Source organism: Streptomyces sp. NPDC006393, assembly GCF_040628575.1.
GTDB lineage: Bacteria > Actinomycetota > Actinomycetes > Streptomycetales > Streptomycetaceae > Streptomyces.
Genome location: NZ_JBEXZD010000031.1, coordinates 1 through 57,149, shown reverse-complemented (window position 1 = coordinate 57,149; position 57,149 = coordinate 1). Strand labels below are relative to the sequence as shown.

The following is a 57,149-nucleotide window of genomic DNA, read 5'->3' as shown; positions in this document are numbered from 1 at the left end:
CACGAAGGGGGCGGTCTCGATGACGGCGACGCTGTTGAACTCGGTGGGGAACAGCGTGCGGTACTTCGGCAGGTCGCCTTCGAGGAGCCGGGTCGTCGTCCGGCGGCCGGCGCCCTCGAAACCGATCAGCCCCTCACCGGCACCCGAGCCGGACAGCGCCAGGATCACGCTGTCACCGCTGGTCAGCGCCTTCGCGGTGTCCAGCAGGGTCTTGGCGGGCACCAGGGCGACCGCGGAGGCGTCCGGGTTCTCCGGCTTCCACAGGAACTCGCGGACCGCGAAGCGGTAGCGGTCGGTCGAGGCCAGCGTGACCGTGTCGCCCTCGATCTCGATGCGCACACCGGTGAGGACGGGCAGCGTGTCGTCGCGGCCGGCGGCGATGGCCACCTGCGCGACGGCGGACGCGAAGACCTCGCCGGGAACCGTGCCCGTCGCGTTCGGCATCTGCGGCAGCGCCGGGTACTCCTCCACAGGCAGTGTGTGGAGCGTGAAGCGGGAGGAACCGCAGACCACCGTCGCCCGTACACCGTCTGTGGAAATCTCCACCGGGCGGTTGGGCAGGGCACGGGAGATGTCGGCGAGCAGCCGGCCGGAGACGAGGACCGTGCCCTCCTCCTCGACCTCGGCCTCCACCGACACCCGGGCGGAGACCTCGTAGTCGAAGCTCGACAGGCTCAGCTGGCCGTCCTCGGCCTTCAGCAGGAGGCCGGCGAGAACAGGCGCCGGCGGACGGGCCGGGAGGCTGCGTGCCGCCCAGGCCACTGCCTCCGCGAGTACGTCGCGTTCCACCCGGATCTTCACCGTAAGCCGCCTCCTGCTGTTGCCACTGAGTCCTCCGACTCGGCGTCGCCGTCCACTGCGAGGGGAAGGACGCCGGGGACCAGTCTGACGCACACCACTGACAGTAGGTGCCTGTCGGGGTCAAGTCGCTCCGAGGGACGGTCGGGCTCCGGCGGGCAAGTTGTGCACAGGTCCCGCTTCGAAACGAATTCCGCACTCTCTATGGTCGGGAGTAGTAGTAGGGGCTGTGGATACCGTGGATAACCACGTTTGCCCAGCTCAGCGCGGAAATTTTGTCCACGGGCCCTGTGGGCGACGGCAGTGGACAACTCAGGGTGTCTGTGGAGAACAGGAAGTTCTGCACACCCCGCCCACAGCCTGAGGCCAGTTCTCCCCAGCTGCGTCCCCAGGTTTACCCATGTTTCCCACACCCCAATCCGGCAGCTTCGTGTGACGGCTTTCACTCGACGCGGTGACCGGGGGCGTCGCGTTGCCGAACAGTGGACAGGGATGTGGAGAACGGGCGGATCATTGGGGACAACGGGCCGCAGCCTGTGGGTTGCCCGTGGACAACTTCGTGCACAGCCTGTGGATCTCCGCTTCGTCCACAGTCTGTGGAGATCGCTCGTCCACGAGTCCACAGGCTGCTGAGCTGGGGCGATGGCTGGGTGGCGGCATGCCTGTGGATGCCGTTCGGGACAACTTGGCGGTCCCCAGGGTGTGGACGGAAGAAAGTCACCGAATCTGTGGAGAGCGGCCGTAACCAGGCATTTAATCGAACACCGCGCTGCGGGCGGCGGCGGGTGGCGTCGTCCTTCGATGGACTGTCTTGGGGTCTCGAGGGGCTGCCTTGGGGCCTGATGGACAGCCTTGGGGCCCGATCGGCTGTCTTGGGAGTCCGATCGACGGTCTGTGAGGCCCCGATCGACGGTTCTGGAGCCCCGGCGAGGACCCCGGCACATGCAAGAGGGCGCCCCGGGGAGTCGCTCCCCGGGGCGCCCTCGGCGCTGCTCTCGGCGGCCGTCAGCCGTTCTTGATGCGGTTGGTCAGCTCGGTGACCTGGTTGTAGATGGAGCGCCGCTCCGCCATCAGCGCGCGGATCTTGCGGTCGGCGTGCATGACGGTCGTGTGGTCGCGTCCGCCGAACTGCGCGCCGATCTTCGGCAGCGACAGGTCGGTCAGTTCACGGCACAGGTACATGGCGATCTGCCGGGCGGTCACCAGCGCGCGTCCGCGTGAGGTGCCGCACAGGTCCTCCACCGTCAGCCCGAAGTACTGGGCGGTCTCGGCCATGATGGCGCTCGCCGTGATCTCCGGGGCCGTGTCCTCGCCGCCGGGGATGAGGTCCTTGAGGACGATCTCCGTCAGGCCCAGGTCCACCGGCTGCCGGTTGAGCGAGGCGAACGCCGTCACCCGGATCAGCGCGCCCTCCAGCTCACGGATGTTCCGCGAGATCCGGGAGGCGATGAACTCCAGAACCTCCGGCGGGGCGTTCAGCTGCTCCTGCACCGCCTTCTTGCGCAGGATCGCGATGCGTGTCTCCAGCTCGGGCGGCTGGACGTCGGTGATCAGGCCCCACTCGAAACGGTTCCGCAGCCGGTCCTCCAGCGTCACCAGCTGCTTGGGCGGCCGGTCGCTGCTGAGGACGATCTGCTTGTTGGCGTTGTGCAGGGTGTTGAAGGTGTGGAAGAACTCCTCCTGCGTCGACTCCTTGTCCGCCAGGAACTGGATGTCGTCGACGAGCAGGATGTCCATCTCGCGGTAGCGCTTGCGGAAGCTGTCGCCCTTGCCGTCGCGGATGGAGTTGATGAACTCGTTGGTGAACTCCTCCGAGCTCACGTACCGCACGCGCGTGCCCGGGTACAGGCTGCGCGCGTAGTGGCCGATCGCGTGCAGCAGGTGCGTCTTGCCCAGTCCCGACTCGCCGTAGATGAAGAGCGGGTTGTACGCCTTGGCCGGCGCCTCGGCGACGGCGACCGCCGCCGCGTGCGCGAAGCGGTTGGACGCGCCGATGACGAAGGTGTCGAAGAGGTACTTCGGGTTCAGCCGTGCGGTCGGCTCGCCCGGGCCGCTCGCCGGTGCGGACTGCCCGGAGGAAGGTCCCACGCCGCCGGTGCCGGACGGGTTCGGACCCGTGGGGCCCCCGTGGCGCACCGGCCCGGAGCCCGCGGGAGGCTCGGGGAGCTCCCGGCGGCCGGCGTCCCGCTGGTCGTAGTCCCGCTGGTCGTAGTCGGCACGGGAGGAGTCGTAGTCGGAGCGCGGCTGGTCGTACGGCGCGCGGTCCATCGGCCGCGGACGGTAGTCCTGCGACCCCGGGTAGGACTCCTTGCCGGGTCCGTAGGAGTCCTGCGAGCCGTACGAGTCGTGGGTCCCGTAGGCGTCCTTGGATCCGTGCGAGTCCTGCTGGCGGTACGCGTCCTGTTGGCCGTAGCCGTCGCGCGGGCCGTACGCGTCCTGGCCCCCCGGCGATGCGTAGGGGTCGCGCTCGGGGAAGCCGAGCCGCGGCTGTTGCCAGCCGTAGTCGTCCTGGCCGGGGCGCGGCCAGGCGCCGGGCTCGGGGCGCTGGTAGTCCTGGTAGTCCGAGGGATAGGCGGGGCGGGCGGTCGGCAGCGGATCCGTGCCGTCGGCCTGCTGGGGGCCCGTGCGCGGCGGCGGCAGCTGCTCGGCGGAGCCGCCCGGGCGCTGGTCGGCGCGGCCGGAAGGGCGGTGGCTGTCGGGGCGCGGCTCGCCGCGGTGGCGGCCGTAGCCCTCGTAGCCGCCTTGGCCGGTGGGCAGCTCCTGCTCCTCGTAGCGCGGGCCGGGCGCCGGGGGCGTGGGGTTCTGGGGTTCGCCGACGGAGCTGTCGACGGTGATCGCGATGCGGATGGGGCGGCCGCACTCCCGGCTCAGCGTGTCGCTGACGATCGGGGCGAGCCGGCCCTCCAGGACGCCCTTCGCGAACTCGTTCGGAACGGCGAGCAGGGCGGTGTCCGCGACCAGCGCGAGCGGCTGGCAGCGGCGGATCCAGTGTTCGTCCTTCGTCTCGACGCCTTGTCCGCGTCCCTCCCCTAGGAGCTGTTCCAGTACTCGCGGCCACACTGCGGCAAGATCGGCGGGTACGTCAGCCACAGGGCACGCTCTCTCACGGGTTCCCACGAACGTGTGGTTCGGGACGGGTCGGGGTGTAAACGGGGGACAAGTCGACGAATGGGAGTCCAGCCACGGTAGTCAGGGCGGCGGCCACGGTTCAAGTTGTTGTCCCCAGCCTGTGGACAAGTGTCTCTCACGTGGTGCTGGTTTGACCGGATGGCGCAGCCCCGCGTACCGTAACCAGGTCGAGTTGTCGATGGCTGCTGCCGCCTGCCTCCGATGGGCACAGATCGCGTCAAGGTGATCGGTAAGCGGTGCACTCGGGCGTTACTGCGAGCTGCTCGTGGGCGCACGGTGACAGCCAGGACGGCACCCCGCCACTACCGATTCTTTCTGGAGCCCCCGAGTGAGCAAGCGCACCTTCCAGCCGAACAACCGTCGTCGCGCGAAGACCCACGGCTTCCGGCTGCGTATGCGCACCCGTGCCGGCCGCGCGATTCTCGCGTCCCGCCGTAGCAAGGGTCGCGCCCGTCTGTCCGCCTGACCCGGTCAGGTCATGACGTCGTGCTGCCCACCGAGAACCGGCTGAGGCGGCGCGAGGACTTCGCGACCGCGGTACGACGAGGGCGCCGGGCAGGACGCCCACTCCTTGTCGTCCACCTTCGTAGCGGTGCCACGGACCCGCACGCGCCAGGGGAGAGCGCTCCCCCGCCGCGTGCGGGTTTCGTCGTGAGCAAGGCAGTGGGTGGCGCGGTCGTGCGCAACGCCGTGAAGCGCAGACTTCGCCATTTGATGCGTGACCGAGTCGCCTTGCTGCCCCCCGGTAGCCTGGTAGTCGTACGAGCGCTGCCCGGAGCCGGTGACGCCGATAACGCACAGCTGGCCCGAGACCTGGATGCCGCCCTTCGACGACTGCTGGGAGGGGGCGCGCGATGAAGTACCCGCTGCTGGCTCTCATCAAGCTGTATCAGTGGACCATCAGCCCGTTGCTCGGGCCGGTGTGCAAGTACTACCCGTCGTGTTCCCACTATGGCTACACGGCCATCGACCGGCACGGTGCGGTGAAGGGAACAGCGCTCACCGCCTGGCGGATTCTGCGGTGCAATCCGTGGTCGCTGGGTGGTGTGGACCACGTTCCTCCGCGCAAGCGTCCGCGGTGGCACGAACTGTTGCGTGACGCCTGGCGTGCACGCAAGGGCGGGCCCTCCGCCGCCGAAACGGCCACCGACGGGATCGTCCCGTCGAGCCCGGCCGCGAAGACCTCGTCCCATGCCCAAGGAGCATGATTAGTGGACACGATTGCCAGTCTTTTCAGTTTCATCACCTGGCCCGTCTCCTGGGTCATCGTCCAGTTCCACAAGGTGTACGGGGCGATCTTCGGACCTGACACCGGGTGGGCCTGGGGCCTGTCCATCGTGTCCCTGGTGATCCTGATCCGTATCTGCCTGATCCCGCTCTTCGTGAAGCAGATCAAGGCGACGCGCGCGATGCAGACGCTCCAGCCGGAGATGAAGAAGATCCAGGAGCGCTACAAGAACGACAAGCAGCGCCAGTCCGAAGAGATGATGAAGCTGTACAAGGAGACGGGTACCAACCCGCTCTCCTCGTGCCTTCCCATCCTGGCGCAGTCCCCGTTCTTCTTCGCCCTGTACCACGTGCTCAACGGCATCGCGACGGGCAAGACGATCGGTGTCATCAACGAGCCGCTGCTTGCCAGCGCCCGTAAGGCGCACATCTTCGGCGCCCCGCTGGCCGCGAAGTTCATGGACAGCTCGGACAAGGTCGCGGCCCTCGGCGCCTCGCTGACCGACGTCCGGGTCGTGACCGCGGTCATGATCGTCCTGATGTCGTTCTCGCAGTTCTACACGCAGCGCCAGCTGATGACCAAGAACGTCGACACGACGGTGAAGACGCCGTTCATGCAGCAGCAGAAGATGCTGATGTACGTCTTCCCGGTCATGTTCGCCGTCTTCGGCATCAACTTCCCGGTCGGTGTTCTCGTCTACTGGCTGACCACCAACGTGTGGACCATGGGCCAGCAGATGTACGTCATCCACAACAACCCGACCCCGGGTTCCAAGGCCCAGGCCGCCTACCTGGAGCGTCTGTACAAGCACGTGACGCACCACGGCAAGACCCGCAACCGGCGTGAGAAGGCCATCGTCAAGGCGATCGTCGTGAAGGGCCGGGACCGCAACGAGTTCGAGCGCAAGTTCATCAACGGACTCAACAAGGCGGGGCTGGCGGCTCAGACCGACGGCACCGTGGTGAAGAGCGAGGCCGCCGTCGCCGCGCCGTCCGAGGACGGCACGACCACCACCACCGCGACCGCCGGCGCGCCCCGGCGCCAGCAGCCCAAGCGGCAGAGCAAGGCCCAGCGCCAGTCGGGTGGCCCGAAGGCGGCCGGAGCCGGTGACGCCGGTGTCGGTGATGTCGAGGCCGCCACGTCCTCGACATCGCTGAGCAAGTCCGACGAGCCACAGGACGCCCCGCCCGCCGCTGCCGGCAAGGCCGCCCCGAAGTCCGGGAACGGCGACCGCGGCAAGGCCCAGTCCGGGCAGCGCAGCAAGGCGCAGTCCGGGCAGCGCAAGGGCCCGCAGCGGCCCAAGTCCCCGTCCAAGAAGTAAGAAGGAGCCCATCCCGTGACGGAAGGCACCACCTCCGCTGCTGCCGAGGGTGCAGACGCCCTGACCCGCCTGGAGCAGGAGGGCGAGATCGCGGCGGACTACCTCGAGGGTCTGCTGGACATCGCCGACCTCGACGGCGACATCGACATGGATGTCGAGGCCGACCGCGCCTCTGTCTCGATCATCAGCGACACCGGCACCCGTGACCTGCAGAAGCTGGTCGGCCGGGACGGCGAGGTGCTGGAGGCGCTGCAGGAGCTCACACGCCTGGCGGTGCACCGGGAAACGGGCGACCGCAGCCGCCTCATGCTGGACGTCGCGGGTTACCGTGCCAGGAAGCGGGCCGAGCTGTCCGAGCTGGGCGCCAAGGCCGCGGCCGAGGCCAGGAGCAGCGGTGAGCCCGTGAAGCTGAGGCCGATGACGCCGTTCGAGCGCAAGGTCGTGCACGACGCGGTCAAGGCCGCGGGCCTGCGCAGCGAGTCCGAGGGCGAGGAGCCGCAGCGCTTCGTCGTCGTGCTTCCCGCCTGAGCGGTCTCACACTCCACCGGCCCCGTCTGTTGCGCAGGCGGGGCCGCGATCTTGTCAGCCTGGTAGTTCTGGTGGTCGGCGCTGAAGGCGCTGATGCGGTACGGAAGGACGGTCCCCGTGACGGAGGCAGCGGAGCTCCCCCCTGCGCCCGAGCAGGCACGTGACGTATTCGGTGATCGCTTCGCGGATGCGGTCCGGTACGCCGAGCTGCTGGCCGAGGCAGGAGTACAGCGCGGGCTCATCGGCCCGCGTGAGGTACCCCGTCTGTGGGAGCGGCACCTGCTGAACTGCGCGGTGCTCTCCGAGGTCGTCCCCGAGGGGGTAACGGTGTGCGACGTCGGCTCGGGCGCGGGTCTGCCGGGCATTCCCCTGGCTTTGGTCCGGGACGATCTGAAGATCACGCTGCTGGAGCCGCTGCTGCGGCGCACCACCTTCCTCACGGAGGTCGTCGAGCTCCTCGGGCTCGACCATGTGACGGTCGTCCGGGGCCGGGCCGAGGAGGTCATGGGCAAGATCCCGCCGGTCCATGTGGTGACCGCCCGGGCCGTCGCCCCGCTGGACCGGCTGGCCACCTGGGGAATTCCCCTGCTGCGCCCGTACGGCGAGATGCTCGCCCTGAAGGGCGATACGGCCGACGAGGAGCTGAAGAGCGCGGCGACCGCTCTGAGCAAGCTCGGCGCGGTGGAGACCTCCATCCTGCATGTGGGTGAGGGCGTCGTGGATCCGCTGTCCACGGTGGTGCGCGTCGAGGTCGGGGAGAGCCCGGGTGGTGTGCGCTTCGCGGCCAAGCGGGCGAAGGCGGCCCGGACGGGGCGGACGCGACGCCGTCGCTGACGCCTCGCGTCATGGGGCGTGATGGTGCCAGTGGCCGGCTCGGATGATCGGGCGTACTCCACACAAGCTGCCCAAACCACGCATGACGGAGTGTCGCGACAGTTCGGCCATGGCTGCTGTGCATCGTGTTTCACGTGAAACGTCGCTCACTGTTGCACGGCATCATCAACCGTGGCCGCGCTGCGGCCCAACCTCGCGACCGCAAGCCGCTTGGTTCACTCGGAGAGGGAACGGAGTTGTCCACAGAGGTGGATTTCTCCACAGAACGTCAGGCCTCACTGGTTCGCGACCCCGATGGCATGGGAGGCTCTGTTCATTGCGAGCCTGAAGTCGAGGAGAGTGAATCCTTGCGGTCCGACGCCAACATCGCGGGACCGATGACCGATCCGGTCCCCGGTCCCCGTACCGAGTCGATGGGGGAGCATGTTTCACGTGAAACACCGCCCCCGATGGACGACACCCCGATCGGTCGTGCTGCCCAACTGGCGGTCGAGGCTCTAGGCCGCGCCGGTGAGGGCCTTCCACGGCCCGAACAGACCCGAGTCATCGTGGTGGCCAACCAGAAGGGTGGCGTGGGCAAGACGACGACGACCGTCAATCTTGCCGCTTCGCTGGCCCTGCACGGCAGCCGTGTCCTGGTGATCGACCTCGATCCCCAGGGCAATGCCTCCACCGCACTGGGTATCGACCACCATGCCGAAGTGCCCTCCATCTACGACGTCTTGGTGGAGAGCAAGCCGCTGGCAGAGGTCGTCCAGCCCGTTCCCGATGTCGAGGGTCTCTTCTGCGCCCCCGCCACGATCGATCTCGCCGGTGCGGAGATCGAGCTGGTGTCCCTGGTGGCCCGCGAGAGCCGGCTGCAGCGGGCGATCCAGGCCTATGAGCAGCCGCTGGACTACATCCTCATCGACTGCCCGCCCTCGCTCGGCCTGCTGACGGTCAATGCGCTGGTCGCCGGGCAGGAGGTCCTCATCCCGATCCAGTGCGAGTACTACGCGCTGGAGGGCCTGGGGCAACTGCTGCGCAATGTCGACCTGGTCCGCGGGCACCTCAACCCCGCTCTGCACGTCTCGACCATCCTGCTCACCATGTACGACGGCCGGACGCGCCTGGCGTCCCAGGTCGCGGAAGAGGTGCGCAGCCACTTCGGTGACGAGGTGCTGCGGACGAGCATTCCTCGTTCCGTCCGTATCTCCGAGGCTCCCAGCTACGGACAGACGGTGCTGACTTACGATCCAGGATCGAGTGGTGCCCTCTCCTACTTCGAGGCGGCACGAGAAATCGCGCTGAAGGGCGTTGGCGTCAGCTATGACCCGACGCGTGCCCACATCGGCGCACAGAGCGACCCGAGCATGGTGGAGGGGATCCAGTGAGTGATCGACGAAGGGGGCTGGGCCGTGGCCTGGGAGCACTGATCCCACCTGCCCCCACAGGAGAGAGGCCGTCGGCTCCGGCGGCGGTCGGGGGTGCTGCCTCCACGTCACCTACGGCCGTTCCGGTGCTGACCGCTGACCGCAGTGATCGCGGGGTGGCCGCGGCGAAGGTGACAGCGCTGCCCTCTGTTTCACGTGAAACAGAGGAAGTACCGACGAGCGGAAGCCCGGAAGCCCCGGCGCCTCCGATGGGTGCCCACTTCGCGGAGATTCCCCTCGACTCCATCGCGCCGAACCCGCGCCAGCCGCGCGAGGTTTTCGACGAGGACGCGCTCGCCGAGCTCGTCACCTCCATCAAGGAGGTCGGCCTCCTCCAGCCCGTCGTCGTACGGCAGCTCGGTCCCGAGCGGTACGAGCTCATCATGGGTGAGCGGCGCTGGCGTGCCTGCCGCGAGGCGGGGCTCGAAGCGATCCCGGCGATCGTGCGGGCCACGGACGACGAGAAGCTCCTTCTGGACGCCCTGCTGGAGAACCTCCACCGGGCGCAGCTGAACCCGCTGGAAGAGGCCGCTGCCTACGACCAGCTGCTGAAGGACTTCAACTGCACTCATGATCAGCTGGCCGACCGCATCGGCCGCTCCCGTCCGCAGGTCTCCAACACGCTGCGACTGCTCAAGCTGCCGGCGGCGGTGCAGAGCCGGGTCGCCGCCGGGGTGCTGTCCGCCGGACACGCTCGGGCGCTGCTGTCGGTCGAGGACCCGGAGGAGCAGAACCGGCTGGCCCGTCGGATCGTGGCCGAGGGGCTCTCGGTGCGGGCCGTCGAGGAGATCGTGCAGCTGATGGGGGCGCGGCCGCAGGCAGCACCGCGGTCCAAGGGCCCCCGTGCCGGGGCTCGGGTCTCTCCGGCCCTGTCGGATCTCGCGACCCGGCTGTCCGATCGCTTCGAGACCCGGGTGAAGGTGGACCTGGGCCAGAAGAAGGGCAAGATCACCGTCGAGTTCGCCTCCATGGAGGATCTGGAGCGGATCCTGGGCACCCTGGCTCCGGGCGAGGGCCCGGTGCTCCAGAACAGCCTCGTGGAGGGCGGGTCGCAGGAGACGGACGACTGAGGCCCCTTGCGCAAGGGACGGCTTCGGTCAGGACGGACGACTTCGATTCGGACGCACGACTTCGATTCGGACGCACGACAGAAGAGGCTCGATGGGGACGGGCCGTGTCCGGTCTATACCGGAACACGGTCCGTCCTTTGCTTTGAGGCGGTATCGATGGAATCGCTTCCTGGATACGATGCGATCGGGTACGGCGCATCCACCCGACAGCACCTCTGGTTGACGGCCGCTCGTGGCATCACGGGCGCAGGAAGCGAGGATCAGCCTTCATGGGCCGTAGGCTCCTACCGCTCACGCTGGACAACCTCCAGGATCTCCCCAAGCGCTGTCGCGCGTGTGTCTTCTGGGAGCTGGATCCCGTCAGTGGCCAAGCCGCGGTGAAGGCAGGCACGCCGGCGCTGGAGAAGGAGGCGTGGATCTCCGCCGTCCTCCTGGACTGGGGTTCCTGCGGCCGAGTGGTCTACGTCGACGATGTACCGGTGGGCTTCGTGCTCTACGCTCCCCCTGCCTATGTGCCGCGTTCCATGGCCTTTCCCACGAGTCCGGTCTCCCCGGACGCGGTGCAGCTGATGACCAGCTTCATCATGCCGGGCTATCAGGGACAGGGCCTGGGGCGCGTGCTGGTCCAGACGGTTGCGAAGGATCTGTTGCGCCGAGGCTTCAAGGCCATCGAGGCCTTCGGGGACGCCCGGTGGAAGGAACCCGCCTGTGTGCTGCCGGCCGACCATCTGCTGGCGGTCGGTTTCAAGACGGTCCGGCATCACCCCGCCCACCCGCGACTGCGGCTGGAACTGCGATCGACCCTCTCCTGGCGGGAAGACGTGGAGATGGCGATCGACCGGCTGCTGGGAGCAGTACAGAAGGAACCGGCGCTCCGGCCGCTGTGAGCGTCGCCCTCCCACACGAATGGGCCGACCCTAGAGGGTCGGCCCATTCGTGTTTCACGTGAAACATGCGCCGTCTGCTCGACGGCCTACCGTGTCACTCGGCGATGAAGTCCTCGAGGTCGCGCAGGATCGCGGCCTTCGGCTTCGCGCCGACGATGGTCTTGGCGACCTCGCCGTGCTGGTAGACGTTCAGCGTCGGGATCGACATGACGCCGTACTTGGCGGCCGTACCCGGGTTCTCGTCGATGTTGAGCTTGACGACCTCGATCTTCTCGCCGTACTCGGCGGCGATCGCCTCGAGGGACGGCGCGATCTGGCGGCAGGGACCGCACCAGGCGGCCCAGAAGTCCACCAGGACGGGCTTGTCGCTCTTGAGGACATCCTCTTCGAAGGAGGAGTCGGTCACGTTCTTCAGGGTGCCTGCCACGGCGGGCTCCTTAACTGATGCGGGCGGTGGGGTGGTTGGGGTCTCAGACGGTGGTCTTCTCGGGCTCGGCCTTCTGCTCGTTGTCCGCGAGGGCAGCGAGGAAGCGCTCGGCGTCGAGAGCGGCGGAGCAGCCGGTGCCGGCCGCGGTGATGGCCTGCCGGTAGGTGTGGTCGACCACGTCACCGGCGCCGAAGACACCGGTGAGGTTGGTGCGGGTGGAGGGCGAGGCGACCTTCAGGTAGCCCTCCTCGTCCAGGTCCAGCTGGCCCTTGAAGAGCTCGGTCCGCGGGTCGTGGCCGATCGCGATGAACAGTCCCGTCACCGGCAGGTCCGAGAGCTCGCCGGTCTTGACGTTGCGCAGCTTCAGGCCGGAGAGCTTCTGCTCACCCTGGATCTCCGCCACCTCGCTGTCCCAGACGAACGTGATCTTCGGGTCGGCGAAGGCGCGCTCCTGCATGGCCTTGGAGGCACGCAGGGTGTCCCGGCGGTGGACGACGGTGACGGACTTGGCGAAGCGGGAGAGGAAGGTGGCCTCCTCCATGGCGGTGTCACCGCCACCGATCACCGCGATGTCCTGCTCCCTGAAGAAGAAGCCGTCACAGGTGGCACACCAGGAGACACCGCGACCGGAGAGGGCGTCCTCGTTCGGCAGACCGAGCTTGCGGTGCTGCGAGCCGGTGGTGACGATCACGGCCTTGGCGCGGTGCACCGTGCCCGAGGTGTCCGTGACGGTCTTGATCTCGCCCGTCAGGTCGACGGCGACGACATCGTCCGGGATCAGCTCGGCACCGAAGCGCTCGGCCTGGGCGCGCATGTTGTCCATGAGCTCGGGGCCCATGATGCCGTCGCGGAAGCCGGGGAAGTTCTCCACCTCGGTGGTGTTCATCAGCGCACCCCCCGCGGTGACGGCGCCCTCGAACACCAGCGGCTTCAGCGACGCGCGGGCGGTGTAGAGCGCCGCCGTGTAGCCGGCAGGCCCGGAGCCGATGATGATCACGTTACGGACGTCGCTCACAGCTTGATTCCTCGTCTCTGGACTGTGGCCTACTGCCGGGGGGAGCCTTGCTCGCTGCTCTCACCCCACCCAACGGATCCTAAGGGGCGTGCATTCCCGGTGCGCTCGGGCACACGGAGCTACCTCGATGGAGGGAGTACCGCGCAGCGCGACGAGCAGGCGTTCGGCCTCAGGAACGCGTGTAGGAGCGCGAGAGCAGAACCTTGGCGGCGGCCGAGGAGCGGTGGACACACGTCGCGTCGACGACGTAGGCCGTGACGTGGGTGCTGCTTCCGGAGGCGTCGGGCAGCACCAGAAGATAGGCGTCCTTGCCGCCGTAGGAGCCCGCCTCGGCGGCGAGCGGCATCGCGCTGCTCCCCAGGCCTTCCAGGACGCACGGGGGAACCGAGACGGTGGGCGCGCTCTTGAGGATGTTCGGCTTGTCGGTACCCGGGTCCGAGCCCGCACCGAAGCTGTGCGGCGCGTGGGTGGTGCCCTGTGTCTTCTGGGCCCTGTCGAGGAGATTCGTGACCCGGTTCTTGAGCGTCCCCTCCGAGAAGGTGTCCGCGGAGGCGCTCGACCGGCCGTGAGCTGTGGTGTCGGACCCCTTGTCGTCGTGCCGGGATGTCAGCATCACGGACGCGACGCCCAGGGCGGCGACGGTGAGGGCGGTGCCGAGGGCGGCGACCCTACGGCGCCCGCGACGGGTGCGGGTCTTGCGGCCCGGCCCGGTGCCGTCGGTGCCAGCGCGGCCCGCCGGACGGTCCGGGGCCGATGTTTCACGTGAAACGAGCGCATGATCGCCGTCGCCGTCGCCGTCGCCGTCGCCGTGGTCCTGGCCGGCCCGGTCGATGGTGGTGCCGCCAGCGCGTTCGGCGGCGAGAGCCGCGTCGATCCGCTCCGCGACGTCACGGGGCATCTCCAGGGGCTCCACCGGGGCCTCGAGCAGCCCTCGGATCTCCTCCAGCGACTCATGGACGTCGGCGCACGGGTGGCACTCGTCCAGGTGCCGGAGCAGTTCATCGGCCCGGGAGGGAGGGAGCAGGCCTTCGGTGAGGTCGGAGATCTCGGTGACGTCCGGGTGCCCGGCCGTATCCGTCGTGAATGTCACGCTCGCCCACCTCCGCCCTTCACAGCAGCTGAATCATGTGGCCCGGTGTCCTGGGCACCTCTGTTCCGGGGTGCCGCTGCTGGTGGGACGGATGTCCCCTGCGCCCGGTTCCGTCCCGTACCCGGCTCTTTCTCGTCTTTCTCGCCGGGTCCGTCCGGTCGCAAATGGGTGAGCAACGGCAGGAGCCTGGCTCTGCCCCTGGCACAGCGGCTCTTCACTGTTCCGGTCGGCACGTCGAGGATGCGGGCGGCCTCGGCGACGGGATAGCCCTGCATGTCCACGAGCACCAGGGCGGCCCGCTGGTCGGGCGGGAGGGTGCCCAGCGCCTCGACGAGCTGCCGCTGCACGTCGTTGCGCTCGGCGGGCGCCGAGGCCGACTCGTGCGGCTCCAGGAGGTGCTCCAGCCGCTCGGTGTCGTCCACCGGAGAGGTCTTCCGGGTGGCAGCCTTGCGGGCCCGGTCCAGGCAGGCGTTCACCGTGATCCGGTGCAGCCAGGTCGTGACGGCCGACTGGCCGCGGAAGGTGTGGGCGGCGCGGTAGGCGGAGACGAACGCGTCCTGCACGGCGTCGGCGGCCTCCTCACGGTCCCCCAGCGTCCGCAGAGCGACCGCCCAGAGCCGGTCCCGGTGCCGCCGCACAAGCTCGCCGAAGGCATCGGGGTCGCCTTCGACATGCCGGGTCAGAAGTTCATGGTCGGAGACGCCTTCGAGACCCTGCGGCATGCACCTTCACCCCCTCGCCCGACGACCACCGTCAGTTGACGGTGAGATCTGTTCAGGTGGTCACCTTGATGTCCGCCACTCTGGCCCGGTAGGTGCCGTCCGTCTGCAACGGCAGCTTCGTGAGCCAGACCAGGAGGTAGCGCGTCGTGAGAGGGCGAGCGGGCTTGAGTGTCACACTCGTGCCGGAACCCGAGGCGACCTTGGCATACCTTCCGAAGGATGTCGGCTCCGCACCCTGGTCTCCACTCGCGGCACGCAGTTCGACGGACGTCGACCCGACGAACGAGACGGTCACCTTGCCGACCTGCTGGACCTTGCCGAGATCGAGAATGACGCCCAGCCCGGACTTCAGTCTCCCGAAGTCCGCACTCGTGTAGTAGTCGGTCTGCCAGTACGAATTCGGATCACCGTCAGTCACCTTGCCGGTGTCGGACGGCTTCTCGGAGCCGTCTCCGAACGGGTCGAAGTCATGGACGCCGCTGATGGCGATCGGCTGGGCCGGCTTCGGCTGCTGCTTGTTCTTGTTGCCGCCGTCCTGCGTCTGCGTCTGGCTGTCCTTGGTGGAGTTGCCGCCCTGGTCCATCAGGGCGTCGGCGAGCTGCCAGCTGCCCAGGCCGAGCGCGGCGATGAGGAGAGCGGAGACGGCCCACTTCAAGGCCTTGCCGGTGCGGCTCTGCAGCGCGGGCGGCGGCGCCGGGACAGGCTGGCCGGCACCGGGGTGCGGGGCCGGGCGCCCGTATGTGCCCTGCTGGTAGGACGTGCCCTGGTACTCCGGCGGTGTGGTGAACGAGGGCTCCGGCGGACGGATCCGCGGCATCTCACCGATCGCCTTGACCAGTTCCTCCGGAGTGGTGCACGGAGACTCGTGGCGGGAGGCGGTGGCACCGTCGTTGGCGAGGGCGCGCATGGAGAGCTCGGACAGACCCCGATGGATACCGGCACGCACCTGGTCCGGGGCGATGAGCCCGATGTCCTTGGGCAGGCCGGTCAGACCGTAGGCGTCGTTCTCGTACGGCCAGCGCTGCGTGAGCGCCGCGTACAGCAGGGCGCCGATCGCCTCGGTGTCGGTGCGCTGCGGGGTGTCGGAGCTGATGCCGCGCAGCGCGGCGTTCACGGCGAGGCCGCGGATGCGCCACTGGCCGGTGGAGGCGCGCAGCACGGCGTTGGGGTTCAGGCGCAGATGCGCGAGGCCCTCGCGGTGCGCCGCGGCCATGGCGGAGGCGACCTGGCTGACCAACTGGTAGGCGTCGTGCGGCTCCAGCGGCCCGGCGGACAGCAGCGTCGTCAGTTCGACGGCGTCCGGCAGCCATTCGTGGACGACGTAGACGAGATCGTTCTCCTCGACGGCGTCGAGGACCTGGACGAAGCGGGGGTCGCCCAGCAGGGCGGACGAGCGGGCCGCGGCCAGCACGGCGCGGGCGCGGCTGTGGTCCGCGGGCAGGACGTGCACGCCGACGGCACGGCGGAGTTTCTCGTCCACCGCGCGCCAACTGCTGAATCCGTCCAGACGGGTGACGCACTCCTCGAGGCGGTAGCGTCTGGCCAGCTTGTGACCGCTGTGCAGTTCAGGCGGTGAGGCCTTCCTTCCGGGACGCTCGGTCCCGGCGTTCCCCTGTGCCTCGTCGTTGTCCGTGTCCCGCTCCCGGTTCTGGGCCACCCCGTCGGCCGTGGACTGGTCCGCCTCGGCGGTCAGCGACTTGTCGCCGCTGTTGTCTGCCACGTCGACGGCAGCCGTGCTCCGTTCCGCCACCGTCGCTCCTGCCTCCCCATCCATCGCGCGCTGTCCGACGCCGAAACCAATTGTGCCCACAGTCCGCTGCTATGCACGACACACAGCTGCGGACGATGGTTGTGCGTGTACCCCCGCCTCAACGTCCCAGACGGCCACGGACCATGCCGACGAGCGAGTTGAGTTCCTCGATGCGCATCCGCCGGGCGGCGACGAAGAAGACGCCCAGCAGCAGGGCCCCGCCGGCCAGCAGCGCGGCGAACGATCCGACGACGCCCTGGCCGAGGGCGTGGCCGATGGCGTAGCAGGCCGCGCCGCTGAGCAGCGCCGCCGGGACCGCCGCGATGCACAGCCGGGTGTACGTCCGCATCACGCGCGCCCCGTCGAGGTCCCCGCCGAGCCGCTTGCGCAGCCGGTTCCAGGCGACGCCCACACCGATGGCGTAGGCGAGACCGTAGGCGGCGGACATGCCGATCACGGCCCAGCGGGCCGGAAGCAGGTAGTAACACAGGACCGAGGCGCCCGCGTTGACCGCGGCCACGATGACCGTGTTGTAGAAGGGCGTGCGGGTGTCCTCGTAGGCGTAGAAGGCGCGCAGGACGACGTACTGCACGGAGTACGGGATGAGGCCGAGGCCGAAGGCCATCAGCATGTAGCCCGTGTTCGTGGCGGCGCCGGTGCCGGCGGAGCCGAAGATCAGCGTACAGATCGGGACGCCGATGGCGACGAAGGCGAAAGCGACCGGAACGATCGCGACGGCCGTGGTGCGCAGGCCCTGTGAGATGTCGTCGCGGACGGCGCCGGCGTCACCCTCGTGGGCCGAGCGGGAGATCCGCGGCAGCAGGGCCGCCATCAGGGAGACGGTGATGATGGCCTGCGGCAGGCCCCAGATCAGCTGGGCGTTGGCGTAGGCGGCGAAGCCGGTTCCGTCCATGTGGGCATGCTTGCCCGACGACGTGGACAGCTGGGTGACGACGAGCGCGCCGGCCTGGTTCGCGAGGACGAACAGCACGGTCCACTTGGCCAGCGTCATGGCCTTGCCCAGGCCGTGTCCTCGCCAGTCGAACCGCGGACGCAACCGGAATCCGGACTCGCGCAGGTACGGGATCATCGCCAGGGCCTGCACCACCATGCCGAGCAGGACGCCGACGCCGAGCAGCCGCTGTCCTTCGGGCGGAATGTTGGTGACCTTCATCCCGGAGTGCGCGGCGCTGCCGTACACCCAGATGAACGTGCCGAGCGTGATGATGATGACGATGTTGTTCAGCACCGGCGTCCACATCATCGCGCCGAACTTCCCGCGCGCGTTGAGGACCTGTCCCATGACCACGTGGATGCCCATGAAGAAGATCGAGGGCAGGAAGTACCGGACGAAGGTGACACCGACCTCGTTCGCCGCCGGGTCGCCGGCGACGGAGTCGGACAGCAGGCGGATCAGGTAGGGAGCCCCGAGCACGGCGACCACCGTGAGCACGCCGAGGGCCACCATGACCAGCGTCAGGAGCCGGTTGGCGTAGGCCTCGCCGCCGTCCTCGTCCTCCTTCATGGAGCGGACGAGCTGTGGGACGAAGACCGAGTTGAGGCCGCCGCCGACCGTCAGGATGTAGATCATGGTCGGCAGCTGGTAGGCGACCTGGAAGGTGTCGCCGAGCAGGCCGATGCCCAGCGCCGAAGCGATCAGCGCGGAACGGATGAACCCGGTGAGGCGGGAGACCAGGGTGCCCGCCGCCATCACCGCGCTCGACTTCAGCAGGCCCGAGGCCTTTCCGCCCTTCTTCGCCGCAGCGGGCGCGGGGGCGGCCGCGGAGGGCGCAGTGACGATACCGGTGCCTGTCGGGGCCGGAGCGGGGCCGGGGACCGAGGGAGCGTCCATGGACGGGCGCCCGCCCATCCCCTGCGGGGTCTGGTAGCCGTGCGGACCGGAGGGCGGGGCCTGGTAGCCGCTCTGCCGGGGGTCGTAGCCCTGCGTCCCGGGGTTCTGGTAGCTGGCCTGACGCGGGTCCTGGTAGCCGCCCTGCTGCTGGTCGCGGAAGAGGTGGGCGAAGGCGTCCGGTTCGTGGTGCCCCTCGCCGGAGTGGCTGACCAGGTCGTCGACGCCCACGAACTGCGTGGTGCGGGGGTCCTCGCCGTACGGCAGGTACTGGGTGGGGCCGGACGGCTCCGGCGGCGGGGTCTGCGCCCAGACACGCGGGTCGGGGGCGTACGGCGACGGCTGCGGGCTGCCGTACAGCGGCTGCTGCGCCCCGTATGCGCCCGCAGGGGGCGGCGGGTGCGCGGCACGGTCGTACAGCGCCTCGCCGACCGGGTCCTGAGCGGTCAGGTCCTGCGCCCGGTAGGGGTCCTCGGTGTAGGCGTCCTGGAGGTACATGTCCGCCGGGGGCTGCTGCGGCATCTGACCGTGTTCGGGGGGCGGTGCGTCGTGGTGACCCGAGCCGCCCACGGCCTGGCCGCGGTCACCGTCGTACGGCGCGTTCATGCTTACCCCACCTCATCGTCCCGGGCCCTCCGGGCCACGACATCCTCAACGGTCCACCTTCTCACCCGTGCCGGACGGGTCGGCGCTTTCCGCTGCGGTGTCCGGTGCCGGGTCACTCGCCTGCTCCGGGGCGTCTGCCCGAGAACGGGATCCCGACTCTTCCGTGAGACGCTCGGCAGGGGTCTCGGGGTTCTCCGGTCCGTCTGTCTCCGGTCCGGCCGCGTTCGAGGCGGACTCGTCGAGGACGCCGGAGCCGTCCTCGGCGTCCTCGGCGTCCCCGGCGTCCTCGGCGTCCTCGGCGTCCTCGGTCTCCTGCGCGTCCTCCTCCTTCTCCCTGGCCGCCGCCCGCTTGCGCTGGGTGTACATGCGGAAGCCGGCGAGGACGAGGAGCAGCACGCCGCCCCCGATGACCAGCATCACGGTGGCGGTGATCTCGGTGACCTTCACGTCGAAGGTGACGGGTGCGCCGTACACCTGGCCGTCCTGTGTGTACAGCTGGGCGATCACCGTGACGGGACCGTTGGCGTTGGCCGACGTGGTGAACTTCACGGACTGGGTGTGGCCGCCGGAGACCGCCACTTGCTGCTCCGAGTAGGCCTCGCCGCCGATCTTGAGGCGGGTGGGGTTGGTGGAGGTGAGCCGCAGCACCAGATGGTCGACGCCCTGCACCAGATTGTTCTGCACGGTCACGGGGATCGTGGCGCTGTGGCCGGAGAGCTTCGTCTCCGACTTGTCGATCAGCTTGACCTCGTCGGCGAGGTCGTCGAGGTAGGCCTCCACCCCGCCCCGGAAGGTCTCCGCCGCGCTCTTGCGGCCCCGCCACGATGTGGACATCTCGCGGTTCATGGCCCGCCCGAACGGCGTGACGACCCGGGACTGGTCGGTGAGCACGACCTTGAAGTTGTCGACCTTGTCCTGCGTCCTGGCGATCATCGCGAAGGCGGAGTGCCGGAGCTCACGCTTGCGCAGCGAGGAGGGGTAGTCCGAGGCCGGCGGGATCCTGGTCGTGGCCTCGGGGTCCGGCTTGGCCTTGGCCGCCGCGGCCAGGTTCTGGGGCTGGGACCAGGTGCTCTGCTGGAGCGCGGTCAGGGCCTGCGCCATGACCTGTGCCTGGCTCGCGCTGGGCATGCGCTGCGGGGCGACGACGACGCTGCGCTGCTTGCTCGTCTGGTTGTTCAGCGCGAGGCTCTGGGCCAGGAAACGCTGCACGGCGAGCGTGCCGGCGCCGGCACGCGTCATGTCACCCTCGAACGCCGTCGACATCCGGGCGTCGGTGACGACGGCCGTGGTGCCCCCGCCGACCGGCCGGGCCGCGGAGGGCGTGTAGGTCAGGGCGTCGGACTCCTGGATGCTGTCGCTGCGCGCGATGACCTTGTCCGCGCCCGCGGAGGTGGCGACCCTGACGATCGCCGGGTCGACGGCACCGTCCACCGGCCAGGCGAAGTCCGTGTCGGGCTTCACGTGCAGCACGGTCTCCACCGTGCTGCCGGCGACATCGGTGGCGTCCTTGAGCTGGCTCAGCGATCCGGTGACGCTCGTGCCGTTGTGGGCGAGGGAGGCCAGGTCCGGGTCGGCGAAGGGCAGCGCCACGACTTCCTTGCCCGCCACCGCCTGCTGGAGCTCGGCGAGCCACTGCTTGGCCACGGCCTGGTGGGTCCCGGCGACCGGCGTGGAGCCGGCCTTCGGCTGGACGCGGTAGTTGCGCGTCATGGCGTCGACGGACGCCAGCAGGTCCGGGTCGATCACCCAGGTGACGTCGAGGTCCTTGCCCAGGGTCAGCATGCGCTCCAGCCGGCCGCCGGGGGCGATCTCCTTGGCGAGGTCGTCGTTGAGGAAAACCGGGGTCTGCTGCGCGCCGGGGCCCGTCTCCGCCGTCATGTGGGCGGCGGACACCAGCGGCCACAGAAACGTCGTCTTCGTCTTCGTGTCCGCTTCGTCTGCCTGCCAGGGCAGGAAGGTGTGCTGGATGCCCAGCACCTGCTCCCATGGCTGCGCGGACGTCTGGCCGGAGAGCGAGACGGAGAACTCGTAGACCCCGTCCGCGCCCAGGTTCAGCTTGTCGACCGGCACGGAGATGCTGAAGTGCTCGGCGACGCCGGGGGCGAGCTCGGAGAACTTCTGGGCGTACTTGTCGTCGATCTCCGGTCCGTCGGCGCCGGGTACGAAATCGGTCCGCCGCGCGACGTCGTCGATCGCGGAGCGGGTGCCCAGTTCCTGGCCGACGCGCAGACCCACGTGAGCGTCGGTGACCGCCTGCTTGCCGGTGTTCGTCACGGTGCCCGAGACGGTCAGTGTGTCGTCGTCCGAGGGTGCGCTGGGGCTGAGCGCGTCGAGGGAGACGGCCACCGTGCGCGAGCCGGAGGCGGCCCGGAGCGAGTCCTGGCCGGTGGCGTGCGCACTGGGAGCGGCCGAGAACTGGAGCAGACCGGCCAGCAGGGGCGCCCCGGCGAGCAGTGCCCCGGCCCGCCGCAGCAGGCGGCGGGCAGGTGAGGGACTGGTCCCCTGGAAGTCTGCCGCCTCGGCCACGCGCTCGCCCGTCCCTCGTCGTCGTCAGTGGTCGTCGGAATGTGCGTCCACGCATGGTAACGATGCGCGCCGAGGGTAAGTGCCGCGGAGGCGGCCACAAGATCGGTGGCGGGGCGCGGGTGCCCTGGATATGCGCCTATCCGGGGATGCTGTTCAGTACGTCACAAAGACGAGGCTTGTGCACGGCGGAGAGGTGGGCGTGGTGCCGGCTGCTGGGCAAGGGAATGAGGAGAAGCCGGGTGCCCGTACACGTCGCCGTGGTCGGGTGCCTTATGTCGCGGCGGCCCGGCGCCCAGGACACGTACCCTTTTCTGTTGTGCCGAACGCCAACGATGACACTTCCTCTGCCCTGAGCCAGGTGCAGCAGCGCGCGGTGAGCGAACTGCTGCGAGTGGCCCCCGTCGCCGACGACCTCGCGCGCCGCTTCCAGGAGGCCGGGTTCTCGCTCGCCCTGGTCGGCGGCTCGGTCCGGGACGCGCTGCTCGGCCGGCTCGGCAACGACCTGGACTTCACGACCGACGCCCGTCCCGAGGACGTCCTGAAGATCGTGCGGCCCTGGGCGGACGCGGTGTGGGACGTGGGCATCGCCTTCGGCACGGTCGGGGTCCAGAAGCAGGCCCGGGTCCAGGACGCCGACCGGTCCTTTCAGATCGAGGTCACGACCTACCGGTCCGAGGCCTACGACCGCACCTCGCGCAAGCCTGAGGTGTCGTACGGCGACTCCATCGAGGAGGACCTCGTCCGGCGTGACTTCACCGTCAACGCGATGGCGGTCGCCCTGCCGGAGAAGAGGTTCATCGACCCGCACGGTGGCCTGGAGGACCTCGCGGCGCGCGTGCTGCGCACCCCTGGAACGCCCGAGGAGTCCTTCTCCGACGACCCGCTGCGCATGATGCGGGCCGCGCGTTTCGCCGCCCAGCTCGACTTCGACGTCGCCCCGGAGGTCGTCACGGCGATGAAGGAGATGGCCGGGCGCATCGAGATCGTCTCCGCCGAACGCGTACGGGACGAGCTCAACAAGCTGATCCTGTCCACCCACCCGCGCAAGGGCCTGGCCCTTCTCGTCGACACGGGGATCGCCGACCGGGTGCTGCCCGAGCTGCCGGCCCTGCGCCTGGAGAGCGACGAGCACCACCGGCACAAGGACGTCTACGACCACACCCTGATCGTCCTGGAGCAGGCGATCGCCTTGGAGGAGAACGGCCCCGACCTCGCGCTGCGGCTGGCCGCGCTGCTGCATGACATCGGCAAGCCGCGCACCCGGCGCTTCGAGAAGGACGGCCGGGTCTCCTTCCATCACCATGAGGTGGTCGGCGCGAAGATGACCAAGAAGCGCATGACCGCCCTGAAGTACTCCAATGAGCTGGTGAAGGACGTCTCCCGTCTCGTCGAGCTGCACCTGCGGTTCCACGGCTACGGCACCAGCGGGTGGACGGACTCCGCCGTCCGCCGTTACGTCCGCGATGCCGGACCTCTCCTCGACCGCCTCCACAAGCTGACCCGCTCCGACTGCACCACGCGCAACAAGCGCAAGGCGACCGCTCTCTCCCGTGCCTACGACGGTCTGGAGAAGCGCATCGCCCAGTTGCAGGAGCAGGAGGAGCTGGACGCGATCCGCCCGGACCTGGACGGCAACCAGATCATGGAGATCCTGGGTATCAAGCCAGGGCCGGCCGTCGGCCGCGCCTACAAGCACATGCTGGAGCTCCGCCTGGAGAACGGCCCGATGGAGCACGACGTGGCGGTCGCGGCCCTGAAGGAATGGTGGGCCGAGCAGGGCTGAGTCATGCAGTGGGGTCATGTTTCACGTGAAACATGACCCCGGGACGCGAGAGGGGCGACGTTTCACGTGAAACGTCGCCCCTCCGTCATGAGCCGAGTGGGTGCTACTTGCTTTCCTTCAGGCAGAGCACCACGTCGTGACCGCCGCCGTACTGGACATAGGAGATCGTCGCGTCGGTGACGGCCTGGCACTTGTCCTGGTCGGTGGAGCCGTCGAACTTCTGGACCACCTTGTACTGCGCGTCACCGGACGAGCAGTCGACTTCCTTGAGGTCCGGATCGGTCATCGTGCCGTTGTTGTGCATGCACGCGCCCACCGAGGTGGTCTCCGCGTCGTCGCGCCCCAGGAACCAGCCCAGCCCGAGAGCGCCGCCGAACTTCAGCAGGGCGACGATGACGGCGACGAGGATGCCGCCCACGATGCGCAGCGTCTTCTTGCCACCGCGCCTCGTCGGCGCGGGCGGCGGCGGAACCGGCACGCCCTGCTGCTGCGGGAACGGGGCGTAGGGCTGCTGCTGCGGGGGGTAGGACTGGCCGGGCTGCTGCCCCATCGGAGCGGAGGGCGCCTGGGCGTACGGGTTCTGGCCCTGGGGCGGCGGAGTGGTCACGTGGGAGTCCCCCTGGAACGTAGGCAGGATGACGCGGACATGGCGTCGAAATAAGACGCACGTAAGCTACAGCCCGCCAGTGACAACCCCGTACTCCGTAGGGGGTCTGTGTCATTGATGTGACACTTACTGGCGTTCAAACCAGGCCATAGCCCCCGCAACGACCCCGTAGATCACGGCCACCGTGACCACGAGCACGGCCGAACGGCCGTCCGGCGGCAGCATCAGGGCGGCGACGCCCGCGGCGCCCACGAAGGCGGCGTTGAACAACACGTCGTACACGGAGAAGATCCGGCCACGGAAGCCGTCCTCGATCACCGACTGCACGATCGTGTCCGTGGCGATCTTCGCTCCCTGGGTGGTCAGCCCCAGGACGAAGGCGGTGACCAGCAGCGGGCCGGTGGCGAACGGAAGGCCGAGGGCGGCCTCCAGAACGGCGGCCGAGCCGGCGCACACGGCGATCCAGCGGGCCGGGCCCAGCCGTCCCGCCGCCCAGGGGGTCACGACCGCCGCGGCGAAGAACCCGGCACCGGAGAAGCCCAGCGCCAGCCCGAGCAGGCGCAGGCCCTCACCGGTGCCGGACGTCAGGCCGTAGCGGCACAGCATCAGCACCATGACCGTCAGCGCGCCGTAGCAGAACCGCATCAGCGTCATCGAGGCCAGCGCCCGGGCCGCCGCCCTGCGGGGCGGCGCCGCGAGATGGCGTACGCCGGCCGCCAGCTCACGTGCGGTTCCGGTCAGCGCGGCGCCCAGCCGCGGCCGCGCCGGGCCGCGGTCGGGACCGAGCAGCTCCGGCGCCATGAGCAGCGACACGAGGGCCGAGCACAGATAGAGGACGGCGCCGAGCAGCACCACGGCCGCGTCGGAGTCCGCACCCGCCAGGCGCACGAGGAAGGCGAGCCCGCCGCCCGCGAAGGCGGCCAGGGAGCCCGCCGTCGGCGACAGGGAGTTGGCCATCACCAGCCGCTCGGCGTCGACCACCCGTGGCAGCGCCGCGGACAGCCCCGCGAGGACGAAGCGATTGACGGCGGTGACGCACAGAGCCGAGACGTAGAACAGCCGATCGGGGACGGCGGCCACCATCAGCACGGCCGTCGCCGCCGCCATCACCGCGCGCACCAGATTGCCGTAGAGGAAGACCTGACGGCGCCGCCAGCGGTCCAGCAGAACCCCGGCGAAGGGGCCGACCAGGGAGTACGGCAGCAGCAGCACCGCCATCGCCGAGGCGACCGCGGCGGCCGAGGCCTGATGCTCCGGGGAGAAGACGACGTAGGTGGCGAGCGCGACCTGGTACACGCCGTCTGCCTCCTGGGAGAGGAGCCGTATGGCGAGAAGGCGCCGGAAATCCTTGAAGCGCAGCAGGACGCGCAGGTCACGGACGACGGCCATGAGGCACAGCCTCACATACGGGAAGGGTCCCCGGGTCCGGTACGCGTGGCGTACCCGGCCCGGGGACCCAACAGCCCTGGCAGGAGCGGTTTTTCAGCGCTCGACGTCGCCGCGGATGAACTTCTCCACGTTCTCGCGGGCCTCGTCGTCGAAGTACTGGACCGGCGGGGACTTCATGAAGTACGAGGACGCCGACAGGATCGGGCCGCCGATGCCCCGGTCCTTGGCGATCTTCGCGGCGCGCAGGGCGTCGATGATGACACCGGCGGAGTTCGGGGAGTCCCAGACCTCGAGCTTGTACTCCAGGTTCAGCGGAACGTCACCGAAGGCGCGGCCCTCGAGGCGGACGTAGGCCCACTTGCGGTCGTCGAGCCAGGCCACGTAGTCGGACGGGCCGATGTGGACGTTCTTCTCGCCGAGGTCCCGGTCGGGGATCTGGGAGGTGACGGCCTGGGTCTTGGAGATCTTCTTGGACTCCAGGCGCTCACGCTCGAGCATGTTCTTGAAGTCCATGTTGCCGCCGACGTTCAGCTGCATCGTGCGGTCCAGGATGACGCCGCGGTCCTCGAACAGCTTCGCCATGACACGGTGCGTGATGGTGGCGCCGACCTGGGACTTGATGTCGTCACCGACGATCGGCACGCCCGCCTCGGTGAACTTGTCCGCCCACTCCTTGGTGCCGGCGATGAAGACCGGGAGGGCGTTGACGAAGGCGACCTTGGCGTCGATGGCGCACTGGGCGTAGAACTTCGCCGCGTCCTCGGAGCCGACCGGCAGGTAGCAGACCAGGACGTCGACCTGCTTGTCCTTGAGGACCTGGACGATGTCGACCGGCTCCTCGGCGGACTCCTCGATGGTCTGGCGGTAGTACTTGCCGAGACCGTCCAGGGTGTGGCCGCGCTGGACCGTCACACCGGTGGAGGGGACGTCGCAGATCTTGATGGTGTTGTTCTCCGACGCGCCGATGGCGTCCGCGAGGTCCAGACCGACCTTCTTCGCGTCGACGTCGAAGGCGGCGACGAACTCGACGTCCCGCACGTGGTAGTCGCCGAACTGCACGTGCATGAGGCCCGGGACCTTGGAGGCCGGGTCGGCGTCCTTGTAGTACTCGACGCCCTGCACCAGCGATGCGGCGCAGTTGCCCACGCCGACGATGGCTACGCGAACCGAACCCATTCCGGTTGCTCCCTGTGTGTACTCGGTGAAGCCCCGACGGGACCTCACGTGGCGGTGTCGCCGGGCGTATCCGGCCGGGAAGGATCCCCGGTCCGGGGCAGGCCGCCCGTCGCTCCATTGGTGGTGTCCTGCTGAGCGGTCCCCCCGGTGGCGGAACCCTTCAGGTCCCGTCCGGCCCGCTCGCTCTCGATGAGCTCGTTCAGCCAGCGCACTTCGCGCTCCACGGACTCCATCCCGTGGCGCTGGAGCTCGAGGGTGTAGTCGTCGAGGCGCTCCCGGGTGCGCGCGAGGGAGGCGCGCATCTTCTCCAGGCGCTCCTCCAGCCGACTGCGGCGGCCCTCGAGCACGCGCATGCGTACGTCGCGCGACGTCTGCCCGAAGAAGGCGAAGCGCGCGGCGAAGTGCTCGTCGTCGTACGTGTCGGGGCCCGTCTGGGAGAGCAGCTCCTCGAAGTGCTCCTTACCTTCTGCCGTCAACCGGTAGACGATCTTGGCGCGACGCCCCGCGAGCGCGGCGGCGACGGTGTCCTCGGCGGTGCTCCCCGGCTCCTCGATCAACCAGCCGTTCGCGACCAGCGTCTTGAGGCAGGGGTAGAGCGTCCCGTAGCTGAACGCACGGAACACACCCAGTGACGTATTGAGTCGTTTGCGCAGCTCATAGCCGTGCATCGGGGACTCGCGGAGCAGGCCGAGTACGGCGAACTCGAGGATTCCGGAACGCCGGCCCACTGTCGCCTCCTCTCTGCCGCGACCCGGTGGTGGCGGGCCACTCCGGGTGCCGTGACGGTCTTTATGTCGCCCTGATGTATCGACTCGATACATCACGACGATAGAACGGCGCTGCGCATGCGACAAGAGGTGACATGGTGAGCGGGATCACATCACTGTTTCGGTGGAGGCAAGTTGCCTGATTTGGGGTGAACTTCGGGACCCGGTGGGTTTTGGCGGTGCGTAGTCTGTGCGCCATGCAGACCGCCGGGAACCGAGTGACGCCTGGGGACGTCCTCGTCCCTGGTGCAGTACGGGTGAATGCGCGACCGACCACATCCGTACTTCGGGGGGACCGGAAACCAGCCGCCGTTTCCAGGCGCGCAAGGGTGCGCCTGCCCGAGGAGTAGTCGTTCGATGAGCGAGCACCGTCGCAAACCGCCGCAGCCGCAGGGAGGCGGACGTGCCGCGGCCCGACGCGGCCAGTCCGGTTCGTCCTCCGGCCGCCGTGCGGCACCGCGAGGCGCCACCGGGTCACCTGCAGACTCCTATGGGTCCACGTCCTACGGGTCGGGCTCGTACGGTGCGGGGGGTGAGGGCCGCCCGTACGGCGGGCGCGCCGAGGCCCGCCGGGCCGCGCAGAGAGGCGGTGGCCGGCGCAGAGGGGGCGGCCCCGGCGGCCCGAACGGGCCGGGGCGCGGCCGGGGGCGGACGGCTCCCCCCGCCAGGAAGCGGTTCATCGACTACCCGCGGGCGGGCAAGTACGGCTGGCGCCGCTGGGTGCCTTCCTGGAAGCTGGTCTCGGGACTGTTCATCGGCTTCATCGGGAGCCTCGTGGCAGTGGCGGGCATCGGGTACGCCATGGTGAGCGTGCCCAACGTCGCCCAGACCGCGACGGCGCAGAACAACGTCTACCTCTGGTCCGACGGAACGCCGATGGTCGCGACGGGCGGTGAGACGAACCGCCAGATCGTCAACCTCTCGCAGATCCCCGAGGCGATGCGCTGGGCGGTCATCTCGCAGGAGAACAAGACCTTCTACACCGACAGCGGCATCGACCCCAAGGGCATCGCCCGTGCGGTCTTCAACATGGCCACCGGTGGTCAGACGCAGGGTGGTTCCACGATCACCCAGCAGTACGTCAAGAACGCGCGCCTGGACGACCAGTCGCAGACGGTCTCCCGCAAGTTCAAGGAGATCTTCATCTCGATCAAGGTGGGCGCCACCGTCAAGAAGGACGACATCCTGGCCGGCTACCTGAACTCGGCGTACTACGGCCGGGGGGCGTACGGCATCCAGGCGGCCGCGCGCGCGTACTTCAACAAGGACGCCATCCAGCTGAACCCGGGCGAGTGCGCCTTCCTCGCGGCGATGCTCAAGGGCGCCACGTACTACGACCCGGCCGGCTCCGTGTCCATCGACCCGGCCGCCACGCCCCAGGCCAACGCCAAGCGCGCCACGGCACAGATGCAGGACACTCTGGACAAGATGGTCAAGTACGGCCATCTGGGCGCCGCCGAACGGGCCAAGTACACCAAGCTCCCGCACTGGGAGAACCCGCGGTCCAACACCAGGCTGAGCGGTCAGATCGGCTACCTCGTCGACCTGGCCAACAGCTACCTGGTCGCCCACAGCGACGAGACGCACATCACCCAGGAGCAGTTGCAGCTGGGCGGCTACAGGATCAAGACGACCTTCGACAAGAAGAAGGTCAACGAGCTCAAGAGCGCGGTCGAGAAGGTCCAGAAGGCCAACATCAAGCCGAAGGAGCGTCCGGACACCGACACCCACGTCCAGTTCGGCGGGGCCTCGGTGGACCCGGCCACGGGGGCCATCAAGGCGATCTACGGCGGTGAGGACTGGACGAAGCACTTCACCGACAACGCCGACGCCACCGGCGCGCAGGTGGGTTCGACCTTCAAGCCGTTCGTGCTGGCGGCGGCCATGCGGGACGGTGTCCGCGACCCGCACAAGGACCCGGTACAGGCGCAGGACGAACGCACCCAGGTCTCGCCCAAGAGCCGCTTCAGCGGCAAGAACAAGCTCAAGATCAAGGACTACGACGGGACGGTCTGGAAGAACGAGGAGGGAAAGGAGTGGAACCAGACCAACGACGGCAATGAGTCCTACGGGACCCCGCCGAACTACATGATCGATCTGCGCGAGGCGATGCGGGAGTCGGTGAACTCCGCGTTCGTCCAGCTCGGCATGGACGTGGGTCTGGAGAAGGTCAAGCAGGCGGCCCTGGACGCGGGACTGAAGGAGGACAGCCTGGCCGGCACCAGCTACCCCTCCTTCTCCATCGGCATCTCCGACCCCAGCGCGATCCGCATGGCCGGCGCCTACGCCACGTTCGCGGCCAGCGGCAAGCAGAACGACCCGTTCTCCGTCCTGGAGGTCAACAACAAGGACGGGCAGGTCTACGAGCACAGGAGCAGCACGAAGCAGGCCTTCACCGCGGCGGTCGCCGACAATGTGACGGACGTCCTCAAGACCGTGGTCGAGAAGGGAACGGGTACCAACGCCCAGCTGCCCGGGCGGGAGGTGGCCGGCAAGACGGGTACCACCGACGGCAACAAGTCCGCCTGGTTCGTGGGCTACACCCGGCAGCTGTCCACCGCCATCAGCATGTTCCGGATGGACGACAACGAGAAGAACAAGTCGCGCACCTTCCTGGAGATGTATGGAACGGGCGGCCAGAAGAAGATCCACGGTGCCTCGTTCCCGGCGCAGATCTGGCACGACTACATGCTGCAGGCGCTCGAAGGCCAGCCGGCCGAGCCGTTCCCGACGCCCGAGCCCATCGGTGAGATCGTCAACGCCGCTCCCAGCCCCACGCCCACTCCCTCGGCCACCCAGAGCCAGGAGTCGAGCCCGACGCCGACGCCCACGCCCACCGAGACCCGTACCAGTCCGTCGCCCACGCCGACCGAGTCGAACTGTGGTTTCTTCGGCTGCTCGGACACCGGCGGTCAGAACGGCGGCAACGGCAACGGAGGCAACGACGCCGGCGGGACGGACGGAGGCTTCCCCTCCCCGACCCCCACCGCCACGGAGACCAGCACCGAAGGCACCACCCGGGGCAACGGCAACGGAGGCTTCTTCGGAGGCACGGGCAATTAGCGGCGAGGCCGCGAGTCCTGGACCCGGCGCCGTCCGGTAAGGACGTTTCACGTGAAACATGGGCCGTCGCACCGTCGAGGTGCGGCGGCCCACGGCTTTTCCGGGACGCGTACGGCAGGATGGCGGCATGCCCAGTGCTGAATCGACGCAAGCGAGCGTGCACGAGCCCGCCCCCGGCCCGGTGCTGCCGACCAGGGAGGACGAGGTCGCTGCGGCCGGCAGCGAGCTGATCGGCGGTCCTGCCGGGCGGCGCGCCCTGCTCGGGACGTCCTGGTGGACTCCGGTGCGGGTCGTCGCGCTCGTCGCGATCGGCATGTTCGCCCTCGGCCTGGTCCAGAAGGCGCCCTGCTACCACAGCGCGTGGTTCTTCGGGGCCAGCTCGCAGTACACGAAGGCCTGCTACTCGGACATCCCGCACCTCTACCAGGGGCGCGGCTTCGCCGACGGCCTCGTGCCCTACTTCGACAAGCTCACCGGCGACATGCCGTACCTCGAGTATCCGGTGCTGACCGGTGTGTTCATGGAGGTGGCCTCCTGGCTGACCCCGCACAGCGGCACCATCCAGCACCAGGAGCAGTGGTACTGGATGGTCAACGCCGGGATGCTGATGGTCTGCGCGGCCGTGATCGCCGTCTGTGTGGTCCGCACCCATGCCCGGCGTCCCTGGGACGGTCTGCTGGTGGCCTTGGCGCCGGCCTTCGCACTGACCGCGACCATCAACTGGGACCTGCTGGCGGTCGCCCTGACGGCCGCCGCGATGCTGATGTGGTCCCGGCAGCGCTCCCTCGCCTTCGGTGTCCTCCTAGGGCTCGCCACGGCCGCCAAGCTCTACCCGGTGCTCCTGCTCGGTCCCCTGCTCGTGCTCTGCTGGCGGGCGGGCCGATGGCGGGACTTCGGCAGGGCCCTGGCGGGTGCGGTCGTCGCCTGGCTGCTGGTGAACGTGCCGGTGATGGCCTTCGCCTCCGACGGCTGGTGGCAGTTCTACAGGTTCAGCCACGACCGGGGCGTCGACTTCGGATCCTTCTGGCTGATCTGGGCCCAGAACTCCAGCAGTCCGCCCAGCACCGACTTCGTCAACACCGTGGCCACGCTGCTGGTGGTGCTGTGCTTCCTCGGCATCGCGGCGCTCGCCCTGTTCGCTCCCCGCCGCCCGCGCTTCGCCCAGCTGGCCTTCCTGGTGGTGGCGGCGTTCATCCTCACCAACAAGGTCTACTCACCGCAGTACGTGCTGTGGCTGGTGCCGCTCGCGGTGCTGGCCCGCCCGAAGTGGCGGGACTTCCTGATCTGGCAGGCCTGCGAGGTGGCGTACTTCCTCGGTATCTGGATGTACCTCGCGTACACGACCAGCGGGGACGCGCACAAGGGACTGCCGACCCACGGCTACCAGTGGGCGATCGCCATTCATCTGGCGGGGACGCTGTTCCTGTGCGCGGTCGTCGTCCGCGACATCCTGATGCCGGAGCGGGACGTGGTGCGCCGGGGCGGGGACGACGATCCCTCGGGTGGTGTGCTCGACGGCGCGCCGGACCACTTCGTCCTCGGTACCTCGGGCCATTCCCGGCTCCACGCGGCACACTTCGGCGGGCCGCCGGTGGAGTGGGGCAGCCGGATCCCGGCGCCACCCGAGGACCGTTCGCTGTGAGCGAACGGCGCTGAGGAGGCCTCAGGAGGCTTCAGGAAGACCGAAGGCCGTACACGGCGGGCACCGTGTACGGCCTTCGGCGTGGAGGGACCGCTCAGCGGTCCACGAGCCGGTCGAACTGTGTGGTGGTGTGCCGCAGATGGGCCACCAGTTCGTCCCCGACCTTCGGCTCCGCGGCGTCCGAGGGCACGAACAGGATGGAGACCTGCATGTGCGGGGGCTCGGCGAACCAGCGCTGCTTGCCGCCCCAGACGAACGGCGAGAGGTTCCGGTTCACCGTGGCCAGCCCGGCCCGTGCCACGCCCTTGGCGCGCGGCATGACGCCGTGCAGTGCCTTCGGTGCCTCCAGGCCCACTCCGTGCGACGTGCCCCCCGCCACGACGACGAGGAAGCCGTCGGAGGCCGCCTTCTGCTGGCGGTAGCCGAAGCGGTCGCCCTTGGCCACCCGTGTGACGTCCAGGACCGCGCCGCGGTACTCGGTGGCCTCGTGGTCACCGAGCCACAGCCGTGTGCCGATGCGGGCGCGGAACCGGGTCTGCGGGAACTGCTGCTGCAACCGGGCGAGTTCCTCGGCCTTCAGGTGGCTGACGAACATGGTGTGCAGCGGCAGCCGCGCCGCGCGCAGCCGGTCCATCCAGCCGATGACCTCCTCGACGGCGTCCGAGCCGTCGGTGCGATCCAGCGGCAGATGGATGGCGAAGCCCTCCAGGCGGACGTTCTCGATGGCGGCGTGCAGCTGCGGCAGGTCCTGCTCACTGACGCCGTGCCGCTTCATCGAGGACATCACCTCGATCACGACACGCGCCCCCACCAGGCCGTACACGCCGTCGATCGACGACACCGACCGGATCACCCGGTCGGGCAGCGGCACGGGCTCCTCGCCGCGCCGGTAGGGGGTCAGCACCAGCAGGTCACCGCCGAACCAGTCCTTGATCCGCGCGGCCTCGTACGTGGTGCCGACGGCGAGGACGTCCGAGCCGAGCCGGGTGGCCTCCTCCGCCAGCCGCTCGTGGCCGAAGCCGTAGCCGTTGCCCTTGCAGACCGGGACCAGTCCCGGGAACTGCTCCTGCACGTGCTTGTGGTGCGCCCGCCAGCGCGCGGTGTCGACGTAGAGCGTGAGCGCCATGGCCGGACCCGGAACCTTTCTCGTGGCTGCGGTGAATCAGAAGTGTGGGGATTGCCGACGGTGTCGAAGCGGAGCGACGGTGTCGAGCGGTCGAACGCGAGGTCAGCGGCGCGACATGTAGATGTCGAGCGCCTTGTGGAGCAGCTTGTTCAGCGGGAAGTCCCACTCGCCGAGGTACTCGGCGGCCTGCCCGCCGGTACCGACCTTGAACTGGATCAGGCCGAACAGGTGGTCGGTCTCGTCCAGCGAGTCGGAGATGCCGCGCAGGTCGTAGACCGTGGCGCCGAGGGCGTAGGCGTCGCGCAGCATCCGCCACTGCATCGCGTTCGAGGGGCGGACCTCACGGCCGATGTTGTCGGAGGCCCCGTAGGAGTACCAGACGTGGCCCCCGACGATCAGCATCGTCGCCGCGGCCAGGTTCACGCCGTTGTGCCGCGCGAAGTACAGCCGCATGCGGTTCGGGTCCTCCGAGTTGAGGGCCATCCACATGCGCTGGAAGTACGACAGCGGGCGCGGCCGGAAGTGGTCGCGCACGGCCGTGATCTCGTACAGCCGCTGCCACTCCTCCAGGTCGTGGTAGCCGCCCTGGACGACCTCGACGCCCGCCTTCTCGGCCTTCTTGATGTTGCGGCGCCACAGCTGGTTGAAGTTCTTGTGCACTTCTTCCAGGGACCGGTTGGCGAGCGGCACCTGGAAGACGTAGCGGGGCTGGACGTCACCGAAGCCGGCGCCCCCGTCCTCACCCTGCTGCCAGCCCATGCGGCGCAGCTTGTCGGCGACCTCGAAGGCGCGGGGCTCGATGAAGTCGGCCTCGAGGTCGCGCAGGCGCTTGACGTCGGAGTCCTGGATGCCCCTCTTGATGGTCTCCGAGTTCCAGCGGCGGATGATCACCGGCGGGCCCATCTTCACCGAGAAGGCACCCTGCTGCTTCAGATGCGCCAGCATCGGCTGGATCCAGTCGTCGAGGTTCGGCGCGAACCAGTTGATGACCGGGCCCTCGGGCAGATAGGCGAGATAGCGCTTGATCTTGGGCAGCTGACGGTAGAGGACCAGACCGGCACCGACCATCTCGCCGGTGCGGTCGTCGAACCAGCCGAGATTCTCCGAGCGCCACTCCGCCTTGACGTCCGCCCATGCCGGGACCTGCATGTGACTCGCCGCCGGCAGACTCTGGATGTAGGCCAGATGCTGCTCTCGACTGATGGTCCTCAGGGTCAGGCTCATTCGGGGCGCTCCTCGGGCTGGCGTGTCCCCATGGGTTCAGGGGCTCCGGCTCTCGCGCCGAAGCCTACTGCGCCCCGGGAGCGCGCACTCTGGCCGCACGCAACCTTCGCCCCGGCCCGGCAAGGGGCCGGGGCGTGCTGCGCTCGGACCGTGCGGCGCCCGTGGGGTCGGGCGGACGCCGTCCGGGAACAGGAGCGGCCGCGATTGCCCGGCGTCAGCTGATGACGCCGCCGAAGAGGCCGCCGTGTGCCATGCCGAGGAAGAAACCGATCGCGGCGGCGCCGAGGCCGAGGATCAGCCCGAAGCGCTCGCGCGTGGTCACGGAGATCCACTGGCCGTACGCCCCGGTGAGGATGCCCGCCAGGCCGGCCCAGGAACTCACCAGATGCAGGCTGTGGAAGAGGAGCCCGGTGATGAAGGCGAGCACACCCAGCACCAGGGTCACCGCGAGCAGGGTGTCCTGCAGCGGGTGGGACTTGCCGTCCGTGGCGAAGAGCCCGTTGCTCGCGGCGGTGTTCGGTCGCATCGTCTGTGCCATGGGGCACCTCCAGCGAAAAGCGGCGCATCGTAGCGCCGTGCACACCCGAGGTGTCCAGGTTGCCGGGTCCTGCGCCCCGATTTCAACCGGAAGCGGGGGTGCGGGTAGTCTGTACCGTCTGCACTCGTGTCTGCCCGGACCGAAGCCAGGGCAACCTGGGGACGGCCCGGAGATTCCGTCGGCCGACCCCGATTGTCAGTGCCGGCTGATTTACTGGCAAGCACGATTGCGTACGCATCACAACCCTCCTGCCACGGAACGACCGTGGCCGCTGAGTCCAAAGGAGGTGGGTTCCACATGCGTCACTACGAGGTGATGGTCATCCTCGACCCCGACGTCGAGGAGCGCGCTGTCTCCCCGCTGATCGAGAACTTCCTCTCTGTCGTCCGTGACGGCGGCGGAAAGGTCGAGAAGGTCGACACCTGGGGCCGTCGTCGTCTCGCGTACGAGATCAAGAAGAAGCCCGAGGGCATCTACTCGGTCATCGACCTGCAGGCCGAGCCTGCGGTCGTCAAGGAGCTCGACCGCCAGATGAACCTGAACGAGTCGGTCCTCCGGACCAAGGTCCTCCGCCCCGAGACCCACTGAGCCCTCCCGCTCAGCCGGTCTCGGGATTCGAGTAGCAGCACCAGCAGCCAGCAGCACACCCGCCGAGAGGTTCCCCATGGCAGGCGAGACCGTCATCACGGTCGTCGGCAATCTTGTCGACGACCCCGAGCTGCGCTTCACCCCCTCCGGTGCGGCGGTCGCGAAGTTCCGTGTCGCGTCCACCCCCCGCACCTTCGACCGTCAGACGAACGAGTGGAAGGACGGCGAGAGCCTCTTCCTCACGTGCTCGGTCTGGCGCCAGGCGGCGGAGAACGTCGCCGAGTCGCTCCAGCGAGGCATGCGCGTCATCGTGCAGGGCCGGCTGAAGCAGCGGTCCTACGAGGACCGTGAGGGCGTCAAGCGCACGGTCTACGAGCTGGACGTCGAGGAAGTCGGCGCCAGCCTGCGCAACGCCACGGCCAAGGTCACCAAGACCGCCGGCCGCGGTGGGCAGGGTCAGGGCGGTTACGGCGGCGGTGGCGGCCAGGGCGGCGGCGGCTGGGGCGGCGGCCCCGGCGGTGGCGGCCAGCAGGGCGGTGCCCCCGCCGATGACCCGTGGGCGACCGGCGCTCCCGCCGGTGGCAACCAGGGTGGCGGCTGGGGTGGCGGCTCCGGCGGCGGTGGCGGCTACTCGGACGAGCCCCCCTTCTAGGCCTTGCGGCCGGTCTTCCGGGGCCGGGCCCGGGTCAGGGTGGGCCGTACCCACACTTCTTGATCACACAGGAGAAACACCATGGCGAAGCCGCCTGTGCGCAAGCCTAAGAAGAAGGTCTGCGCTTTCTGCAAGGACAAGGTCACGTACGTGGACTACAAGGACACGAACATGCTGCGGAAGTTCATTTCCGACCGCGGCAAGATCCGTGCCCGCCGCGTGACCGGCAACTGCACGCAGCACCAGCGTGACGTCGCCACGGCCGTGAAGAACAGCCGTGAGATGGCGCTGCTGCCCTACACGTCCACCGCGCGCTAAGGGAAGGGTGACCTACTCATGAAGATCATCCTCACCCACGAGGTCTCCGGCCTCGGTGCCGCGGGCGACGTCGTCGACGTCAAGGACGGCTACGCTCGCAACTACCTGATCCCGCGGAAGTTCGCGATCCGCTGGACCAAGGGTGGCGAGAAGGACGTCGAGCAGATCCGTCGTGCTCGCAAGATCCACGAGATCCAGACCATCGAGCAGGCCAACCAGGTCAAGGCCCAGCTCGAGGGCGTGAAGGTCCGCCTGGCCGTTCGCTCCGGCGACGCCGGCCGTCTCTTCGGCTCCGTCACCCCGGCCGACGTCGCTTCGGCGATCAAGGCCGCCGGTGGTCCCGAGGTCGACAAGCGTCGCATCGAGCTGGGTGCGCCGATCAAGACCCTGGGCGCCCACGAGACGTCCGTGCGTCTGCACCCCGAGGTTGCCGCCAAGGTCAGCATCGAGGTCGTCGCCGCCTGAGTGCTGCGCGCAGCTTGAGCAGTCGGTAAAGGGGCCGTACCCGTCGAGGGTGCGGCCCCTTTCCACGGTCGTGTCTTTTCCATGGCTGTGGCCGGCGCCCTTCCATGGCCGACACGCGTGATGCGGCGCCGGGTGTTTCACGTGAAACATGACAGGCACGGTGTTTCACGTGAAACGGTCAGCGCGTAGCACCGGTGACGACCCAGCGGCCCGAGCGCGAGCGCAGCCACAGGGTCAGCAAGCGTACGGTCATCATCAGCGTCATCGCAGCCCAGAGCGCGGTGAGCCCGCCTCCGAGGATGGGCACGAGCAGCGCCACCGGAGTGAAGACGACGAGGGTCACCAACATGGCGCCCGCGAGATAAGGTCCGTCTCCAGCACCCATCAGCACACCGTCGAGCACAAAAACCACGCCGCAGATCGGCTGGGAGAGCGCCACCATGAGCAGCGCGGGCAGCGCTGCGTCCTTGACCACGGTGTCGCTGGTGAACAGAGGCAGGAAGAGCGGGCGGCTCGCCAGCACGAGGAGCCCGAGGACGACCCCGACCGCCATGCCCCACTGGACCATGCGGCGGCAGGCCTCGCGCGCGCCCTGGGGATCGTCGGCACCGAGGTAGCGTCCGATGATCGCCTGCCCGGCGATCGCGATCGCGTCGAGCGCGAAGGCGAGCAGGCTCCACAGGGACAGGATGATCTGGTGGGCGGCGATGTCCGCGTCGCCGAGGCGGGCCGCGACCGCCGTGGCGATCATCAGGATGGCCCGTAGCGAGAGGGTGCGAACGAGCAGGGGGGCTCCGGCCTGTGCGGACGCCCTGATCCCGGCGGCGTCCGGGCGCAGAGAGGCAGAGTGTCTGCGGGCTCCGCGGACGACCACGATGAGATAGACGGCGGCCATGCCGCACTGGGCGATGACGGTGCCCCAGGCGGAACCCGCAATGCCGAGTCCGGCGCCGTAGACGAGTCCTGCGTTGAGGGCGGCGTTGGCGATGAAGCCGGCGACGGCGACGTACAGAGGCGTCCGGGTGTCCTGGAGTCCGCGCAGTACACCGGTGGCGGCGAGCACCACGAGCATGGCCGGGATGCCCAGGGAGGAAATGCGCAGATACGTCGTCGCGTACGGAGCTGCCCTGTGCGAGGAGCCGAAGAGATCGACGAGGGCGGGGGCAGTGGGCAGAACGACCACGATGACGGTGGCGCCGAGCAGCAGGGCCAGCCAGATGCCGTCCATGCCCTGGCGGATGGCGGCTGGGAGGTCGCCCGCGCCGACACGTCGGGCGACGGCGGCCGTGGTGGCGTAGGCGAGGAAGACGAAGATGCTGACGGCGGTCGTCAGCAGGGCCGAGGCGACACCGAGTCCGGCGAGCTGCGCCGTTCCGAGGTGGCCGACGATCGCGCTGTCGGCCATGACGAAGAGCGGTTCGGCGACGAGGGCGCCGAAGGCCGGCACGGCCAGCGCGACGATCTCTCGGTCGTGCTGACGCCGGCCAGCCCTGGGGCGTGCGGGGGCCTGTGTCATGGGCACCAATCTAATCGTCCACAGGTAAGCGACGCAAAGGCATTGGACCCCTTACTCGGCGTCCCGTCCTGCGCACTTGTACGCACCGTTCGAACCGATCTTGGTCCAAGGGGAGAAGTTTTTCTTCTGCACAGCCAGTGGACGGCAATCATGCAGGTCAGAGCGGCCATGGAGAATCCGGCGAGGTCTTGTTCACAGCACTGTCCACCGGGTCGTGCACAGGTTTGGGGGAGTTCTCCACAGCATCCGGTCGCTCGTCCACATGGCCTGTGGATAACCAGATTGGCTGACGGTGCCCGGGGGCCTACCGTAGTCCGGCGCGCGCTCCGTCCGCAGGCTTCCAAACCGTCATAAAAAGACGGGCCAGAAGCGGAGTCGGGCTTCTCGAATTGTCAGTGCCGTGCCGTAGAAATGAGGGGCACGGCGAGGTCCGCTCGGCGGACGGGAGGAGGTCGCTCGGTGAGCATTTCCGAGCCCTTGGACGACCCGTGGGCCGACAGTGGACCCAGTGATCGTCTGCCTGCCTCCCGGCGTCGGCCCGACCAGGTCCGGGGTCGCGACGAACAGCACGACCGCGGCCCGGACGACGGGAAGTGGGACGGCGGCTCGTCGTTCGAGCGCGTCCCCCCGCAGGATCTCGACGCGGAGCAGTCCGTCCTCGGCGGGATGCTCCTGTCCAAGGACGCCATCGCCGACGTCGTCGAGATCCTCAAGGGCCACGACTTCTACAAGCCCGCGCACGAGACGATCTACCAGGCCATCCTCGACGTCTACGCCAAGGGCGAGCCGGCCGACCCCATCACCATCGCCGCCGAGCTCACCAAGCGCGGCGAGATCAACAAGGTGGGCGGCGCCTCGTATCTGCACTCCCTCGTGCAGACCGTGCCCACGGCGGCGAACGCCGCGTACTACGCGGAGATCGTCCACGAGCGCGCGGTCCTGCGCCGCCTGGTCGAAGCGGGTACGCGGATCACACAGATGGGATACGCGGCCGACGACGACGTCGACGAGATCGTCAACCGCGCCCAGGCCGAGATCTACGCGGTCACCGAGCAGCGCACCAGTGAGGACTACCTGCCGCTGGGCGACATCATGGAGGGCGCGCTCGACGAGATCGAGGCGATCGGCTCACGCAGTGGGGAGATGACGGGTGTGCCCACCGGGTTCACCGACTTCGACTCGCTGACGAACGGCCTGCACCCGGGGCAGATGATCGTCATCGCCGCACGGCCCGCGATGGGTAAGTCGACGCTCGCCCTGGATTTCGCGCGGGCCGCGTCGATCAAGCACAACCTGCCGAGCGTCATCTTCTCCCTGGAGATGGGCCGCAACGAGATCGCGATGCGGCTGCTGTCCGCGGAGGCCCGGGTCGCCCTGCACCACATGCGCTCGGGCACGATGACCGACGAGGACTGGACGCGGCTGGCCCGTCGCATGCCGGACGTCTCGGCGGCCCCGCTCTACATCGACGACTCCCCGAACCTGTCGATGATGGAGATCCGCGCCAAGTGCCGGCGCCTGAAACAGCGCAACGACCTCAAGCTGGTCGTCATCGACTACCTCCAGCTGATGCAGTCCGGTGGCTCCAAGCGCGCCGAGAGCCGCCAGCAGGAGGTCTCGGACATGTCCCGGAACCTGAAGCTGCTGGCCAAGGAGCTGGAGATCCCGGTCATCGCGCTCTCCCAGCTCAACCGTGGTCCCGAGCAGCGCACCGACAAGAAGCCGATGGTCTCCGACCTGCGCGAGTCCGGCTCCATCGAGCAGGACGCCGACATGGTCATCCTGCTCCACCGTGAGGACGCCTACGAGAAGGAGTCGCCGCGTGCCGGCGAGGCCGACCTGATCGTGGCCAAGCACCGCAATGGCCCGACGGCGACGATCACGGTCGCCTTCCAGGGCCACTACTCGCGGTTCGTGGACATGGCGCAGACCTGACCGGTGCCTGTGGGCCGGTGGCCACCGTGCCCAGGCCGGTCCCCGGGTGAAATCCGCTCGACGCGCGCGGGTGTACCGGATGGACTGAGGGCATGACGACACCTCAGGATGAGTTGCTTCCGAGCACCCGCCGGGCCCTGCTGCACCGGATCGCGGTCGCCCAGGCCGAGGGGCGGGCACCGTCGCTCGTCGCCGCGGTCACCCGTGGCGGGCGGACGGTCTGGCACGGGGCACGGACGTCGGTGGACGGCCATGCGCCGGACGAGAACACGCAGTACCGCATCGGCTCGATCACCAAGACCTTCACCGCTGTGCTCGTGCTGCGCCTGCGTGACGAGGGCCTGCTCGATCTCGTGGACCCGCTGGAGAAGCATCTGCCGGGAACCGGTGCGGGGGAGGCGACGATCGGGGATCTGCTGGCGCACACCGGCGGCCTGGCCGCCGAGTCACCCGCACCCTGGTGGGAGAGGACCCCTGGAACACTTCGCCCCGAACTCGCCGACGTGCTCGGCGAGAAGCCGCTGCGGCATCCGGTCGGACGTCGGTTCCACTATTCCAATCCCGGCTACACCGTGCTGGGCGCGCTCGTCGAGAAGCTGCGGGGTGCCGCATGGGAGGACGTCCTTCGGCGGGAAGTGCTCGAACCCCTGGGGCTGCATCGGACAAGCACTCGATCCCAGGCACCCCATGCGGGTGGCTGGGCGGTGCACCCGTGGGCCGACGTGATGCTGCCCGAGCCCGCCGAAGACCTCGGCCGGATGGCCCCGGCTGGACAACTGTGGTCGACTACGGGCGATCTGGCCCGGTTCGCCGTCTTCCTCGCCCAGGGGGACGACCGGGTGCTGAGCGCCGCGTCGCTGCGCGAGATGCGGCAGCCGTCGGCCCCGTCCGAGGACATGGACGTGGTGACGGGGTACGCCTACGGTCTGGGGCTGGAGCTGCGGCGGTCGGGCGAGCGGCTGCTGGTGGGGCACTCGGGGTCGCTGCCGGGCTTTCTCGCCTTTCTCACCATCGCCGTGGAGGACGACGTGGCCGCCGTCGTGCTGGCCAACTGCACCTCAGGCGTGCCGCTGGCCACCGTGGGCGCCGACCTGGTCCGTATCGTCGCCGATGCCGAACCGCGGATTCCGGAGCCCTGGCGACCGCTGCGGGAGGTGGAGCCGTCGCTGCTGGAGCTGGCGGGGCAGTGGTACTGGGGGACGTACGGCTTCGGTCTGCGGCTGACGGCGGACGGACTCCTCTCTCTGGAGCCGCTGTCCGGCACCGGCCGGCGTTCGCGATTCCGGGCGAACGGTGACGGCACCTGGACCGGGTTGGAGGGGTACTACGCCGGAGAGCTGCTGCGGCCCGTAAGGCGGACGGATGGCTCCGTGGACCATCTGGACCTCGGATCCTTCGTGTTCACGCGGCAGCCGTACGACGAGAACGCGTCGGTTCCCGGTGGCGTCGACCCAGAGGGGTGGCGGGGTATCGGGTAGCCCGTTTCACGCTGAAGGGGCCTGTTTCACGTGAAACAGGCCCCTTCAGTGCCTTTGCGGCGGAAGTTGTCGCTACAGCGGAAGCTTGAAGCCGATATGTGACGCCTCGAAGCCGAGCCGCTCGTAGAAGCGGTGCGCGTCGGTACGTGTCCTGTCGGATGTCAGCTGCACCAACTGGCAGCCCTGACGCCGGGATTCCGCGATCGCCCACTCGATCAGCTGGGTGCCCAGTCCGCTTCCCCGCTCGTCGGCATGGATGCGCACGGCCTCGATGATCGACCGGGTGGCCCCCCGTCGCGAGAGGCCGGGGATGACCGTCAGCTGGAGCGTGCCGACGACGCGGCCCTCGCGGGCGGCGACGACCAGGTGCTGGTTCGGGTCTGCGCTGAGCCGTTCCAGTGCGGCCAGGTACGGGGCGAGGTCGCCGGGGGACTCCCGCTGGGCGCCCAGTGGGTCGTCAGCGAGCATGGCGACGATGGCGGGGACGTCGCCGGTGACGGCCTCCCGTATCTCAAGATCTCCCATGACCGCACCTTATGCGGCGGCCGGCGCCTTCAGGGACTCGACGACCCGGACCAGCGGTGCCAGCTCCGGGTTCCGCGCGGCCTCGTCGAGCGACTCGCGCAGGGCGGCGTCGTTGGTCGGCCGGGCCTCCTCCAGGAGCTTGAGCCCGGCCTCGGTGACATTGGTATAGATGCCGCGGCGGTCGGTGGGGCACAGGTACCGCTCGAGCAGTCCACGATCCTCGAGTCGGGTGACGAGCCGGGTGGTGGCGCTCTGGCTGAGGACGACCGCGTCGGCCACCTGCTTCATCTGGAGATGGCCGCCCTCGCCGTCGTGCTGTCGGCTGAGCACATCGAGCAGGGAGTACTCGCGCACGCTCAGGCCATGCCCCGACTGCAGAGCGCGCTCGATGTGCGCCTCGATCCTCCCGTGGAGCAGCGAGAGTGCGCACCAGCCCTGGGCGAGAGCGGTGAGCGCGGGGTCCGTCGCTGTCATGGGCGTCTCCTCCATCCCGGGCGGTTGACTCCAGGATAGAGCAACTTCGCAATAGCCCTCATTTGCCAGTAGCCCGCGTCTGCAATTATTGTCGAGACGCGTAAAGCGCACCTGCAATCGTCTGGGAAGGTGTCCCCTCATGCCTCTCGCGCTTCTGGCTCTCGCGATCGGGGCCTTCGGGATCGGAACGACCGAGTTTGTGATCATGGGCCTGCTGCCCGAGATCGCGGGGGACTACGGCGTCTCGATCCCGACCGCCGGTCTGCTCGTGACCGGCTACGCGCTGGGCGTCATGTTCGGCGCTCCGCTGATGACCGTGCTCGGGACCAAGATCCCCCGCAAGCGGATGCTGATGCTCCTGATGGGCCTGTTCATCGCCGGGAATCTGCTCTCCGCGCTGGCCCCCACGTTCTCGGTCATGCTGATCGGCCGGGTGATCGCCTCACTGGCACACGGCGCCTTCTTCGGTATCGGTTCCGTCGTCGCGGCGGACCTGGTCGCACCGGACAGGCGGGCCGGTGCCATCGCGATGATGTTCACCGGTCTGACCGTCGCCAATGTCGTGGGTGTCCCGCTCGGCACCCTGATCGGACAGGCCGCCGGATGGCGCATCACCTTCGGCATCGTCGCCGGACTCGGTGTCGTCGGCCTGGCCGGCATCGCCAGGCTCGTCCCCGAGATGCCAAGGAGCGAGGCAGTACGGCTGCGCCACGAACTGGCCGCCTTCAAGAACGCGCAGGTGCTGCTGGCCATGGCGATGACCGTTCTCGGCTTCGGCGGTGTCTTCGCGGCCATCACCTACATCGCGCCGATGATGACCCATGTCGCCGGCTTCTCCGACGGCTCCGTCACCTGGCTGCTGGTCCTCTTCGGTCTCGGCATGGTCGGCGGGAACCTCGTCGGCGGCAGGTTCGCCGACCGGGCCCTGATGCCCCTTCTGTACGTCTCCCTCGGCGCCTTGGCCGTGGTTCTGGCCCTGTTCACGCTCACCGCCCACCACAAGGTCGCGGCTGCCGTGACCATCGTCCTGATCGGTGCCCTGGGCTTCGCGACGGTACCGCCGCTGCAGAAGCGTGTCCTGGACCAGGCACACGGTGCCCCGACGCTGGCCTCAGCGGTCAACATCGGCGCCTTCAACCTGGGCAACGCGCTGTCCGCGTGGCTCGGCGGACTGGTGATCGCGGCCGGCTTCGGCTACACCGCCCCCAACTGGGTCGGCGCGGCCCTCGCGGCGGGCGCCCTGGTTCTCGCCGTCCTCTCGGCGGCCCTGGAACGCCGGGACAGCACACCGAGTGCCGTTGTCCTCGGTTCCGCTCCCGTCGATCAGCCGACCGCCGTCCGTCACTGATCCGGGGCCGGGCGTCGCGGAGCCAAGGCCGTCCCCGCACCGTCCGGCTCGCCCCACCAACCCTCCATGAGCATCACCGACAAGGAGAACCTCCCATGAGCACCACCACCGTCACCCCGCTGACCACCCAGGACGCGGAGACCCTCGTCGCCGCCGCCCACAGCGCGGCCGAGGCGGCCGGTGTCACCGTCAGCGTCACCGTGCTGGACGCGGGAGGCCACCTGCTCGCCTTCCGGCGCGACGACCGGGCCGTCCTCATCTCCGGAGAGACCAGCACACGCAAGGCCTACACGGCCCTCCAGCTGGACGCCCCGACGGCCGACCTCGTCGACGCCGTGCAGCCGGGCGGTCTGTTTCACACCCTGCCCACCGCGCTCGACCGGCCGCTGCTGTTCATCGCGGGCGGCGTGCCCGTGCGGCGGGACGGGCGCCTGATCGGAGCGATCGGCGTCGGCGGCGGGGCGCCGGAGCAGGACCACGCCTTCGCCGTCACCGCGGTGAAGGCGCTGGCCTGACGCTCATCCCGCCGCCACGGTCAGCGGAGCGAACCGGCGAGTCCAGTCGCCGGGGAGCTCCGCGATGCCGTACGTCATGACGGAGTTGAAGGCGATCGATGCCAGACCACGCCGCTTCACCCAGGTCAGCAGTTCCTCGTGACGCACATCGATGTCGGTGCGCAGCGGACGGTCGGTGTGGGCGGCGAGGGAGGCGATCAGCGCCTTGGCCGTCTCCGTGTCCCGGGCGATCAGCGGGCCCACCACGTGGGTGTCCATGTTCGGCCAGGCGGCCGCGTACCCGGTGATCCCGTCGCCGTCCTCGGCGACCCGCAGCTGGTCGGCGAACGCGGGCAGCCTGATGATCAGCGGGGTGCGGTCGGCACCGAACACCTCCTCGTCCAGGGTGAGGATGCCGGTGAGGTCCTCGGCGGTGGCCGCTCGGGTGGTGACGGGGGACGGCGAACCGTCCGGTGTGAAGCGGCCCCGCACCATTTCGGCCCGGCCAGTGACCTTGAAACCGAGTTCTTCGTACAGCGGGCGGCCGTTCGGCGTGGCGTGCAGGGTCAGCGGGGTCGTGCCCATCGTCGAGACGACGTGACGCATCAACCGGCGCCCGATGCCCTGGCGGGCATGCCGCTCGGCGACCAGGACCATGCCGATGGCGCCCAGATCCGGTCGCTCCTGTGGTCCGTACTCCGTGACGACGCAGGCGGCGACGAGCCCTCCGTCGGGGTCGTCGATGCCGTACCCCTTCCCGGAGCTGAGGAGGAAACCCCACTTGTGCTCCTCGCGCGGCCACCCCCGGTTCTCGGACAGGTCGGCGCAGGCGATGAGATCGCGGAGCGTCAGACGGCGGATGGGCAGGGTGGCAGGGGAAGGAGTCGACACGCAGGTCAGGCTGTCCGACGGGTGTCGTCCCCGTCCACTCTTTTCGAGACGGACGTACGTGCTTTTGGCCACCCGTGGGAGTTCGTGCGGCGTGCGGCCGGGCGCCGGCTGTTTCACGTGAAACGTACGGCGCCCTGTCAGCCCAGGTCCGGTGCGTGCATGGCCCGGACGCCCTCGATGTTGCCGTCCAGGTAGTGCCGCAGGGACAGCGGGACGAGATGGACGGAGGCGATCCCCACCCGGGTGAACGGCACCCGCACGATCTCGTACTCGCCGGCGGGCTCATCCACCTCGGGACCGTGTCGCAGAGACGGGTCCATCGACTCCAGACGGCAGACGAAGAAGTGCTGCACTTTGACACCGGTCGCGCCACCGTCCGCGCCGATGTGTTCCACGGTGTCCACGAAGCAGGGCACGACGTCGGTGATCTTTGCGCCGAGCTCCTCGTACACCTCGCGGTGAAGGGCATCGACGACGGTGGTGTCCCCGGGCTCGACCCCGCCTCCAGGGGTGACCCAGTAGGGATCGACACCGGGTTTGGTGCGCTTGATCAGGATCAGGTCGTCGCCGTCGAGGAGAACGGCTCGAGCGGTGCGCTTGACCACGGGTCGGACGGTCATGGGAGAAATGTGGCCCGGTTGGTTCCACGTGAAACATCGCGAAACGTCATCTACCGAGTCCGCTGTGTGACATGCGTGCGGAGGGCCTCAGCACCACTCGGAGGCCGCCTGCAACAGCCACTCGTGGGCACGGGCGATGTGCGGCATCGCCAGCGTGCCGGTGCGGACCACCAGGAAATAGGTGCGCAGGGGCGGCACCGCCGGTTCATGAAGGGCCACCACGTCTCCCCGTTCCAGAGCGGAGGCGCACAGATAGCGGGGTAACACCGCCAGTCCGGTGCCCGCCACGGCACAGGCCAGGACCGCGCGCAGATCGGGGGCGATCACGGTGCCGGACACGGTCGGCCGGGAGTCGAAGACCGACGCCCAGTAACGGGAGACGAAGGGCAGCGACTCGTGGACCTCGACCAGAGGGACGTTCTCCAGAGCGGGCACCTCCTGGCCGTGCGGCGTCATGGGGCCGATCTCGTCGGCCCAGCGCGGGGCGGCGACCAGGACGTGCTCCTCGTCGCACAGCGGAGCCGCCGTGAGCAGGGCGCCGCGCGGCCGGGCGGTGCTGATGGCGAGATCGTGGTGCCCGGCGGACAGCCCTTCCAGGACCTCCTCGGCGGTCCCGAAAGAGGCCCGGAGGGCGAAGCCCTGTCCGTCCTCGCCGGTCAGCTCGGTCAGCGCGGGCAGCGCCCGTTCCGCGGTGAACTCGGGCGGCCCGGCCAGATGCAGCGTGCGCAAGGAGGACTCGTCGTCGATGCCCGACTCGGTTATCTCCACCAGGGCGTCCAGATGGGGAGCGGCCTTGTGGGCGAGCTCATCGCCGATGGACGTCGGGGTCACACCGCGGGCCTGGCGCAGGAACAGTGGTCGGCCCAGCTGTCGCTCCAGCGTGCGGATCTGGGAGGTGACGGCCGGCTGGGAGAGGCCGAGCAGCGCCGCTGCCCGGGTGAAGGAACCCGCCCGGTGCACGGTCACGAACGTACGCAGCAACGCCAGGTCCACGCCTCACCCTCCCCTTGCGGCGCCCACCCCGCCCGGCCCCCCGGTCGCGCACAACTATAAATATGTCGATAGGTCTCTGTCGCTACTGTGATTGGACACTGACGCAGAGTCAACTAGCCTTGTTCGCGCGGTTCTTCGCGCGCAGAACCGAGGGCGGTCCGAGCCACGAGGGGGGAGGCTCGGACCGCCTGCCACGGCGAGGCCGAGGGTGAGGCGGTCAGTGCGCCGTTTCGTCCAGAGCCCGCAGGACATCCGCCACCAGGTCCGCGGGGTCCTCGGCGCCGACGGACATCCGGATGAAGCCCTCCGGCACCGCGTCCCCGCCCCAGCGTCCGCGCCGCTCCGCCGTGGAACGCACCCCGCCGAAACTCGTCGCGTCGTCCACCACCCGCAGGGACTCGAGGAAGCGGTCGGCCCGGGCGCGCGAGGGCAGCGTGAAGGACACCACGCAGCCATAGCGCCGCATCTGCTGTGAGGCGATCTTGTGCGAGGGGTCGTCGGGCAGCCCCGGATAGCGCAGTCCGGTCACCTCGGGACGCCCGCGCAGTGCCTCGGCGAGGGCCAGGGCGGTGGCGTTCTGCCGGTCGACGCGCAGCTGGAGGGTGGCGATCGAGCGATGTGCGAGCCATGCCTCCATCGGCCCCGGAATCGCCCCGACGATCTTGCGCCAGCGGCGTACGGCTGCCATGGCCCCGGCGTCGCGGCCTGCCACGTAGCCCAGCAGAACGTCGCCGTGCCCGGTGAGCTGCTTGGTGCCGCTGGCCACGGAGAAGTCGGCGCCGAGCTCCAGTGGCCGCTGTCCCAGGGGCGTCGCCAGAGTGTTGTCGACGGCGACCCGTGCCCCGCGCGCATGGGCCGTCTCGACCAGCCGGCGGATGTCGCACACGTCGAGACCGGGGTTCGAAGGGGACTCGATCCACAGCAGCCGGGCGCCGTCCAGCACCTCCAGCTGGGCGTCCTGGCCGGTCGGGGCGGTCCGTACCTCGACGCCGTACGACTGGAGCTGGTCGCGCACCAGGGGCAGGGCCTGATAGCCGTCGCTGGGCAGCACCACCGCGTCGCCCGCGCGCAGCTGGGAGAAGAGCACCGAGGAGATGGCCGCCATGCCGGAGGCGAACACCAGCGTCTCCACGCCGTCGTGCCCGGGGTCCTCGAGCTCGCCGATGGCCCGCTCCAGCAGCGTCCAGGTCGGGTTCTCGTCACGGCCGTAGGTGTACGGGCCCGTCGGGTCGCCCGGCAGATGGAAGTGGGCGGCGAACACCGGCCCGGGCAGCGTGGGTTCGTGCTTGACCGGCTCGGGAAGTCCGGCCCGCACCGCGCGTGTGCCGTCACCGGCGCCGGCGGGAAGACGGGTCTCCTTCCGTGTTCCTTCCGCGCCGAACGCGGTTCCTTCCGTGCCGTAGGCGCCGTCCGCAGCGGAATCGCTCATACCGCCCGTCCCTTCACATGCTCTCTCACCGCGGCCGGCAGCCCCGGGTTCGCTGCCTCCACCATCTCAGGACATCCTCGGACAGCGCCCACGCCCCCGTGACGCGCCCCGAGGGGGCGGCCGGCCTCCTCGCTCAGTCCTCGTCCGGCAGAACCATGTGCAGTGCCCAGGAGACGACCGAGACGATCAGGCCGCCGACCACGGCCGTCCAGAAGCCCTCGACATGGAAGCTGAGCTCGAGCTTGCCGCACACCCATGACGTCAGCAGCAGCATCAGCGCGTTGACGATCAGGGTGATCAGGCCGAGCGTCAGGATGAACAGCGGAAAGGTCAGCACCTTCACGATCGGCTTGACCAGGAAGTTGACCAGGCCGAAGACCAGGGCGACGACGATCAGCGTGCCGGCCTTCTTCGCGGTGCTGTCGCCGGTGAGCGTGATCTTGTCGAGCAGCCAGACGGCGACCGCCAGTGCGCCCGCGTTGGCGATCGTCTTGACTACGAAATTCTTCATGTGTCTGATCGTGGCAGAAGAGATCGACCACGGATACGGGCGAGGACGATGAAGGCATTCCGGCTGGACGAACTGGAGGCGGAGCGTGCCGCCAACGAGGGCGCCTATCTCCAGTTCCTGCGGGAACGGAACATGTCGGTCGGTCTGTACGCGCTGAACGCGGGCGAGCACGACCCGCAGAAGCCGCACCACCAGGACGAGGTGTACTTGGTCGTCAGCGGCCGCGCCTCGATCACGGTCGGCCTGGAGACGACCGAGGTGGCCCGGGGCAGCGTGGTGTACGTACCGGCCGGGGCAGCCCACAAGTTCCATCACATCAGCGAGGATCTGCGGGTCCTGGTGGTCTTCTCTCCGCCGGAAGCCTGAGGCGCCGTCTCAGGGTTCCCTAGGGGGACGGTCAGGGGATGACAAGGGTGCGAAGCCCCCGCCGGAGCCGCCGGCGGTCATAGCATCGAGTGCAGGACATCGACAGTGCCCGGCACCGTGGGGTGCGGGGCACCGACGGACACCGGCGCTGGGCCGGCGGAGAGGTAAGGACGAGGGCAATGCGAGAGATCTTCGCGGGTCTGCCGTGGTGGGTGAAGTGGATCGCGGTGCCGGTCATCGCCCTGGTCGTCTTCGGCGGCCTGATAGCGAGCGTGGTGGGCTTCGTGATCGGCCTGCTGTTCAAGCTGCTGGTCTTCGTCGCCCTGGTCGGCGGCCTGATCTACATCGTGCGGAAGTTCATGGCGGGGTCCTCCTCCCGCGGCGACTGGTGAGCACGCGGGGACACCGGTGATCGGTAACAGGAATCGCCGGTTCCCTCGCGGGGGGGAAGTTTCCCGGACAGGCCGCCCGCAAGCGGTGGCGGGCGGATAGGGTCCGGGCATCGACGTGGGGGCAGGACCCCCGCGGGCAGCGTTTCCCACCCGTGTCTCCCCGCACGGGCTGCCCCCTCGTGCTACGGGAGTGACCCTTGGCCACGGTTGACACCGCACCCGCAGGACCGCACGCGCCTCCTGGCCCCCGGACGCCGTCCCGTTCCCCGGGGCTTCCCGCACAGCCGCGCTCCGCGCCGCCGGTGGGGCAGTCCTATGCCGGGACGACGCTGGAGCAGCAGGACGCTCAGCCGCAGCAGACCCTCATCGGATCGGTGCAGCGCGCGATGCGCCTGCTGGAAACCGTCGCGCGCCACGAGTACGGAGCTCCGGCCAAACAACTGGCCCGTGAGACCGGCCTCGCCCTTCCCACCGCATATCACCTGTTGCGCACCCTGGTCCATGAGGGCTATCTGCACCGCGACCGGGGGCTGTTCTTCCTGGGTGAGGCGGCCGAGCGGCTGAGCAGCAGCGGAGCCGCGCAGAAACGTCGCACCACGATCGTCGAGACGCTCGCACAATGGCGTGATCTGATCGGTGCGCCCGTGTACTACGCGATGTACCGGGACGGCGAGATCGACGTCATGTGCGTCTCCGACACCCCGGCCGGTCCGGCGGTCGAGGAGTGGGCCGACTTCCGGGAGACCGGGCATGCGCACGCCATCGGCCAGTGCCTGCTGTCCCAGCTGGACGACGGCGCCCGCCGCGACCACCTCGACCGCTATCCCGTGCGGTCCATCACTCCGTACACGGTCCGTGACGATCACAGCTTTCTGCGGCGTCTGGAACGGATGCGCCGGATGCAGCCGGTGACGGAGCGGCAGGAGTACGCCCTGGGGACGGTCTGCGCGGCCGTTCCCATCACGGTGGGCGCGACGGCGGTGACGTTCGCCCTGTCGCTTCCCGCCCACCAGGACGACCGGCTGATGACCGCGGCGCTGCAACTGCAGCACGAGGTGGAACGGTGTGCCGGCGCCCTCGCGCTCGCTATCAGTATCTGAAAACTTACTCCTTGTGATCTGCTGTGTACGTTCAGCAAGATGCCACAGTGTCACGGGGATGATTCCCGGCCAGTCGACGGCAGATGACGGGGTAGCGATGCGCGAGTCCGTACAGGCAGAGGTCATGATGAGCTTTCTCGTGTCCGAGGAGCTCTCCTTCCGCATCCCGGTGGAGCTGCGGTACGAGACCTGTGATCCCTACGCCGTACGGCTGACGTTCCACTTGCCCGGAGATGCCCCCGTGACCTGGGCCTTCGGACGGGAGCTGCTGATCGACGGGGTGGGCACACCGTGCGGGGACGGCGATGTCCGGATCTCGCCCGCGGACGCGGACTCGCTGAGCGAGGTTCTGATCCGCCTTCAGGTCGGCGGCGACCGGGCGCTGTTCCGTTCCTCCACGGCACCTCTCGTGGCGTTCCTGGACCGCACGGACAAGTTGGTGCCGCTGGGCCAAGAGGGTGCTCTGGCCGACTTCGACGCGCACCTCGACGAGGCCCTGGGGCGCATCCTGGCCGAGGAACAGAGCGCGGGCTGAAGCGTTTCGGCAACGGGGCGTGTGCGGTGGCGTAACGCTTCACCGCGTACCCCGGTCACATGAAGCGACAGGAGATCCCGTCCCCCGGGGTCACCGCTTGCGGCGTCTTCCCCTGCCGCCGCGCGCGGGAGCCGGCACGCCGGGCATCGCGCGCCCGGGCATCGGCCCGCTCCCCGTACGGTCGGCCGAGACCACGAGTGCCGCGAGGGCGGTGGTGACCGGCACGGAGGCGACCAGGCCGATCGAGCCCACCAGCGTGCGGACGATCTCCTCCGCGACCAGCTCACTGTTGGCGACGGTCCCCACGCTGCTCTGCGCGATGGAGAAGAGCAGCAGCAGCGGAAGCGCCGCGCCCGCGTAGGCCAGGACAAGGGTGTTGACGACGGACGCGATGTGGTCGCGGCCGATGCGGATGCCCGCGCGGTACAAACCGCGCCAGCCCATCGCCGGATTGGCCTCGTGCAGCTCCCAGACCGCCGACGTCTGCGTCACGGTCACGTCGTCGAGGACGCCGAGCGAGCCGATGATGACCCCGGCGAGCAGCAGACCGCTCATGTCGATCGACGGGTACAGGCCATGGATCAGACCGGTGTTGTCGTCGGTGTTGCCGGTGAGCGCGGCCCAGCCGATGAACAGTGAGCCCAGGACGCCGATCAGCACCAGCGAGATCAGCGTACCGAGCACCGCCACCGATGTGCGGGCGGACAGGCCATGACACATGTACAGGGCGATCAGCATGATGGCGCTCGACCCCACCACGGCCACGAGCAGCGGGTTCGAACCCTGGAGAATCGCGGGCAGGACGAACAGGTTCAGCACCAGGAAGCTGACCGCCAGCGCGATCAGCGCCATGACGCCCCGCATCCGCCCCACGACCACGACGGCGAGCGCGAAGACACCGGCCAGCAGCGCCATCGGGAAGCGCCGGTTGACGTCGGTGACCGAGTACTGCAGTTCCTTCGGTGCGGAGGGTTCGTAGGCGACCACGACCTCCTCGCCCTGGTGCAACTGCCGTGACTGGTCCGGCTGCACGATCTCGGTGAAGGTACGCCCCTTGTCGTTGCCGGTGTCGACACGGACCGTGGCCTTCTTGCAGGTGCCGGTCGCCTGGGCTTGCGCGGAGGAGCCCTCGGCCGTCGAGGTGTCGCCGGTCGGCGTGTCCCCGGAGGCGTTCACCGACTTGCAGCTCACCGCCACCACCTTGGTGACCGTGGCCTGCTGCGTCTGCCGGTCGAAGCCCACACCGGTGCGCTGGTGCGACGGTGCGCCGCCGGGCCAGAGCACCACGAGCCCGACCACGACCGCGGCGGCGAACGGGATCAGGATGGCCGCGATGACCTTGCGGAGGTGCTGGGAGACGGGGGCGGCCGGTCCATGGCTGTGGCCGTGCGCGTGCGCGTGCCCGCCACTCCCGGGAGGCGGCCCGTGGGGGGACTGCTGTGTCGTGGTCACCGCCAGATCATCGCAAGAACGGCAGGGGCCCACTGTTCACCGCGCCACAAATGACGCTAGCGTGGAGACACCTTTGCACACGCGGGAGCTCGGAGCACCGGGCTGAGAGGGCGCTGACCTTCGTCTTTGCGATGTTTCACGTGGAACGAGTGATGTTTCACATGAAACGCCGGCAGACGAGAACCGCTGCGTCGACCGCCGAACCTGTTACCGGGTAATGCCGGCGTAGGGAGTAGGTCTCATGACCAACAAGGACGTACGCACGCCTGCCTCCGCTCAGGACGAGAAGTCCCAGGAGGCCGGGAAGTCCATCGGCTGGCACAAGGGGTATGTCGAGGGTTCACGCCCCGACCTGCGGGTGCCGGTCCGTCAGGTGCACCTCACCAACGGGCAGTCGGTCACGCTGTACGACACCTCGGGCCCGTACACCGATCCGCTCGTCGACACCGATGTCCGCAGGGGCCTGTCACCGCTGCGGGAGAACTGGATCATCACCCGCGGCGACACCGAGGAGTACGCGGGCCGTCCCGTACGTCCCGAGGACGACGGGATCAAGCACACCTCGCCGCGTGGGGGCCTGCGCAACCTCGACGCGGTGTTCCCGGGCCGGCCGCGCCAGCCGCGCCGCGGGCGTGGCGGCCAGGCGGTGACGCAACTCGCGTACGCGCGCCGCGGGGAGATCACGCCGGAGATGGAGTTCGTGGCACTCCGGGAGAACGTTTCTCCCGAGGTCGTCCGCGAGGAGATCGCGGCGGGTCGCGCGGTACTGCCGGCCAACGTCAACCACCCGGAGATCGAGCCGATGATCATCGGCAAGCGGTTCCTGGTGAAGGTCAACGCGAACATCGGCAACTCCGCGGTCACCTCCTCGATCGAGGAGGAGGTCGAGAAGATGACCTGGGCGACCCGCTGGGGCGCCGACACGGTCATGGACCTCTCCACCGGCCGCAACATCCACACCACCCGTGAGTGGGTGCTGCGCAACTCCCCTGTTCCCATCGGCACCGTGCCGCTCTACCAGGCCCTGGAGAAGGTCGACGGCAAGGCCGAGGAGCTGACCTGGGAGATCTACAAGGACACGGTCGTCGAGCAGGCCGAACAGGGCGTGGACTACATGACGGTCCACGCCGGCGTGCGCCTGGCGTATGTGCCGCTGACCGCGAACCGCAAGACCGGCATCGTCTCGCGCGGCGGCTCGATCATGGCGGCCTGGTGTCTCGCGCACCACAAGGAGTCGTTCCTCTACGAGAACTTCGAGGAGCTCTGCGAGATCCTCGCCGCCTACGACGTCACGTACTCCCTCGGTGACGGTCTCAGGCCGGGCTCCATCGCGGACGCCAACGACGAGGCCCAGTTCGCGGAGTTGCGCACGCTCGGGGAACTCAACCGCATCGCCGGGCGTTTCCACGTACAGACCATGATCGAGGGCCCGGGACACGTCCCGATGCACAAGATCAAGGAGAACATCGACCTTCAGCAGGAGATCTGCGATGAAGCTCCGTTCTATACGCTCGGCCCGCTGACGACGGACGTCGCTCCGGCGTACGACCACATCACCTCCGGCATCGGTGCCGCGATGATCGCCTGGTGGGGCACGGCCATGCTCTGCTACGTCACGCCCAAGGAGCACTTGGGCCTGCCCAACCGGGACGACGTCAAGACCGGTGTCATCACCTACAAGATCGCCGCTCACGCAGCCGACCTCGCCAAGGGACACCCCGGTGCGCAGCAGTGGGACGACGCCCTGTCCGACGCCCGCTTCGAGTTCCGGTGGGAGGACCAGTTCAACCTCGCCCTCGACCCGGACACGGCACGGGAGTTCCACGACGAGACCCTCCCGGCGGAACCCGCGAAGACGGCCCACTTCTGCTCGATGTGCGGCCCGAAGTTCTGTTCGATGAAGATCTCGCAGGACATCCGGCGTGAACACGGCACCAGCCGCGACGAGATCGAGGAGGGCATGGCTCGGAAGTCGAAGGAGTTCGCGGAGGCGGGGAACCGGGTGTACCTGCCGATCGCCGACTGAGCGCGGCGGAGCGTCACCGTGGTCGTACTGGTCCGGGGGCACCGCTTGTGCCTCCCGGACCAGCCGGTGCCGTAGCCGCCTGCCCCCGAGGGAGTCGGCCGGTGCGGCCCCGGTGCGCTGGTCACTCCGGCTGGTGTTCGGGCCCTCCGAAGTCCGGGCTGGTGAAGTCCGGGCTGGAGAAGCTCGGACGGGAGCTCGGGACGCCGTCGTCGGGGCTGCTGAAACCGGGCCGGCCGTAGCCGAGTTGCGGGATGCGGCCGCTCGGTGCCGAGGGGTCCGTACGGTGTGCGGTCGAGCCGGAGGCGGCGAGCGCGTCGCGCAGGAACGGCAGGATGCCGCGTTCCAGCAGGGCGTCGTGCCAGGCCTGCCTGGCCTGGGTCAGTTCCGCGCCCAGTTCGCCGTACGGTCCCGTCTCGGGCGACGGGCGGTTGCGCAGGGCGGTGAGCAGCAGCCCGATGCCCGCGACGACGATCGAGGCCGCGGTCACGGCGCCGAACACCCAGCCCGCCGTGACCATGGTCCGGGCGAAGGCGGGGGCCGGGTCCAGCATCTCCAGGATGTAGCCGACGAGCAGGAAGAGGGCCGCCGCGACTCCGGCGAGCACGGGGGCGAGGACCGCGACGACGGCGCCCGCGCCCGCGCCGGTGGTCTCGGCGACCTCGCCCATGGTGGCGGCGAGCCCGGTCGCGGCCCCGCCGGGCTCGGAGGAGCCGGTCTCGCCGGCGGACGACGGGGTGGATGGTGCGGGCCTGCGCAGTTCCTCGCGGATCTTCACGTAGTGGTGGTACTCGGCGGCGGCCGCCGCGGTGATCAGAGCGGTGGCGTTGAGCGCCATGGTGCGCAGTTGTTCGGCGTTGAGTCGCTGGCCGAGCGCGGCCAGTTCCGGGCGGTGTGGGGCGGAGCGCAGCGCCTCATCGAGGATCCGCTCGTATTCCTGGCGGTCCTCGCTCAACAGGTGCTGCGGAACGCTGTTCATGTGCATCCCCCGATGCTCCGTAGGGCTTGGGGCTCGCATGGCGGCGAGCCGTCGGGCAGAAACGGAGGGGAGCCTGCTACGGATAAGCCGATGGTAGAGCCGTGACGGCGCGCGGTGACAGGGGGTTTTCACAAATTGGGTGCCATTGGGTGCCCGGCCGTGCCCGGGGGCGGCGTGGGGACGCCCGCGCGGTGAACGGTCAGGAGTCCAGCGGAAGTTGCCGGACCAGCAGCTTTCCGGCCATGGTCACGCCGCCGTCCATCGCGATGGCCAGTCCGTCGGCGTAGACGTGCGGTCCCTCCACCACGGGGTCCGCGGTGTCGTCGCCGTCCTCGGAGCCGACGTGGCCCAGCAGGTAGGGAATGGGGCTGTGGCCGTGAACGATGCGGGTGCCGCCGTACGTATCGAGGAGGGAGCGCACGGCGTCGGCGCCGCCCTCGTCGCGGAAGGAGAAGCGTTTGGTGAATTTGCGGAACAGGTCCCAGCATTCGTCCGCGTCGTTGCGCGTGAGCGTCTCGCGGACGGTGTCGTTGACCTCTTCGATCGAGTCGCCGTAGTCGAGGTAGGCGGTGGTGTCGGAGTGCACGAGCAGATAGCCGTCGACCTCCTCGATCGCGTCGAGGCGGGCCATCCACTGAAGGTGGTGGTCCTGGAGGCGGTCCATGTCGGACTTCTGGCCGCCGTTGAGCAGCCAGGCGGCCTGGAAGGTGGCGGTGCCGGCCCCGGAGTTGACGGGTGTGTCGCCGAACCGTTTGGCGCCCAGCAGCAGCAGTTCGTGGTTGCCCATGAGGGCCTTGCAGTAGCCGCCGGCCGCGGCGGCCTCGGCGGACAGCCGCATCACGAGGTCGATGACGCCGATGCCGTCCGGGCCGCGGTCGGTGAAGTCGCCGAGGAACCACAGCCGCGCGGTGCCCGCGCACCACTGGCCGGCGGAGTCGACGAGGCCCTGTTCCCGCAGGGCGGCGACCAACTGGTCGAGATAGCCGTGCACGTCACCGACGACGTACAGCGGGCCGGGCCCGGTGGTGGGCTGGGCGGCCGGTGCGGGGGCCGGGTCGACGGTCACCCGGAGTGTGTCGCCGCGATTGATGACGGGAAGGTCGCGCTGGGTGGGCGTGTACGCGTCCGGGTAGCCGTCCTCGGCCGGCCGGAGGGTCTCGGCGGGGTGGGTGTTGTGGGCGTACGGGCCGGTCTCGTTCACATACGCGGGTACCCGGAAGTCGCGCAGCGTCGCCGTCCGCTCCACTTCGGGTCCCTGACCGGCCCCCTGAGTCATCGACCCCTCCACCATCGCGCCGCATCTGCACCGCTTCGGACTGCCTGGTCGCAGCGGCCCGCGGTGTCGTGGGCCCATCATAGGAATGCGAATCGCGCCATGTGATGACCCAGGGGTGGTGAATCGGAGCAGGACTCAGGTTCACCGCGGCTTTCGCCCCGATTGGGCCGTCTTCGGCGCTCCCGCGACCGGCTGTCCCGAGTGCCCCGGGCTCCTCAGTGCCCCTCCGGTGCGCGTGGCGGGCTGACGGTCGTGCGCGGTGAGCGCCGCTGGGACGAGGTG

The 57,149-nt window shown here is 69.1% G+C and carries 52 protein-coding genes and 1 riboswitch (1 of these 53 running past the window's edge); of the genes, 25 read left to right on the top strand and 27 right to left on the bottom strand.

Translation table 11 applies throughout. The annotated features are described in order from the left end of the window. Together dnaN and dnaA are read right to left on the bottom strand one after the other, a co-directional pair. On the bottom strand, nt 1-801 hold the 5' portion of the coding sequence (gene dnaN, locus ABZ484_RS15730; protein WP_358866440.1) for a DNA polymerase III subunit beta. It extends 330 nt beyond the left edge of the window; only the first 801 of its 1,131 coding nucleotides appear in the window; it begins with the start codon at nt 799-801; its stop codon lies beyond the left edge, outside the window. 1,002 nt (nt 802-1,803) lie between these two features. Continuing rightward, entirely contained in the window at nt 1,804-3,888 is a 2,085-nt protein-coding gene (gene dnaA, locus ABZ484_RS15725) for a chromosomal replication initiator protein DnaA (protein ID WP_358866439.1), read from the bottom strand. A gap of 367 nt (nt 3,889-4,255) precedes the next feature. Here dnaA and rpmH point away from each other — a divergent pair, with 367 nt between their 5' ends. The 9 genes from rpmH (at nt 4,256) to ABZ484_RS15680 (ending at nt 11,207) form a co-directional block, all read left to right on the top strand. After that, nucleotides 4,256-4,393 (top strand): 50S ribosomal protein L34, encoded by a 138-nt coding sequence (gene rpmH / locus ABZ484_RS15720; protein WP_003956500.1) that lies wholly within the window; start codon nt 4,256-4,258, stop codon nt 4,391-4,393. A gap of 20 nt (nt 4,394-4,413) precedes the next feature. After that, on the top strand, nt 4,414-4,785 hold the full coding sequence (gene rnpA, locus ABZ484_RS15715) for a ribonuclease P protein component (protein WP_358866438.1): 372 nt from the start codon (nt 4,414-4,416) through the stop codon (nt 4,783-4,785). Further along, nucleotides 4,782-5,135: a membrane protein insertion efficiency factor YidD gene (gene yidD / locus ABZ484_RS15710; protein ID WP_358866437.1), complete on the top strand. Its 354-nt coding sequence runs from the start codon at nt 4,782-4,784 to the stop codon at nt 5,133-5,135. Before rnpA ends, yidD begins: the two co-directional genes overlap by 4 nt. 3 nt (nt 5,136-5,138) lie before the next feature. Further along, nucleotides 5,139-6,476 carry a membrane protein insertase YidC gene (gene yidC, locus ABZ484_RS15705; protein WP_358866436.1) on the top strand — a complete coding sequence of 446 codons (1,338 nt, stop codon included), beginning with the start codon at nt 5,139-5,141 and terminating at the stop codon, nt 6,474-6,476. A 15-nt stretch (nt 6,477-6,491) separates the two neighbouring features. Continuing rightward, nucleotides 6,492-7,004: a R3H domain-containing nucleic acid-binding protein gene (locus ABZ484_RS15700; RefSeq protein WP_358866435.1), complete on the top strand. Its 513-nt coding sequence runs from the start codon at nt 6,492-6,494 to the stop codon at nt 7,002-7,004. 117 nt (nt 7,005-7,121) lie between these two features. Continuing rightward, complete coding sequence (rsmG, locus tag ABZ484_RS15695; RefSeq protein ID WP_358866434.1) at nt 7,122-7,838, top strand: 16S rRNA (guanine(527)-N(7))-methyltransferase RsmG; 717 nt, start codon at nt 7,122-7,124, stop codon at nt 7,836-7,838. Between the two features lie 299 nt (nt 7,839-8,137). Further along, nucleotides 8,138-9,211, top strand: a complete 1,074-nt coding sequence (locus ABZ484_RS15690) for a ParA family protein (RefSeq protein WP_358866453.1) — start codon at nt 8,138-8,140, stop codon at nt 9,209-9,211. Next, nucleotides 9,208-10,320 carry a ParB/RepB/Spo0J family partition protein gene (locus ABZ484_RS15685; protein ID WP_358866433.1) on the top strand — a complete coding sequence of 371 codons (1,113 nt, stop codon included), beginning with the start codon at nt 9,208-9,210 and terminating at the stop codon, nt 10,318-10,320. The genes ABZ484_RS15690 and ABZ484_RS15685 overlap by 4 nt, the downstream gene beginning before the upstream one ends. A gap of 269 nt (nt 10,321-10,589) precedes the next feature. Continuing rightward, nucleotides 10,590-11,207, top strand: coding sequence for a GNAT family N-acetyltransferase (locus ABZ484_RS15680; protein ID WP_358866432.1), 618 nt, complete (start codon nt 10,590-10,592; stop codon nt 11,205-11,207). Between the two features lie 94 nt (nt 11,208-11,301). On the opposite strand, the gene trxA is transcribed toward ABZ484_RS15680, so the two are convergent. The 7 genes from trxA to ABZ484_RS15645 all read right to left on the bottom strand — a co-directional run bounded on the left by trxA (nt 11,302) and on the right by ABZ484_RS15645 (nt 21,192). Then, the gene (gene trxA, locus ABZ484_RS15675; protein WP_358866431.1) at nt 11,302-11,634 is read right to left on the bottom strand and encodes a thioredoxin; all 333 of its coding nucleotides are present in this window, start codon (nt 11,632-11,634) and stop codon (nt 11,302-11,304) included. 43 nt (nt 11,635-11,677) lie between these two features. Further along, nucleotides 11,678-12,649 (bottom strand): thioredoxin-disulfide reductase, encoded by a 972-nt coding sequence (gene trxB / locus ABZ484_RS15670; protein ID WP_358866430.1) that lies wholly within the window; start codon nt 12,647-12,649, stop codon nt 11,678-11,680. Between the two features lie 169 nt (nt 12,650-12,818). Then, nucleotides 12,819-13,739 (bottom strand): hypothetical protein, encoded by a 921-nt coding sequence (locus ABZ484_RS15665; protein ID WP_358866429.1) that lies wholly within the window; start codon nt 13,737-13,739, stop codon nt 12,819-12,821. After that, nucleotides 13,736-14,461: an RNA polymerase sigma factor SigM gene (gene sigM / locus ABZ484_RS15660; protein ID WP_358866428.1), complete on the bottom strand. Its 726-nt coding sequence runs from the start codon at nt 14,459-14,461 to the stop codon at nt 13,736-13,738. The genes ABZ484_RS15665 and sigM overlap by 4 nt, the downstream gene beginning before the upstream one ends. A gap of 52 nt (nt 14,462-14,513) precedes the next feature. Further along, nucleotides 14,514-16,211 (bottom strand): protein kinase family protein, encoded by a 1,698-nt coding sequence (locus tag ABZ484_RS15655; RefSeq protein ID WP_358866427.1) that lies wholly within the window; start codon nt 16,209-16,211, stop codon nt 14,514-14,516. 118 nt (nt 16,212-16,329) lie between these two features. Further along, entirely contained in the window at nt 16,330-18,666 is a 2,337-nt protein-coding gene (gene murJ, locus ABZ484_RS15650; RefSeq protein ID WP_358866426.1) for a murein biosynthesis integral membrane protein MurJ, read from the bottom strand. A 45-nt stretch (nt 18,667-18,711) separates the two neighbouring features. Continuing rightward, nucleotides 18,712-21,192, bottom strand: coding sequence for a DUF6049 family protein (locus tag ABZ484_RS15645; protein WP_358866425.1), 2,481 nt, complete (start codon nt 21,190-21,192; stop codon nt 18,712-18,714). Nucleotides 21,193-21,508: 316 nt separating this feature from the next. On the opposite strand from ABZ484_RS15645, the gene ABZ484_RS15640 reads away from it, so the two are divergent. After that, nucleotides 21,509-22,975 carry a CCA tRNA nucleotidyltransferase gene (locus ABZ484_RS15640; RefSeq protein ID WP_358866424.1) on the top strand — a complete coding sequence of 489 codons (1,467 nt, stop codon included), beginning with the start codon at nt 21,509-21,511 and terminating at the stop codon, nt 22,973-22,975. A 103-nt stretch (nt 22,976-23,078) separates the two neighbouring features. Here the strand turns inward: ABZ484_RS15640 and ABZ484_RS15635 are convergent, their stop codons facing one another. The 4 genes from ABZ484_RS15635 to ABZ484_RS15620 all read right to left on the bottom strand — a co-directional run bounded on the left by ABZ484_RS15635 (nt 23,079) and on the right by ABZ484_RS15620 (nt 26,875). Continuing rightward, nucleotides 23,079-23,582 carry a hypothetical protein gene (locus ABZ484_RS15635; protein WP_358866423.1) on the bottom strand — a complete coding sequence of 168 codons (504 nt, stop codon included), beginning with the start codon at nt 23,580-23,582 and terminating at the stop codon, nt 23,079-23,081. Between the two features lie 126 nt (nt 23,583-23,708). Next, nucleotides 23,709-24,971: an MFS transporter gene (locus ABZ484_RS15630; RefSeq protein ID WP_358866422.1), complete on the bottom strand. Its 1,263-nt coding sequence runs from the start codon at nt 24,969-24,971 to the stop codon at nt 23,709-23,711. Between the two features lie 93 nt (nt 24,972-25,064). Further along, entirely contained in the window at nt 25,065-26,147 is a 1,083-nt protein-coding gene (locus ABZ484_RS15625; RefSeq protein WP_358866421.1) for an inositol-3-phosphate synthase, read from the bottom strand. Between the two features lie 44 nt (nt 26,148-26,191). After that, nucleotides 26,192-26,875, bottom strand: a complete 684-nt coding sequence (locus tag ABZ484_RS15620) for a helix-turn-helix transcriptional regulator (RefSeq protein ID WP_358866420.1) — start codon at nt 26,873-26,875, stop codon at nt 26,192-26,194. Nucleotides 26,876-27,271: 396 nt separating this feature from the next. Here ABZ484_RS15620 and ABZ484_RS15615 point away from each other — a divergent pair, with 396 nt between their 5' ends. Then, a complete protein-coding gene (locus ABZ484_RS15615) occupies nt 27,272-29,977 on the top strand; it encodes a transglycosylase domain-containing protein (protein ID WP_358866419.1) in 2,706 nt (901 codons plus the stop codon). A gap of 127 nt (nt 29,978-30,104) precedes the next feature. Then, the gene (locus ABZ484_RS15610; RefSeq protein ID WP_358866418.1) at nt 30,105-31,619 is read left to right on the top strand and encodes a glycosyltransferase 87 family protein; all 1,515 of its coding nucleotides are present in this window, start codon (nt 30,105-30,107) and stop codon (nt 31,617-31,619) included. A 94-nt stretch (nt 31,620-31,713) separates the two neighbouring features. Here the strand turns inward: ABZ484_RS15610 and ABZ484_RS15605 are convergent, their stop codons facing one another. From ABZ484_RS15605 to ABZ484_RS15595, 3 genes are all read right to left on the bottom strand, one after another. Beyond that, complete coding sequence (locus ABZ484_RS15605; protein ID WP_358866417.1) at nt 31,714-32,745, bottom strand: alanine racemase; 1,032 nt, start codon at nt 32,743-32,745, stop codon at nt 31,714-31,716. Between the two features lie 102 nt (nt 32,746-32,847). After that, nucleotides 32,848-33,969 carry a peptidoglycan bridge formation glycyltransferase FemX gene (gene femX / locus ABZ484_RS15600; RefSeq protein ID WP_358866416.1) on the bottom strand — a complete coding sequence of 374 codons (1,122 nt, stop codon included), beginning with the start codon at nt 33,967-33,969 and terminating at the stop codon, nt 32,848-32,850. Nucleotides 33,970-34,183: 214 nt separating this feature from the next. Next, nucleotides 34,184-34,507 (bottom strand): hypothetical protein, encoded by a 324-nt coding sequence (locus tag ABZ484_RS15595; protein ID WP_358866415.1) that lies wholly within the window; start codon nt 34,505-34,507, stop codon nt 34,184-34,186. Nucleotides 34,508-34,804: 297 nt separating this feature from the next. On the opposite strand from ABZ484_RS15595, the gene rpsF reads away from it, so the two are divergent. The 4 genes from rpsF (at nt 34,805) to rplI (ending at nt 36,530) form a co-directional block, all read left to right on the top strand. Continuing rightward, complete coding sequence (gene rpsF / locus ABZ484_RS15590; protein ID WP_003991486.1) at nt 34,805-35,095, top strand: 30S ribosomal protein S6; 291 nt, start codon at nt 34,805-34,807, stop codon at nt 35,093-35,095. A gap of 76 nt (nt 35,096-35,171) precedes the next feature. Further along, nucleotides 35,172-35,747: a single-stranded DNA-binding protein gene (locus tag ABZ484_RS15585; RefSeq protein ID WP_358866414.1), complete on the top strand. Its 576-nt coding sequence runs from the start codon at nt 35,172-35,174 to the stop codon at nt 35,745-35,747. Nucleotides 35,748-35,828: 81 nt separating this feature from the next. After that, on the top strand, nt 35,829-36,065 hold the full coding sequence (gene rpsR / locus ABZ484_RS15580; protein ID WP_003949403.1) for a 30S ribosomal protein S18: 237 nt from the start codon (nt 35,829-35,831) through the stop codon (nt 36,063-36,065). Nucleotides 36,066-36,083: 18 nt separating this feature from the next. Further along, nucleotides 36,084-36,530, top strand: coding sequence for a 50S ribosomal protein L9 (rplI, locus tag ABZ484_RS15575; RefSeq protein WP_030168569.1), 447 nt, complete (start codon nt 36,084-36,086; stop codon nt 36,528-36,530). Nucleotides 36,531-36,708: 178 nt separating this feature from the next. Here rplI and ABZ484_RS15570 read toward each other — a convergent pair whose 3' ends face one another. Next, the gene (locus ABZ484_RS15570) at nt 36,709-38,046 is read right to left on the bottom strand and encodes an MATE family efflux transporter (RefSeq protein WP_358866413.1); all 1,338 of its coding nucleotides are present in this window, start codon (nt 38,044-38,046) and stop codon (nt 36,709-36,711) included. 459 nt (nt 38,047-38,505) lie between these two features. Here ABZ484_RS15570 and dnaB point away from each other — a divergent pair, with 459 nt between their 5' ends. Together dnaB and ABZ484_RS15560 are read left to right on the top strand one after the other, a co-directional pair. Next, nucleotides 38,506-39,981: a replicative DNA helicase gene (gene dnaB, locus ABZ484_RS15565; protein WP_358866412.1), complete on the top strand. Its 1,476-nt coding sequence runs from the start codon at nt 38,506-38,508 to the stop codon at nt 39,979-39,981. A 92-nt stretch (nt 39,982-40,073) separates the two neighbouring features. Beyond that, complete coding sequence (locus tag ABZ484_RS15560) at nt 40,074-41,459, top strand: serine hydrolase domain-containing protein (protein ID WP_358866411.1); 1,386 nt, start codon at nt 40,074-40,076, stop codon at nt 41,457-41,459. A gap of 72 nt (nt 41,460-41,531) precedes the next feature. On the opposite strand, the gene ABZ484_RS15555 is transcribed toward ABZ484_RS15560, so the two are convergent. Together ABZ484_RS15555 and ABZ484_RS15550 are read right to left on the bottom strand one after the other, a co-directional pair. Continuing rightward, nucleotides 41,532-41,984, bottom strand: a complete 453-nt coding sequence (locus tag ABZ484_RS15555) for a GNAT family N-acetyltransferase (RefSeq protein ID WP_358866410.1) — start codon at nt 41,982-41,984, stop codon at nt 41,532-41,534. A gap of 9 nt (nt 41,985-41,993) precedes the next feature. Then, the gene (locus ABZ484_RS15550; protein WP_358866409.1) at nt 41,994-42,458 is read right to left on the bottom strand and encodes a MarR family transcriptional regulator; all 465 of its coding nucleotides are present in this window, start codon (nt 42,456-42,458) and stop codon (nt 41,994-41,996) included. Nucleotides 42,459-42,597: 139 nt separating this feature from the next. Between ABZ484_RS15550 and ABZ484_RS15545 the strand changes: the two genes are divergently transcribed. After that, a complete protein-coding gene (locus ABZ484_RS15545) occupies nt 42,598-43,806 on the top strand; it encodes an MFS transporter (RefSeq protein ID WP_358866408.1) in 1,209 nt (402 codons plus the stop codon). Between the two features lie 95 nt (nt 43,807-43,901). Next, nucleotides 43,902-44,321 carry a heme-binding protein gene (locus tag ABZ484_RS15540; RefSeq protein WP_358866407.1) on the top strand — a complete coding sequence of 140 codons (420 nt, stop codon included), beginning with the start codon at nt 43,902-43,904 and terminating at the stop codon, nt 44,319-44,321. Between the two features lie 3 nt (nt 44,322-44,324). On the opposite strand, the gene ABZ484_RS15535 is transcribed toward ABZ484_RS15540, so the two are convergent. The 5 genes from ABZ484_RS15535 to ABZ484_RS15515 all read right to left on the bottom strand — a co-directional run bounded on the left by ABZ484_RS15535 (nt 44,325) and on the right by ABZ484_RS15515 (nt 48,744). Next, nucleotides 44,325-45,191, bottom strand: coding sequence for a GNAT family N-acetyltransferase (locus ABZ484_RS15535; protein WP_358866406.1), 867 nt, complete (start codon nt 45,189-45,191; stop codon nt 44,325-44,327). Nucleotides 45,192-45,328: 137 nt separating this feature from the next. Beyond that, nucleotides 45,329-45,811: an NUDIX hydrolase gene (locus tag ABZ484_RS15530; protein WP_306184521.1), complete on the bottom strand. Its 483-nt coding sequence runs from the start codon at nt 45,809-45,811 to the stop codon at nt 45,329-45,331. 87 nt (nt 45,812-45,898) lie between these two features. After that, a complete protein-coding gene (locus ABZ484_RS15525) occupies nt 45,899-46,804 on the bottom strand; it encodes a LysR family transcriptional regulator (RefSeq protein WP_358866405.1) in 906 nt (301 codons plus the stop codon). Between the two features lie 217 nt (nt 46,805-47,021). Further along, nucleotides 47,022-48,233, bottom strand: coding sequence for a cystathionine gamma-lyase (locus ABZ484_RS15520; RefSeq protein WP_358866404.1), 1,212 nt, complete (start codon nt 48,231-48,233; stop codon nt 47,022-47,024). A gap of 133 nt (nt 48,234-48,366) precedes the next feature. Further along, on the bottom strand, nt 48,367-48,744 hold the full coding sequence (locus tag ABZ484_RS15515) for a phage holin family protein (RefSeq protein ID WP_358866403.1): 378 nt from the start codon (nt 48,742-48,744) through the stop codon (nt 48,367-48,369). Nucleotides 48,745-48,792: 48 nt separating this feature from the next. On the opposite strand from ABZ484_RS15515, the gene ABZ484_RS15510 reads away from it, so the two are divergent. The 4 genes from ABZ484_RS15510 (at nt 48,793) to ABZ484_RS15495 (ending at nt 51,137) form a co-directional block, all read left to right on the top strand. Continuing rightward, nucleotides 48,793-49,110, top strand: coding sequence for a cupin domain-containing protein (locus tag ABZ484_RS15510; RefSeq protein WP_358866402.1), 318 nt, complete (start codon nt 48,793-48,795; stop codon nt 49,108-49,110). 179 nt (nt 49,111-49,289) lie between these two features. After that, nucleotides 49,290-49,502, top strand: a complete 213-nt coding sequence (locus ABZ484_RS15505; protein ID WP_086729530.1) for a DUF5326 family protein — start codon at nt 49,290-49,292, stop codon at nt 49,500-49,502. Nucleotides 49,503-49,804: 302 nt separating this feature from the next. Continuing rightward, the gene (locus tag ABZ484_RS15500; RefSeq protein ID WP_358866401.1) at nt 49,805-50,602 is read left to right on the top strand and encodes an IclR family transcriptional regulator C-terminal domain-containing protein; all 798 of its coding nucleotides are present in this window, start codon (nt 49,805-49,807) and stop codon (nt 50,600-50,602) included. Between the two features lie 97 nt (nt 50,603-50,699). Beyond that, nucleotides 50,700-51,137 carry an SsgA family sporulation/cell division regulator gene (locus ABZ484_RS15495; protein ID WP_358866400.1) on the top strand — a complete coding sequence of 146 codons (438 nt, stop codon included), beginning with the start codon at nt 50,700-50,702 and terminating at the stop codon, nt 51,135-51,137. Nucleotides 51,138-51,227: 90 nt separating this feature from the next. Here ABZ484_RS15495 and ABZ484_RS15490 read toward each other — a convergent pair whose 3' ends face one another. Beyond that, nucleotides 51,228-52,589 (bottom strand): YibE/F family protein, encoded by a 1,362-nt coding sequence (locus tag ABZ484_RS15490; RefSeq protein WP_358866399.1) that lies wholly within the window; start codon nt 52,587-52,589, stop codon nt 51,228-51,230. A 71-nt stretch (nt 52,590-52,660) separates the two neighbouring features. Continuing rightward, a riboswitch (TPP riboswitch) is annotated at nt 52,661-52,838 on the top strand. On the opposite strand from ABZ484_RS15490, the gene thiC reads away from it, so the two are divergent. Further along, nucleotides 52,831-54,615 (top strand): phosphomethylpyrimidine synthase ThiC, encoded by a 1,785-nt coding sequence (thiC, locus tag ABZ484_RS15485; protein ID WP_358866398.1) that lies wholly within the window; start codon nt 52,831-52,833, stop codon nt 54,613-54,615. (Overlaps the previous riboswitch by 8 nt.) Before the next feature lie 121 nt (nt 54,616-54,736). Here the strand turns inward: thiC and ABZ484_RS15480 are convergent, their stop codons facing one another. Both ABZ484_RS15480 and ABZ484_RS15475 read right to left on the bottom strand, forming a co-directional pair. After that, a complete protein-coding gene (locus ABZ484_RS15480) occupies nt 54,737-55,597 on the bottom strand; it encodes a hypothetical protein (RefSeq protein ID WP_358866397.1) in 861 nt (286 codons plus the stop codon). Nucleotides 55,598-55,790: 193 nt separating this feature from the next. Beyond that, nucleotides 55,791-56,882 (bottom strand): metallophosphoesterase, encoded by a 1,092-nt coding sequence (locus ABZ484_RS15475; RefSeq protein WP_358866396.1) that lies wholly within the window; start codon nt 56,880-56,882, stop codon nt 55,791-55,793. Nucleotides 56,883-57,149 lie beyond the last annotated feature (267 nt).

Bases quoted from the DNA above. Each gene is read 5' to 3' on its own strand.
- ABZ484_RS15690 (WP_358866453.1), top strand. From the start codon at position 8,138: ATGGGAGGCTCTGTTCATTGCGAGCCTGAAGTCGAGGAGAGTGAATCC.
- ABZ484_RS15585 (WP_358866414.1), top strand. From the start codon at position 35,172: ATGGCAGGCGAGACCGTCATCACGGTCGTCGGCAATCTTGTCGACGAC.
- rplI (WP_030168569.1), top strand. From the start codon at position 36,084: ATGAAGATCATCCTCACCCACGAGGTCTCCGGCCTCGGTGCCGCGGGC.
- ABZ484_RS15625 (WP_358866421.1), bottom strand. From the start codon at position 26,147: ATGGGTTCGGTTCGCGTAGCCATCGTCGGCGTGGGCAACTGCGCCGCA.
- murJ (WP_358866426.1), bottom strand. From the start codon at position 18,666: ATGAACGCGCCGTACGACGGTGACCGCGGCCAGGCCGTGGGCGGCTCG.
- ABZ484_RS15475 (WP_358866396.1), bottom strand. From the start codon at position 56,882: ATGGTGGAGGGGTCGATGACTCAGGGGGCCGGTCAGGGACCCGAAGTG.
- ABZ484_RS15540 (WP_358866407.1), top strand. From the start codon at position 43,902: ATGAGCACCACCACCGTCACCCCGCTGACCACCCAGGACGCGGAGACC.
- ABZ484_RS15530 (WP_306184521.1), bottom strand. From the start codon at position 45,811: ATGACCGTCCGACCCGTGGTCAAGCGCACCGCTCGAGCCGTTCTCCTC.
- ABZ484_RS15545 (WP_358866408.1), top strand. From the start codon at position 42,598: ATGCCTCTCGCGCTTCTGGCTCTCGCGATCGGGGCCTTCGGGATCGGA.
- ABZ484_RS15480 (WP_358866397.1), bottom strand. From the start codon at position 55,597: ATGCACATGAACAGCGTTCCGCAGCACCTGTTGAGCGAGGACCGCCAG.
- ABZ484_RS15595 (WP_358866415.1), bottom strand. From the start codon at position 34,507: ATGGCACAGACGATGCGACCGAACACCGCCGCGAGCAACGGGCTCTTC.
- ABZ484_RS15570 (WP_358866413.1), bottom strand. From the start codon at position 38,046: ATGACACAGGCCCCCGCACGCCCCAGGGCTGGCCGGCGTCAGCACGAC.
- ABZ484_RS15495 (WP_358866400.1), top strand. From the start codon at position 50,700: ATGCGCGAGTCCGTACAGGCAGAGGTCATGATGAGCTTTCTCGTGTCC.
- ABZ484_RS15555 (WP_358866410.1), bottom strand. From the start codon at position 41,984: ATGGGAGATCTTGAGATACGGGAGGCCGTCACCGGCGACGTCCCCGCC.
- ABZ484_RS15630 (WP_358866422.1), bottom strand. From the start codon at position 24,971: ATGGCCGTCGTCCGTGACCTGCGCGTCCTGCTGCGCTTCAAGGATTTC.
- ABZ484_RS15505 (WP_086729530.1), top strand. From the start codon at position 49,290: ATGCGAGAGATCTTCGCGGGTCTGCCGTGGTGGGTGAAGTGGATCGCG.
- ABZ484_RS15680 (WP_358866432.1), top strand. From the start codon at position 10,590: ATGGGCCGTAGGCTCCTACCGCTCACGCTGGACAACCTCCAGGATCTC.
- ABZ484_RS15605 (WP_358866417.1), bottom strand. From the start codon at position 32,745: ATGGCGCTCACGCTCTACGTCGACACCGCGCGCTGGCGGGCGCACCAC.
- ABZ484_RS15550 (WP_358866409.1), bottom strand. From the start codon at position 42,458: ATGACAGCGACGGACCCCGCGCTCACCGCTCTCGCCCAGGGCTGGTGC.
- rpsF (WP_003991486.1), top strand. From the start codon at position 34,805: ATGCGTCACTACGAGGTGATGGTCATCCTCGACCCCGACGTCGAGGAG.
- ABZ484_RS15520 (WP_358866404.1), bottom strand. From the start codon at position 48,233: ATGAGCGATTCCGCTGCGGACGGCGCCTACGGCACGGAAGGAACCGCG.
- ABZ484_RS15610 (WP_358866418.1), top strand. From the start codon at position 30,105: ATGCCCAGTGCTGAATCGACGCAAGCGAGCGTGCACGAGCCCGCCCCC.
- sigM (WP_358866428.1), bottom strand. From the start codon at position 14,461: ATGCCGCAGGGTCTCGAAGGCGTCTCCGACCATGAACTTCTGACCCGG.
- ABZ484_RS15510 (WP_358866402.1), top strand. From the start codon at position 48,793: ATGAAGGCATTCCGGCTGGACGAACTGGAGGCGGAGCGTGCCGCCAAC.
- ABZ484_RS15560 (WP_358866411.1), top strand. From the start codon at position 40,074: ATGACGACACCTCAGGATGAGTTGCTTCCGAGCACCCGCCGGGCCCTG.
- ABZ484_RS15615 (WP_358866419.1), top strand. From the start codon at position 27,272: ATGAGCGAGCACCGTCGCAAACCGCCGCAGCCGCAGGGAGGCGGACGT.
- femX (WP_358866416.1), bottom strand. From the start codon at position 33,969: ATGAGCCTGACCCTGAGGACCATCAGTCGAGAGCAGCATCTGGCCTAC.
- thiC (WP_358866398.1), top strand. From the start codon at position 52,831: ATGACCAACAAGGACGTACGCACGCCTGCCTCCGCTCAGGACGAGAAG.
- yidD (WP_358866437.1), top strand. From the start codon at position 4,782: ATGAAGTACCCGCTGCTGGCTCTCATCAAGCTGTATCAGTGGACCATC.
- ABZ484_RS15515 (WP_358866403.1), bottom strand. From the start codon at position 48,744: ATGAAGAATTTCGTAGTCAAGACGATCGCCAACGCGGGCGCACTGGCG.
- rpsR (WP_003949403.1), top strand. From the start codon at position 35,829: ATGGCGAAGCCGCCTGTGCGCAAGCCTAAGAAGAAGGTCTGCGCTTTC.